Raw genomic sequence first — 57,188 nt, forward strand, 5'->3', positions numbered from 1 at the left:
TTACGCCCAACAGCAGGGTATTGCCACCGGCAGAGCCTCCTCGGCAGACGCTGTACCGGGCGGGAAAACCGACTACAACAACCTGCTGTTTAACGCCGGTATTCTGGGTCACCTGACCGAGCGCCAGCAGCTGTGGTTCAACTTCTCCCAGGGCTTTGAGATCCCGGATCTGGCGAAATATTACGGCTCCGGCACTTATCAACTGGTAAACGGCCATTATCGTCTGGTCAACAGCGTGAACGTGAATGACTCAAAACTCGACGGCATTAAGGTTGATGCGTACGAGCTGGGTTGGCGCTACACCGGGGACAACCTGCGCACGCAGATTGCCGGGTACTATTCGCTCTCCGACAAAACCATCAACATCAACAAAAGCGACATGACCATCAACGTCGAAGATGACGAGCGTCGCATTTACGGTGTTGAAGGCCAGGTGGACTATTTCTTCACCGACAGCGAGTGGAGCACCGGCTCAAACTTCAACGTCATCAAATCGGAAACCCGCGTCGACGGGAAATGGGAGAAGCTGACGGTAGACAGCGCCAGCCCGTCCAAAATGAGCGCATGGGTCACCTGGGCGCCGGGCAACTGGACGCTGCGTCTGCAAAGTACGCAGACCTTTGATTTGTCAGACGAAGCCGGTAAGCGTATTGAGGGCTATAACACTGCTGACTTCTTAGGCAGTTACCTTCTGCCGGTGGGCAAGCTGAGCTTCAGCGTCGAAAACCTGCTGGATGAAGATTACACCACCGCATGGGGACAGCGCGCCCCGGGTCTGTACAGCCCAACCTACGGTGCTGATAACCTCTATACCTACAAAGGTCGCGGCCGTACCTTCGGCCTGAACTACTCGGTCTTATTCTGATACGTATTAACTGCCGCCTGCATAACGGGCGGCAGTTGACAGATGTCATTACCCCGGTAAGAATGCTGTACATTAAAACAGTACTTAAGGGGATGTGTGATGTTTGTTGAACTGGTTTACGACAAAAGAAATGTTGCGGGACTCCCCGGTGCAAGGGAGATCATCCTGGCTGAGTTAACCACCCGGGTGCACCGCATCTTTCCGGATGCCGAGGTGAAGGTAAAACCGATGCAGGCCAACGGCCTGAACAGCGATGCCAGTAAAAGCGATCGAGAGAAGCTGAACCGCATGCTGGAGGAGATGTTTGACGAAGCCGATATGTGGCTGGTTGCGGAGTGAGGTTTCCAACATGACGACCTTTCATCAACTTACTGCCACCAGCCTGCGTGGCGAGCACATCTCTATGGCCGACTATGCGGGCAAGGTCGTTCTGGTGGTGAATACCGCCAGCCATTGTGGCTTCACGCCGCAATACGCAGGCCTTGAGATGCTCTACAAAAAATATGCCGATCAGGGGCTGGTAGTACTGGGTTTCCCCTGCAACCAGTTCGGTAAACAGGAACCCGGCGGTGCCGACGACATTGCGCAGACCTGTAACATTAACTACGGTGTGAGCTTTCCGATGTTCGGGAAAGTGGAGGTTAACGGCCCCGCTACGCACCCGGTGTTTCGTTACCTGAAAGCGGAACTGCCCGGCGTGCTGGGTGGTCGGATCAAGTGGAACTTCACTAAATTCCTGATTGGACGCGACGGTAAACCGCTCAAGCGTTTTGCACCGATTTCTACGCCGGAGAAAATAGAAGATTCTATTGTTGCAGCGCTTGAATTTAAGTAAAGAGGTCTGGCTGATCCCTTCCTCATATCACCTTCAAAAACCCTGCATTGAGCACGCAGCAAATACAGGATTACGAACGTCCCAGGGTAGTACGTAAGACAGCGAGGAATGTGTTTCTGGGCCCGATTGCGGCTTGCGAGGCACCTCCCAGAAAGGGCCTGCCGGGGGCGCTGCGCTTGCCCGGCCTACAAAAAATTCTCAGATTTTCAGGGTATCAATCACCGCCCTCAATGCGGGCGACACGTTGCGGTGCGGATAGTAGAGGAATAACCCATCCATGCGCAGGCTGTAGCGCTGTAACACCCGAATCAGCGTTCCCCGCTCCAGATCGTCCGCCACCAGCTCGACCGGGACGTAGGCCAGCCCCAGTCCCAGCCGCGCGGCTTCGGCTTCCATATAGCTGTCAGAAAAGGCCCACTGACTGATGGTGGCGGTGATCCAGCTCTCAATCGCGCTGGGCTCCACGGCAGGCGGAATGGTGTTTGACCACATCGGCTGGCAGAGCACTTTTGCGATGAGCGCTATTTTGCTGCTGAGCGCGGTGGTGCTGACCGGGTTCACCGAGCGGAAGAGCGCTACCGGGAAGTAGCCAGCCCCGACGGGTGGTGGATTATGTCGTTACACATCACCTGTAACTCATTGAACAGTCTTGCCACATGGAAACCATCGCACACGGCGTGATGTATCTGAATGGCGAGAGGCAACAAGACTTTCCCCTCATGTTCATAGTATTTCCCAAAGGTGAACATGGGGGCAAAGAAGTTCTGCATATTAGCAACGTTGATATTAAAGTTGGTAAAGGTCACCCAGGGAATTGAAGAAACGAAAAATACATTTTCCGGCGACGCACCTTTAGGCCAATAAGCAAGGTTATTCCCGTACCGGGCAACATCTTCCGAATAAACCGTCTGGAAGTGTTGAATATTGCCATCGTATTGACTCCATAAGGATGAAAAGGTCTCGGTTTCATTATGGAAAATGGTATAGCTTGGATGAACTCTGTTCCATATGACAAGCTCATTGTTCTTCATGGCCATACGGAACTCCGTATGCCTGTTTACGATTTCAGACAGGAGGGAAATCATAGTAGGGTAAAATTTCCAGCCAACCTTTTTGATATGCTTTAACAGTGCAGTAATGTCTACCAGAACCGTTTGGTTAATTGTCGATTGAGCAAACGACTGAAATACCTCGAAGTGCTCCTTTCTTGCCCAACCAGATAGATCAACAGCGGTATATTCAGGGTTTGTTGTTTTCATTTTTAGCCTTTGATTAGCAAGCCTATATCCGATGCTAGCCTAAGCGTTTTCATGAATTAAGCAAACCGTTTTGGAACAAGAGAATAACTGCCTTTAATCCGGCGATGGGCCACGCTCGAGGAAGGTGGACAGCGCGATATAGCTGCGCACAGAACGAACCCCTTCCACGCTCTGAATTTCCATCAGGAAGTTTTCCAGCGATTCGGTATCTGCCGCCCTTACCTTTATCAACACGCAGCCGTCCCCTGCCACGGTGTGCAACTCCTCGACCTCTTTGCGGCTGGTGAACTGCAGCAGCGCCCGGGTCGCCTGATAGCTGCTGGTATCAATGACCAGAAACGTTAACAGCGTTCGGCCCAGCTTGCAGCCATCCAGCACCGCCACGGTGTTTTTAATTACCCCATCACGCTTTAAACGCTTCACGCGATCGTGAACCGCCGGAGCTGAGAGATGCACGATCTCGCTCAACTCCACGTAGCTACGCCCGGCGTCTTCTGCCAGCGCGCCTAATATTTTTCGGTCGATCGCATCGAGTTCTGCCGGTTTATGCCTGGTCTGCTTAATACCATCTTTTTCTTTATCAAACTCGCTCATACAGCCTCGATCACAGAATAAAAAAATGAATATACTCGATTTTACTTAATAACATTAACCACAAAATGAAATAATGGAGTTGACATGCCCATCGCACTTTTCGCCCTTGCCGTCGGCGCATTCGGAATCGGTCTGACTGAATTCGTCATCGCAGGAATACTGCCGCAAATCGCCGCTGAATTTGAGGTCGGTATCCCCTCCGCCGGGCTGATGGCGACCTCTTACGCCCTCGGCGTTTTTGTCGGTGCGCCGCTGATGACCGTATTGGGGGCCAGGATCCCGCGCAAGACCATGCTAATCGGTCTGGCCCTCATCTTCACCCTCGGGAATATCCTGACGGCGATTGCCCCTACGTTGACTCTGGCGGTTGTGGGCCGGGTCATCACCTCCTTTAATCACGGAGCCTTTTTTGGCATTGGCTCGATCATCGCCGCCTCGCTGGTGGCGCCTGGTCGTCAGGCCAGTGCCATCGCCTTTATGTTTTCCGGGCTGACGCTGGCAAACCTGCTGGGTGTGCCAGTGGGCACCTGGCTGGCGCAGACCTTCAGCTGGCGGCTGGTTTTCTGGCTTATCGCCGCTATCGGCCTGCTGACAATAGCCAGCATCGCGCTGCTGGTTCCACGCATCGAAAAGGGTCAGGCCATTGCGCTAAAGACAGAACTGCGCGCCTTTATTGATCCCCAGGTTCTACTGGTGATGGGCATTACCGTCTTCGGTCCGGCGGCCTTTTTCACCTCTATCACCTATATCGCGCCAATGATGATCGAGGAAGGCGGTTTTTCCGCCAGTGGTGTGGCCTGGCTGATGGTGCTGTTTGGTCTGGGGCTGGCTGTCGGAAACTGGATTGGTGGACGGTTCGCAGACCGTTCCCTGTTTGGCACGCTTTTCATTACCCTGGCCGCGCAAGCCGTGGTTCTGCTAGTCTTCTGGCTGGGCGTGGATAATGAGATTGTCGCCGCGGCCTGCGTTTTCCTGATGGCGGCCTTTGGATTTGCGACGGTTTCGCCGATCCAGAAGCTGGTGATGGATCGCGCCAGCCATGCGGGCGCCCCCACCATGGCGGCGTCGGTCAATATTGGGATGTTCAACCTCGGTAACGCGCTGGGGGCCTGGGCCGGTGGCGCCACCATTGCCGCCGGTTTTGGTCTGGCGTCCCCTAACTGGGCGGGCGCGCTGCTCTCGGTTATCGCGCTTGGACTGGCCGTGATGGCGTGGCAAAGCGCCCGAAAGGGATATGTATTACAGGTGGGGGCTGAATAAACCGGGGTTTGCGGGACGTTCTCCAGAGAAGGCATGCCGGGGGCGCTTCGCTTGCCCGGCCTACGACACTAAAGCCCGTTATCGGCTGCTGAACGCCAGTCTGGCGGCAAAGCATAAAAAGAGTCCCCCGGTTGCACGATCCATGGCGCTGATAACGCGGGGTCTTTTCAGGATAGCGGATGCAAAGTGCGTGGAGATGATTAGCGTGACTGACCACAGGGTGCCGATCAGGACATGAATGCCGACGAGGATAAATGTCCAGAGTACAGGTGAATGCCCGGCGGGGATAAATTGAGGTAGAAACGACACATAAAAAATGCCCATCTTTGGATTGAGTACGTTTCCGAGCATGCCTTTGATAAACCAGTTCCCGTGGGCAGCCGTGTCATCCGCGTTCTGACTGAAAGAGGTTCGGGGGCGCATCAGTAATTGCAGGCCCAGCCAGCAAAGGTAAGCCGCCCCGCAGATTTTCAGTACTGTATAAGCGAGCGCTGAAACCGCCATCAGAGCGCCGAGACCGAGCGCGACTAGCGCTCCCCAGACGAAACAGCCAGCATCAATTCCAAGCGCAGCCTGAAAAGCCTTTTTACCCCCTTCAGCACAGGCGGTTCGAAGAATGAGTGCCGTATCCAGGCCAGGCGTGAGGGTAAGCAAGAGTGCCGCGAGAGAGAAAGCGAGAAGTGAATCGGTAACCGACATTTTCTTTATCCGAAAGCGTGGATGTTATCGGGTTGCCTTCATCCAATCAATCCATTACGGAGGTGTTGTTAACAAATTGCTGCGCCCCCTTCACTGGTGATGGTTAACATTTTTCACTAAATGCCGCTCTGTCAGACCGGCTGTTCAGTTAAGCGCTGTAATCAGGTTTACATCTGAATAAGGCGGCTCAGACGAATCGGGTAATCCGGGTCGATAGGTATCTTGCTATCGGCGCGCTCCTGCATAACCGCCCAAAAGAGTTCGCGCCGGATGGGCAACCGCGCACGTTCAGCAGCCTGCAACGCAGGTATAAGATCATCACGTGTGAGATCGGTGCAATAGGCCGGAGCCGCAGGCTGCTGGCGCCAGGAGTCAGCAATCGTTCCTGCATCCACGGCGTCAAAGCCCGTATCCTCCACCAGCGACATGGCGATCCTGCGGTCATACTCAACGTCAGCCGCCACCGGGATGGCGAGCCTGTCCGGTGCACCGACTGGCCGTCCTTTGTTCTCCAGAGAACTAAACATGATCGCGTTCCATGCTTTGGCTACTCGCCTTCCGAGTTGCTCTTCGACCCACTCACTCTCGACCTGCCCGGCTTCGATCGCCTTAATAATCCCGGTTCTGTAAGGCCAGTAGTTTGACGTATCAATCACCACCACCTCGTCTGACACGCCGCTGAATAAGGGAGCCAGATCGGGAATGCGTTCCAGCGGTATTGAAACGATGACAACCTCTCTGGAGCTTACCGCCTGTTTCGCCGTCACGGCTTTCGCCCCTGTTGCCAGTAAGTCCTGGCCAATCGTTTCTGGCCCCCGGGTATTGGCGATCGCGACATCATGGCCGGCTGCAGCGAGTTTCAGCGCAAGTTGCTTGCCGATCATGCCTGCGCCCAGAATCCCAATATTCATCATTATGGCTCCGTGAGAGTTAAGTTCAGGGTCGCCGCCCCGGTCGTATATCTTAAAAGTCCTGCATCAGGTCTGAAACAATGTCTGCCGCCGGACGAATGGATTTGATGACGGAAATACCTGTGCCGGTTGACACAACACCCTGATCAAAATTCCCCAGCCTCATCGCCTGCCACAGGGAGTGATAGCCATTCATTGCCTTAAACATGGTTTCACGATCCGTGTTCTGAGCATCTAACTCTGCCAGCTTAGGACTCAAATCGGTGGGCAAGCTACGGTAATAGGCTGGCAGTGTGCGGAACAACAGCAAATCCTCTGCCGTGGAGTCGACAATCAGACGTTTAACTTTTTCAGCCGCTGGGTTTTCAAGCGCAGTCAAAAAAAGAGTGCCCGCATAGACCCCTTCTGCCCCCAGAGCCATTGCGGCACGCACGCCGCGCACATCACCTATTCCACCCGCAACGATGACCGGAACGTTCACGCTATCAACGATCATGGGAACGATGCTGAATGTGCCAATCACCCGGCTCGGTACGGTCCCACCTTCGTCAAAACCTGTGGCGATGATGATGTCGGCTCCTAATTTCTCTGCTTCTTTTGAATTAGCGATAGTGGGTGTCAGAGCGCGATAAAGGGTTTTTATGCCGTGGCTTTTAAAGAATTCAAATATCTCTGCATCCAGCACTTCATTGATAAGCACTACCTCAACGCCTTCTTCGACCAGCATTTCAGCAGTGGGCCGCCAGAAGCTCATATCCGGACCGTTAATCAGGGTCGCAGCAAAGGGTTTATTCGTCAGTTTTTTAACTTTTCGGATCTCCTTCCGCATACGATCCAGCGCCACAAAGCGCGAGCCTGGCTGACTTTCTTGCCCAGCGTGGGGACCCAGCGTGCCCAGCCCACCCGCGTTTGACACCGCAGCAACCAGTTCCGCATTGGTCAGGAAATACAAGGGTGCCTGAATAAGTGGATAGCGAATGTTTAAGATTTTAGTGACGCGGTTATTCATTTTTAAATCCTGGAGAAAATCAGACTGGAGAATTTTACCCTTTGAAAAATGGAATGGAATCATTAAAAATAGGAACATCATTCCCAAAAATGGAAAGAACAATGGATTTTAATGCAACGAAATTGTTCATCGCGGTGATGAATGCCGGAAGCTTTTCTGCGGCGAGTGACAAAACAGGGGTACCCATCTCCACGTTAAGTCGAAAAATTAATGAGCTTGAGCAGGCCTTGAACGTTCAACTCCTGGAACGCTCACGACAGGGTGTTAGGCCAACCCATAAAGGACAACAGTTCTTTGAACAGGCTCGTCTGGGTATCGAATTGCTGGAGGATGCACAAAAGTCGGTAACCTCAGCCCACAACTTACAGGGTAAGTTACGTCTGTCCGTGCCCCCTAATTTCTCTATCTGGTGGGATTTACTGATCGAATTTCAGCAGCGCTATCCGGATATCAATGTCTTTTGTCATTCAAGCGAAAGAGTCGTTGATTTGTTTGAAGATGGCGTCGATGTTGCGCTAAGAATGGGCAACTTAAATACGGATGATGTAATTGCTAAACCTCTCATGACAGTGGAAGTTTTGTTCGTGGCAAGTCCCTCATTATTGGCCCGACATGGTACGCCAACGTCACTGGCTGAAATGGGCCGACTTCCTGTTGCTGCCTGGGAAAGCCTGAATCAGAGTTCTTTTGAATGGGGGTCAGGAACGGAAAAAGTAAAATACGAACCCTTCTTTTCCACTAATAATGTCCAGGGATTAATATATTACGCGCTAAGTGGTATGGGCGTCACACAGCTCCCCGATTTATTAGCCAGGCCCTGGCTGGAGAACGGTGAGCTGATAGCGTTTTTCCCCGAAACAGCCAAACAAGTCCTGCCATTGCACCTTGTTTACGCCCGTCATAAACATCCTTCAGCCCTTGTGCGGGCCTATCTGGATTTTTGCGAAGAATGGGTGGCAAAACTACGTTAGCGTTTCCGGTGAAGGTCCATGCGCCTGTCAGGTAGAAAGCACCATGTAGCTGCGCATAAAACGGGACCTAACTTCGCGATTGATCAGCCTCAACGTTTACGCTGACGTTCAGCCTTTTGGCTTCCATCGTTATTAACTGTTGGGCAACGGCCATATCGCCGCCATGAACGCGATCTATCAGGTTCTGGATGAGCGTCACCATCAAAAAACTCTGATTAGCAGGAGAGAAATCTGTTATATCGATCCCGCTGTCCTGGAGCTGCTGGTGTGCTGCTCTTTCTGTTTCTTCAACAATTTCAGCCGTTTTCTGTTTCATCTGGTCGTGGCGTTTATCACTATCGCCCGGGAACGCAGTTTTACCCGGGCCGCCGCTGAACTGGATGTTTCCCAGTCGGCGTTAAGTCATACCATCCGCAATCTTGAGGCGCAGCTGGGGCTACGGCTGCTGATCCGCACCACGCGCAGCGCCTCCCCGGATTATCTCTCCGGAAAAGATCTCCCGCTCACGCCCGAGGATTTAGTCCGGCACGCCTGCATCAACACCCGATACTCTATGAAGGAGGGGATCAGCCCCTGGGAACTGAAAAAGGGAGACGGCGTTCAGGCCTGCCGTGTCGATGGTCCTCTGATCTTCAACTCGGTGTATGCCGCCCTCGACGCCGCGCTGGCGGGATATGGCCTGGCTTATGTACCGGAGATACTTGCCCGTCCGGGGCTGGAAAATGGCCGTCTTCAGGCAGTGCTTGAGGCGTGGTGTCCGCCGCGTCAGGGGTTCCATATATTTTATTCCAGCGAGCGTCAGCTCCTGCCGGCACTCTCGATGATTATTGAGACGTTACGTTATGAGCCAGGGTTCATGCCCTCCTGTACTAAGCAAGCCGCAGGCAATCCATAAAAAACCTGCCAGCAAACATCCAGAATTACCGGCAGGTTTTTCGTTACTCGCGCTGCACATCAGCGAGGATTTTCGCCATCCACACGCGGTCAATTGCCCCCGTCTCGTAATGCGCGAGGGTAAAGATCTTGGCCTGACTCATCATTAGCGCCAGTTCGGGGGTGATATTGAAACTTGCCGCAACTTCATGGCGCTCAAGTTCTGGCCGACGCTTACGACGTTCAATACGAAAGCGCAGCTGGTTGTATTTTGCCCAGGCGATCAGCGCCAGACTTATAAGACAGGCCACCAGCAGGTAGATACTCAGCGTACTGAGCGTGGTGTAGAACGGCCTGGTCCCTATAAAAGGATCATGTTCAATTGCGGTTATCAGACCATTGTAAATCAGCCAGCTAAACCCCAGCCAGGCCACGATCGTTAACAGGGCATCCAGCGCGCGTGGAAACAGCCGTTGTTCAGTAAAAATTAAAGGTTGGATCATGGTTTTAATCTCCCAATACCGCGATCGGGACTCACCCAACGAGCTCTGCTGCGTTTGCGGCGCAGCATGACTTTCGGGAAAGCCACAAGCGTAGTGAACAGGCTCAACATCCAGTACACCACCGGAAACCAGATAATCCAGAACAGAGACGCCGCAATACCTTTCTCGTAGCGTCTTTCAATAATCAGACTGACCGCGAACTGCAACAGACAGACCACGCCCAGCATCAGGCCAGTAAAAGCCGGTGGGAAAAGGTGTTGAACATATAAAGAATCGGGCATCGGAATAAGCAGCCCGAAGAGAAACAACAGAATGCTGACGGCATAGGCAAAGGCCCATGCGGTTGACATACAAAACTCAATAAACAGAGGCCACATGCGTCGGTACTCCCAGCTCCACAAGCGACGCATATTGACAATAAATACCTCCGCGCCCCCCTGTGCCCAGCGCAGACGCTGCTTCCAAAGCCCTTTTAGCGTCTCGGGCATCAAAATCCAACACAGCGCACGAGGTTCGAAGAAAATTGACCAGTGGCGCAGCTGTAACTTCCAACTGATATCAATATCTTCCGTGATCATATCCGGGCTCCAGTATCCCACCTCTGCCAGGGCGCGACGGCGATAAGCGGCAATGACACCGGAAACGGTAAAGACCTGACCATAGACGCGCTGGGTACGCTTGATAAGGCCGATGATAGAGGAAAACTCCCCCACCTGGACTCGCCCCACCAGCGTTGAACGCGTACGGATACGCGGATTACCGGTCACCGCCCCCACGCGAGGGTAATTGAGCAGCGGGGCGACCATATACACTGCCGCATCCTTATCCAGCAGCGCATCACCATCAATGCACACCAGAAAATCACTGCGTGCCGCCGCAGCACCCGCCTGCAGGGCGACCGCTTTACCCTGATTTTCCGCCAGATGAATCACCCGCAGCCGCGAATATTCACTCGCCAGCTTGTCCAGCACGGCCGCGGTGCTGTCGATAGAACCGTCATTGATAGCAATCACTTCTATATTTTCATAACGTTGCGCCAGCGCCGCTTCGATAGTCTCACGGGCATTCAACCCTTCGTTAAAGCACGGCACAAGAATGGAAATCAGCGGATTACCTTCGAGTACAGGTGGCGGTGTGCCCGGCCCCCATGGCCAGTGGCGCTCGCGGTGAAACCAGAAGTAAAGTCCACCGCTAATCCAGAGGGCCGACATAAACAGCGGCCAGAAAAAGACGAAATCAAGGATCACTTCACCGGTAAAAATCACCGCCACGCCGAGCGGAAAACTGAACATCAGGCAAAGGATCAAGAAGGCGATGAGGCGATCGGTCATTTTTGCGGATACCAGTAGGAGGAAAAAGCAGAACGGATCTCTGCCATCCGGGGTTGATCGTTAATGAAATCGTCCGGGTAGTAGCCATAGTTTCTGGCACCGCTCAGCTTGAGCTGCCGCATCCACCCGTTAAGCATTTCACCGCTAATGTTGTCCTGCCCTGCCCCCTTACGCCAGTCGCGGGCCTGAAGTTCAAAAACTGTTTTATCCAGCGCGCCCGGGAAACGGGCTACCTGCCCGACGAGTCTGTCCAGCCAGGCATTGGCATCGTTGACCGGGACATTTTCCATCAGCGGCATCGCCATCGGGGCTGTCCAGTCGTAGGTGCCGAGAAAATCATTCAGATTCTGCGCAAACCAGGTTTCGCTCTGCGGATCCAGTATCGGCATGGCGTAAATGTTGCGGGCGGTTTTGATCTGTGGACCGCGCACCGCACGCACGGTTTGCGTGAGCTGTCGGGTAAAATCAATCAGGGCGCGACTTTTAAAGCGCGTCCAGCGCGCCAGCAGTTGCGGGTTGGCGCGGATCTGCGCGAGGTCGTCCGGGAAGCCTGCTGAACGATAGGCTTTGAGCGCATCCGGGGAGGCATCCTCAAAATCGGTCAAAAAAGCGTCGTCATGGAACAGGATGCCGCTGAAATTGGCGTGGCGCGCCAGGTCCTCGTAAATGTCGTTGATTCTCTGCCGGGCAACCGCATTCCAGGGTGATAAGCGCAAGTACTGGCGATTATCTGGCGCACTTCGTCCGGTGTCTGACGACCAGGCCGCCACGCGTGGCACAGAGGGGTCTAACCCAAACGCCAGGACCGGCATCCAGGCGTAAACCTTCACCCCGGCACGGGTCTGCAACTGCCAGGAAACGAAGTTAAACAGATCCGCCCGCATAGGTAGCCAACGACTGCGGAAATAGAGGGCATTGACGTTGCCGTCCCCTTTCGGGTCGGCATAAGCCTGTAAAAAGACATGGGTTATCTTCATATCGAAAACACGCTGAATGAGCAGATCGATATTTTTACGCTGTTGAGTCGGGTTTTTGTCGTACACATAGTCGAGATCGACATGCATAACCCGCATGGTTTCAGGTTCCCTGACCTGAGCTATCTGGCTGGCGAAGCTACGCAGCGAAGGGTTATTGGAAATCAGCACCCGGGGAACATCTTCCAGATTTGCGGCATTCGCCAGCCCCTGGTTCAGGGTGAAAGCCATCTGGTAACCCTGCTGATGCGCGAGCTTCAGTGTGGTCCCGCTCGCCGCTCCGTAGGGCCAGACCCAGGCTCGCGGTGCTTTCCCGGTGACCTCTTCGATTTTGCCCGTAATGCGCGACAGGTCAGCACGAATACGCTGTTCAAACTGCGCATCCGTTTCGTACTGTCCGCTGGTTTTATCGTAAAAACGGTTAGCGACTGCGGGCTCCTTACTGCCTTGCGGATTGGCCTGATGGCCGTAATGGGAGGCCCAGGTGTGCGCCCCCACTTCCACCAACCCCGATTCGCTGGCCTCGCGTACCATCTTCCAGGTGGCAAATTTTTCCCGCGGCGTCTTTAATCCGCCAAAATCCACCAGCGAATGTTCCGGTGCATCCACCCAACTGCCGACAGGCGCCCACAGAGCAGGCCATTTGAACAACCGAAGCAGCGGCAGAACGCGCGTCGAGAAGCTACTGTATCCATCATCAAAGGTCAGCATCACCGCCTTTTCAGGCAAGGTGATTTTTCCGGCATGGGCATCCAGCACCTGCTGCACGCTAATCGGGTGGTAGCCGTTATCATGCAACCAGGCAAACTGGTCGTTCAGGGCGCTGGTGCGCACGGACAGATAGCGCTGATCGGCGGCACCGTCCTCCACGTCATGCCAGCCCAGCACCAGAAAGCTGTTTGTGGGCCAGCGCTGATCCGCATACAGCGCCGGCCGCTCGGCGGGAGGAAGATAACGCGGTGCCGCGGCCAGTGCACACATGCTCATCATCATCCACCCAACTATTACCCTCGCGGCGAGAAGCCATCGTTTCATCATCAAGCGCCCTTAAAACCTGACATTCAGATCAAATGCGAGGGCAATATTGCGCTCCCGCTTACCGTCGTAAGGACGCTTATCCCAGGTAAGTGTCACCCCGGCATCCACTACGTTATTCCATTGAATACGTTGCCCGTAACCTAACTGATTGATGGCCCCAGCGCTGTACCCCTTTTGCCAGTAACCGCCCGCCCCCGCCTCAAACTGCTGCTTCCAGACCGTCTCGTAATGGCGGTACAGCACATGTTCGGCGCGCAGCCCTGCAACCGCCGAAACATCACGTTTGGGGTTGTAATAAGGCACATTTTCTTTGCTGTTATGGCTGCCGCCGATGCCGGGGATAAAATCCAGCGTAAAACGTGGCAGCGTCCAGAGGCGTTCTTTACCGCTGATGCCATATTCCAGTCGATCGTTGCCGTCGGTGAAATGGGCGCCGGAAAGTGAAAGTTGATATTCGCGTCGTTCGTTCTGATACCAGCGCAACCACAGATCGCCACCGTTGGCGTTTACCCCATTGCGCAGGGCACGCAGCGGGGTGTTACGTGATAGCCGCTCCGCCGAGCCCCCGACCCGCCAGCTGTCGCTGAAATCGTACCAGCCAGAGAGACGTCCGCCGATTTTCTGATCGCTGCCATCGTTGCGCCCGGAGACCTCCATTTCGGCCCAGCTATTCCTTGACGTCCATTCCGCGCCCGCCAGCAGGTCCCGACTTATTCCCTTCCCCTCCTCAAAATCGCCACGGGCAAAGTTGTAGCCGGTAAACAGTCGCCAGTTTTGGTTAATGGGTGGGCTATAAAGCGCCGCGTTGAGGGTAAAATCATTTTTGCCACTGACCGGACTGTCGGATGAGATGCCCTGAGACCCGGCTATCCGCAGTTCAGCTTTGTTATGCACCTCCATCAGTCGTTCAAGCTGCAACGTGGCGGCGTCATCCGGGCTGCGGGTGACCACATCCTTCGTCAGTTCGTCGGCCTGCTTCCACTCCTGAAGCTCCATGGCCGTCCATGCTTGTTGCCTTTCCAGCTCGAGGTTGCTGGGTTCAAGGACTTCGGCAAGCTTAAGTTCGCGCTCTGCGGCACGAGGTAATCCTCTCGCCAGCAGCACTGACGCATAGGCAATACGCAGTGCCTGGTTACCCGATCCTGTACGCGCCAACTGCTCCGCATGCGTCTCGGCTGCAGGCAAATTATTGACGGCCACCAGGTATTCGGTTCGTAAGGTTCTGGCCAGCAGCCAGCTGTCATTGGGCTGCGGCGTGGGAGAGCCATAGACCTTTTGCAGATAAGGGCTCTCTCTGGTGTAGGCATCCAGTTGCTGCTCCGCTTCGTCGAAATGGTTGTTATCGAGACGGGCAAACAGCAGTTCCTGTTGATCGTCCATGGTCATCGGCTGTGATGCCAGGGTCGAGCCACGCGGAAAATAGATGCTTTCCAGCAGCGACTCGGCTTTGTCCGGCTGCTTCTGCGCAAGATAGGCAGAAGCGACCCATCTTCTGGCGTAGTCAGGAACCGGCGTTCCGCTCGCCTCGAGCGATTCAAATTCGGCTATCGCCTCATCCATGCGTTTACGGATCACCAGCGCCCCCAGCCGGTCAATTCTGGCGCGTCGCACATCACCTTGCGCCTCGGGCTGTTGTTCCCACGCGGCAATCAGCGTGTCATAGCGAGCCAGGGCTTTATCGGCCACCAGGAATCGTTCATCTTCATTGCGGGTGGGCGTGAACGCAGCGCGGACGGTTTGCGCCGCCGCATCCAGTTCAAGTTGACGTGTAATGGCATCAGGCTGGGGGTAGCGCTCTGAAAGGGTCAGCGCGGGGCCGGCAATGCGGGTGGCCGACATGGCAGCCAGCAGCGTGGGCACCACGTTTTTGTTGTGGTCTGAATCGGTATCGATTTGGCTGGCCGCCAGGACTGAATCCCAGTTTTTCCCCTGAGCATGATAAACATAAGCCAGCAGGGCCTCTCTCTCTGGCCCCGGCTCCTCGTCTACCCAGCGCCGGGCTTCGGTGATGGCCTGCTCGTTGCGATGGGCATCTGCGAGCGTCATTATCCAGCCTGTGCGCGCGTCGCTATTACCGGGCTCAGTTTGCAGAACGGTTTCCCAGACGGCCAGCGAGGCATTCCACTGCTTTTGGTTACGCAGCGCGCGGGCGGCAGCGATTTGCCCTCTGGCAGGGATGTCCATGCTTTGGCGATAACGATTCCATACCGCCAGCGTCTCGACGTCATTATTGGCCCATGAGGAAACCTGAAGCCAGTCAGCAATCTCTCCCGCCGTTAACTGGGTCTGCTTTTCGCGAACGGCAAGGTATTGCAATAAAGGCTGGCGGTCGCCATCCCGAGCCTGAATAATAAGTTCGTCGTAGGTAGAAGTTTCGGCATATACCCATGTCGGGAATAACATGCTCACCATTAATAAGTATCGTCCTGAACGCAAGGGTTTAATGACGCAAGAGGAGCAGAAAACTCTGAACATAGCTAACCCTTTTTCTCTGTTTTAACGTGAGCTTTTCATTTATTCATGACTAAAAAATGACGGAAATTTTATAGCTAAACAATAAACAAAAAAGTACAGACAGATTTAAAATGTCATGCTTTTTTCGTATTTATCATTATCCAGCTAAGGACTACTTATTATCACGCAACACCTGGGCACCGCTCCAAAAGTTAGCAGCCACATTTACCTTTTACCAACCCATAAAATAAAAAAACACGCCGGAGCGTGCTTTTCATGTTAATTTCACCCTTTCGTATTAGACTTTTTCTGCATACTCAGTAAAAAGTGCTGGCCAACGTCTGTTAAAAGTTCTTATCCAGAGAAAGCGTGACATTCCGCTGTTGATAATCATAGAAATCGATATTGCTATCGACCCGTTTATAGGTGAAATTCAGTTTCGGCATAACCCCAAAGAAATAAAGGTCGCGATGCCAGAGCGAGAGGTTATAGATCTGTTCGTTATCTTTCCGTCGTGTCGAGAAGATATCACTGTCGGCCTGGTAATTGCGTCTGGCAATGGCCGTGGTGGCGGCAAAGGAGAGTTGCCAGGGCATATCAACCTGCACCCCGCTGCGCAAACCTACCCGATGGTTAGATTCACTGCGAGTGAAGGTCTGCTGATCGAGCAGATCGAAGCCGGCAAATCCTGACACCCGGTTACTGAAGGCATGGGACAGGGTTGTGGAAGAGTAACGATTTTGTCCGCGCAAGAATCGATAATCTTCATCATCATAATCCAGTTTCTGATATTCCAGCGCCTGACTCACCTGCCAGGTAGGGGTAAGTAAATAACTGTATTCGGCACGAACACCAGGGCCAGAAGAGTACGCCTCGGTGCCATACCATCTTTTTTCATAAAAGGGCAACAGGGCAAACTGTTGGCGGAAATTACGCCATTGATATCCGGCATAAGCACGGGTGGTAATATCATCAAAATCATGATTATTCCAGTAACTCTTACCATTTACCGTACCAAGGAATCGCAAGCCATGCTGATCGTAGAGTTGAACATCTTTTTGTAATGCGCCATTGAACCAGAAACCTTCTCCGCGCTGAGGAAAACTATCCTTATTACGAATAAACAGGCGATCGCCAACCCGAATGGTTTTACCTGATGAAGCATTATTCACATTGCTGTCATTCAGATAACTTACGCTGAATGAACCCGTTAATGCGCTGCCCTTCTGAATGCGCTCAAGATATTGTGCAATGACCTGCTGAATATTCTCAGGCGGATTGCTTTGTAATACACGACGAAATTGATAATCAGCGGCGTCAAACTGACGATTTTCAAACATGGCACGCGCTAAATCCAGACGCACCGCAGCAAAGTCAGGATGACTGCTCAGAATAGCGCGATAGTGTTCAATCGCCTCTGCATAATGTCCCTGACTGCGCGCCAGACCGGCTTTTGCAAAATGAATCAGGGTAGAATCCGGATTGGGTGACGCCGCATAGACCGGTAAAATGGCACGAACCATCGGCCATTTTTCTTCACGAATGGCCTGATCGAGCAGCGCCATCGCCAGCTCTGGCTGTTCCGCCAGTTGAGCATTGGTAACATGCAGCGTCTTTTCGCCAGGCACGGTGCGCTTGTCCGGCGTGGTCAGTCGTTCAAAGTGGGGAGCAGCAGGAATCGAGTCGGTTTCCGGCGGCGCAGCAAACGCAACGCTGAGCGGGCACAGCAAACTCAGTGCGCCAGTACGCAAAATATTCATAGAAAGGCTTACCATCTGAAGGTCCGGTCAGCCAGGCTGACCGGAAAACGATTTATTGACGTGTCGCGCCAAAGGATGCGTTTTTAGTCGTGTCTGCAAACTGCGCCAGACCGCCTAACTCTTCAGCCGTGGGGCCATTGAAATGACCGGTGAAGGTCCCCGCCTGCTCACCGGATTGCGCACTACCGGTGAAACCACCGTTTGCAATGTTGCCCTGCATCGCAACTTCGCTACCAAAGACTTCATTTCCGGCAATGGTACCGTTTATGGTTTTCGCCGCGAAATCAATGTCAAAGCGAGCATCACTCAGGATATTTTCACGCATACCGTAACCCACATAGGTCGCCGTTCCCTGGGTTGGCACGTTAGCCGCCAGCGTGGCATCCCCGGTGTAGAAGACCTCATGCTGACCTTTTTCATACTGTGTCCAGGTACCGAACGTGGTGTAACTCATGCGGCCGCAGCACCATGACGTTGAGGAGACCGGGGAACGGTCGTCACGGGTGAGCCGTTGGGTTTGCGTCAGGCCCGCAGAGATCCCGGTGCCGCGCATAACGTATTCACGACCCTCCGGGGTGGTGTAGGTCCAACCAGAAATGGTACCACCGGTGGTCAGACTGACCGGTGCCGTGGCAGGGGTTTCCGGTGTGGGAGCCGGATTGCCGTTATCCGTTTGCACAGGCGCAGTGGTTACCGGGGGCGTACTGTCGCTACCGCCACCACCACCACCACCGCCGCCACCACATGCAGTCAGTACAAAAGCAGTCAGTAATAAACCAGGTTTTAAGATCCCCATACGCTAAACGTCCTTGGTTGTGAATAAATTCGTAGGATTTGTAACAAAATTTTTTACGAATAAATTTACGTCAAAACATTCAGCATCTCTAATGAATAGTTCTTATTTCCGTTAATTCTAAGATTAATCTTAACTACCACTTATACAATGTTACGCCTACGGATCGGATAATCAGCGTCAATTTGAGTTAAGTCGATTAATTAGCGCTTTTTGCCCGCGCTTTTTATTATGTGCCCTTATTGATCCTCTCTCTTGATCATGACAAATAATGTCACTTAGGGCTTGCGGGCAACACGGTATAGGGCGATGCGTTCAGCGGTGCGGTATAGCCCTGCCGATATCATTCAACTGAGAAAATGCAATAATCGCGAAGAAAAACTCGTCTCAATTACCGAACTTACAGATAGGGTTATCGCCAGTTGGCGGCCTTTAGAATCTTTATCAACTGGCGTCCAGCATTTGGGTCATTTTTATACACTCGCATAGCATTTCGTTTAAATATTCCCGGATAACTACAGGATAGCAGGGGGGTAAAACCAAAAATTAAAACACCCGCTCCAAACGCAGCTAATCCATGTAGCCAGCTGATCATTGTCAGCGGAATTAAAAAAAAGCAGTAGTGTGCATAAAAAAATAACTGTGTACTGATTTGAGCCCATTTGGGTATCAATGCCCCGGGATCTATTTCATAAAACTGATTTTTAACGAGTATTTTTTTAGCGCTGGTCCTCATCCCTATAAGCCATAAAAATGGAAAGTAAGTTACTCCAAACAACGTTATCACAACTAAATTCCAGTTATACATCTATTTATCCATATTCCTTCTAGATTTAACGCATTTTCGCACAAGTTACGCTTTATAGGCAAAAAAGAAAAGTTGTAATGTCAGTACCTTATTTCGAAGCATAATTCTGCCGGTACTTAACGCCTCTGATATGTTACATGTTAATGTCCGCTCTTCCCTTAATGCGCACCCTCAGCGCCGCTGTCCCCGTCACCCCTGCCCCAGGTACTGACTTTATCGCTCCGGCTCCACCCGACCATCCATCAGGATATACTGCGCGGCTTTACGCGCATATTGATCAATTAAAGGAACAAGCCGAGTGAAATGCTCGCTGGCACAATGCGCATCGAGTGCTGCGCGGTCGGGCCACTCTTCAATGAAAATAAAATGCCCTGGATCCTTTTCATCCCGGTACAAATCATAAGCAATACACAGGGGTTCTTTCTTCGTCGCCGCGATGAGTTCGCGGTACAAAGGGAGAACGACGTCGACGAACTCGGGTTTGATAAAATCTTCGGCGATAACTTTTAACATGTTTTATAAACTCAGAAGTACTCTGTTTCGTGATTAGAAATCCACAGGAAGAAAGAACCGCGGTAGTTGTCATCAGTGGAGGTTATCAGTGAGCATTTATCTGCATTGCCATCTGGGGTGTAAGCACAGCTCTGCTTCACCCGGACAGTGCCCTCCTCTCCTTTTGACACTATTTCTGAATCAATAAATTGCGCGCTTCCGGATGGGTAATAGATCCGCTTGTCCAGTCGCTCTTTGTAGTTTCTTACCCGTACAGGGAACTGGCTATGTTGATATTCATATCGTTCTACAACCTCCCCCGTACTTTTATCAACCATCGTTTCAAGCAACCCGCGCACATTATAGCTGAGCAAAAACTTGCCCTTTTTATTCTCAAGCTCGGTAATTTCGCAGCGTTTATTGATTTTTCCAGTAATACGCTCGCCTTTGAATGAGCTCAGTACGCCATCCTTGTTTACCAGATGGAATTCCCGGGGAGTGGCCCTGTCGATCATATTGATGTGGGTAAAGCACCCGCTGGGGTCATATCTCACTTCTGTCATAACCTGCAGTTTACCCTCAACGTCCCGGACCCATTGAAGGCTATGTTTTACGTTGCCGGTTGTTGCATCATGCTGGAACAAAAGCGCAGCATTTAAGATCGCAGGTTTGAACTGCGTATAGGCAGCGGCATGAGATGACATTGCCAAAAAACAGAGACTGAAAAGCACCCTTGCTTTCATTAACCATTCCTTTATTAATCCAATTGCACGCTAAGGTGACAGGAGAATCACGTTACCAAATTCTTTGCAAATAGCCGCGGAAAATCAACATCTTAACTTAGTCTAAGTGGTAGATTCCTGCGTTCCAGTAACCTCTACCCTGTCGACGACGCTCTTTCCAGCCCAACGATATGAGTACCTTCGCAATCAGCCGATTCATCACCCCATGCCCCATAAGCAGCACAGGGCCGTTTGATGCTTTTGCACATGTTACGAGGATATCCGCAGCCTGAACGGCGCGTTGTTTAGCTGTCGCCAGGGGCTCAACATGAGGGGAGATGCCACACAGCCACATAATACGGAAAACCGACGCCCATAAAGTGGGGGCTAACCTAATACCGGGTATATGGAATGCGGGCAGGTCAGCTTCTCTGAAGACGTCATCAATGCGATCCGGTGTACGCCCTAATGCGTGCAGGGAGGAAATCGCTCTGGGAAGAGGACTGCTCAGGATCTGCAGTGCGCTGGATGCTAACGCCTGACTGGATTGCGGGGGCATATCGCTGCCCGTATCTGAGAGATTATAGTGTGAAATCCACTCTGCCATCTCCAGGCTTGTTACTCTTGAAGCACCTGTAAAAGCAGGCCTTCCATGACGCATCAAAATAATTTCCATACCGTGCTTCTTGTTGTGGTCCTTTTGTCGTAAACAGACTAACGCGATAAAGGCAGAAGGAACTACTACCCTATTTAGGGTTGACCTGCTCTTAAACACTCTTAAAAAGGATGCCTGCACCATGCTTAAAATCCTCGGCAAAACCACTTCCATCAACGTGCGCAAAGTACTCTGGACCTGTGAAGAAGCCGGTCTGGACTATCTGCAGGAAGATTACGGCAGCGGCTTTGCCTCGACGGAAACCGACGACTTCCGCAAGCTGAACCCGAACGCCATGGTGCCGGTACTGATCGACGGCGACTTTGTGCTGTGGGAATCCAATGCCATTTGCCGCTATCTGGTACGCAAAACCGGACGCGATGACCTGCTCTCCGCAGATCCGCAGGCCTGCGCCAATATAGAGCGCTGGATGGACTGGCAGGCAACGGAATTCAATAACGCCTGGCGCTACGTCTTCCCGGCGCTGGGGCGCAAAAATCCGGAGTTTAACGATCCAGCGCGGATTGCGGCGGGAATTAAGGAGTGGAACCACCACATCATGATCCTTGAGCAGCAGCTGCAACACACCGGGGCATGGGTGGCGGGCGAGACCTTTACCCTCGCCGACGTGGTGCTGGGGCTGTCGGTGAACCGCTGGAAGATGACCCCGTTTGAAAAGCCGCAGGTTCCCGCCATTGAGGCATGGTTTGAACGCTTAAATCAGCGCGAGGCTTTTTTACGCCACGGGAATAATGGAATGCTATGAACATAGCCCGAGCGATGCTTAATAATCGCTTTCTTAGCAGGGTTATTTTAATTAATTACTAAATCCATACAGGCCTCCGGTGCCGTAATAATTAAGCGCTATCCTGGACAACCCGTGAATTGTCTTTGCTAGCCTGATTATTCAGGCAAAGCTCAAACCGGAGGTATTCTTTGCTGATTAAACTCAAGAAAGAACGAACGCATCAGGAGGATCGTCGGCTTGCCCTCTGGCTGGCTACCTCCGCAGGATTACTGAATGCCATTGCGCTGGGGGCCTTCGGTTTTTTTCCTTCCCATATGACCGGCAACACCTCACAATTTTCCAGCGAAGTCTCCTCAACGGATCTGAACGATATTATTTTCTTTGCCACCATTATTCTGTCATTTGTGACGGGCGCAATCATTGCGCGAATTATTGTTTTATGGGGCATCATGCATAATGTGCGGCTCATTTTTTGTCAGGTTCTGTTTATTGAAGGGTTATTACTGGCCGGCGTCTCTCTGTATGAGATGTTTTTCCATACCTTCACCACCAATCGGGAAATTATTGTTTTCCTCTGTGGCCTGATGGGGATCCATAATTCAACCTCCACCCAGCTTTCCGGCGGTCGGGTAAGATCCACCCACATTACCGGCACCTTAACCGATGCAGGCATTTCGCTCGCCTCCGTGGTGGTGGCGATGCTACGCCGGGATTACTCCAAAGATACAGCAGCTCAGAGAAGCCAGCTTAAAACCCATCTCACCACCCTTTTCTCGTTTATCACCGGGGGTATTGCCGGGCTGATACTGTTCAGGTGGTTTGGTTTTCATGCGATGCTGGCGCTGGGGTTGATGCTGGTTTTCGTGGCCACCTTCTCCATCATTAATACCTCGCTACGGGTGCGAAAAGTCCGCGCTGCGTTTAGCAAATAACGGACGCCGCCCATTCATTAAGTGACGGTGTCACTTAATGAATTTATCTTTAAGACTATTCTGCCTGACCCCTGATCGGCCCTTATCCCATAAGGCTTAACCCATGATTTCCCCTATATTCATCGGGTTACTGATTTCGCCGCTTCGCTGGAACCCTTCCCAAACGCTTGCTATAGCTCAATTACCCCTGCCGATTCATGGCATAACAACAGGCAACCGGTGGTTGCTATAACGCATGCGCACAGGGAGACACATCGCAATGCATCCATTATTCAAACGTTCGCTGCTTTTTGTCGGCGCGATTATTGTGGTCGTCGCCCTCCTCGTCTGGGGAATTGGGCTCGAGACGATCAAAGCGCGCCAGGTTGACCTGGTCTATCTCGGGCAACAGCATCTGATTTTAGTCTTCTCATCCATGTTCTTCGCTCTGCTGGTCGGTATCCCCAGCGGTATTTTGCTGAGCCGTCCGGCCGCGCGAGGTATCGCCGAATACGTGATGCAGATCTTTAACGTTGGTAACACCCTGCCGCCGCTGGCCGTTCTGGCTCTGGCGATGGTGGTGCTTGGCATTGGCGATACCCCGGCGATTATCGCCCTGTTCCTGGCCTCGCTGCTGCCGATTGTGCGTAACACCTATGCCGGGCTGTGCTCGGTGCCCGGGTCGTTACTGGAAGCGGCGAACGGGATCGGAATGACCAAATGGCAGCGTCTGCGCCAGGTCGAAATTCCTAATGCCTGGCCGGTGATGCTCTCCGGGATCCGCATCGCTACCGCGATTAACGTCGGTACTGCCCCGCTGGCCTTCCTGATTGGTGCCAGCAGCTACGGCGAGCTGATTTTCCCGGGTATTTACCTGAACGACTTCCCGACCCTGATCCTGGGCGCGGCGGCCACCGCCCTGTTCGCCCTGATTCTGGATACGCTGCTGGCGGCGCTGGGTCGTCTGATGAGCCCGCATCTCGCGCGATAATTATAACAAGGAGCTTCTATGAGACTGTTTACCGGCCTGACGGCGCTGTGCGCCGCCGCGCTCTTCTCCAGCCAGGCGCTCGCTGCGCCGCTGATTCTGGCGACCAAGAGCTTTACCGAGCAGCATATTCTCTCGGCCATGACCGTGCAGTACCTGCAAAAGAAAGGATTCCAGGTGCAGCCCCAGACCAACATTGCGACGGTGATTTCCCGCAATGCGATGATCAACAAGCAGATCGACATGACCTGGGAGTACACCGGTACGTCGCTGATCATCTTTAACCACATCAACAAACGCATGTCCCCGCAGGAGTCTTACGAGACGGTGAAACGTCTTGATGCCAAACATGGTCTGGTGTGGCTCAACCCAGCGGACATGAACAACACCTACGCCTTTGCCATGCAGCGTAAGCGCGCCGAAGCGGAAAATATCAACACCATGTCGGAGCTGGTCGCTAAGGTCGAGCAGGTGCGTAAAACCGACCCGGACAACAACTGGATGCTGGGTCTGGACCTCGAGTTTTCCGGGCGCAGCGACGGCATGAAGCCGCTGCAGGCCGCCTATAACCTGGAGCTGGATCGCCCGCAGATCCGCCAGATGGACCCCGGTCTGGTCTATAACGCGGTGCGCGACGGCTTTGTCGACGCCGGGCTGATTTACACCACCGACGGGCGCGTGAAGGGCTTCGACCTGAAGGTACTGGAAGATGATAAAGGCTTCTTCCCGAGCTATGCGGTGACCCCGGTGGTGCGTAAGGACACGCTGGAAGCCAATCCGGGTCTGGAGGAGGCGCTGAACACGCTCTCCGCCCAGCTCAACAACGACGTTATCACCGAGCTCAATAAGAAGGTGGATATCGATCATCAGTCACCGCAGCAGGTCGCCCGTGATTTCCTGCGTAGCAAGCAGCTGCTGTAAGGAGGCGCTATGGATACGGTTCACTACATTATTGATAACTGGGGCTATCTGTTAAGCCTGACGTTGCAGCATCTGTGGCTGGTGGCGCTGGCCGTGGGCCTGGCCATCATCATTGGCGTGCCGCTGGGCATTCTGATTGTGCGCCACAAATGGCTGGCGACTCCGGTGCTGGGGATTGCCACCATCGTGCTGACCATCCCGTCGATTGCCCTGTTCGGCCTGATGATCCCGCTCTTTTCCATGATCGGTCAGGGTATTGGCGCCCTGCCCGCCATTACAGCGGTATTCCTCTACTCGCTGCTGCCGATTGTGCGTAACACCCACACCGCGCTCGACAGCCTGCCGCCAGGTCTGCGCGAAGCGGGTCGCGGGATCGGCATGACCTTCTGGCAACGTCTGCGCTGGGTAGAGATCCCTATGGCGCTGCCGGTGATTTTTGGCGGGATCCGTACCGCCGTGGTGATGAACATCGGCGTGATGGCGATTGCCGCCGTCATCGGCGCGGGCGGGCTGGGCCTGCTGCTGCTTAACGGCATTGGCGGAAGCGATATTCGTATGCTGATTGCCGGTGCACTGATGATTTGTCTTTTAGCGATTGTGCTCGACTGGTTACTGCACCGTCTGCAGATCGTTCTGACTCCAAAGGGGATTCGATAATGATAAAACTGGAAAACCTCACCAAACAATTTTCACAGAAACAGGGCCAGACCTTTAAGGCCGTGGACAACGTCAACCTGAACGTGCCCGAAGGGGAAATGTGTGTGTTGCTCGGCCCGTCCGGCTGCGGCAAGACCACCACCCTGAAGATGATTAACCGCCTGATTACCCCGAGCAGCGGCAAGATCCTGATCAACGGTCAGGATACCAGCGACATGGATACCGTCACCCTGCGCCACAACATCGGCTACGTGATCCAGCAGATTGGTCTGTTCCCGAACATGACTATCGAAGAGAACATCACCGTGGTGCCGCGGATGCTGGGCTGGGACAAAGCCCGGTGTAAAACCCGCGCCGAAGAGCTGATGGATATGGTGGCGATGGACCCGCATAAATTCCTTAATCGCTATCCGCGCGAGATGTCCGGTGGTCAGCAGCAGCGTATCGGCGTGATCCGCGCTCTGGCGGCGGATCCTCCGGTACTGCTGATGGATGAACCATTCGGTGCGGTCGACCCGATCAACCGCGAGGTGATCCAGAATCAGTTCCTCGAGATGCAGCGCAAGCTGAAAAAGACCGTGATGCTGGTGAGCCACGACATCGACGAGGCGCTGAAGCTCGGCGACCGCATCGCCGTCTTCCGCCAGGGGAAAATTGTCCAGTGCGCCAGCCCGGACGAACTGCTGGCCAAACCGGCGAATGAGTTTGTCGGCTCGTTTGTCGGCCAGGACCGTACCCTGAAGCGACTGCTGCTGGTCTCGGCAGGAGATGTGACCGATCAGCAGCCGACCCTGACCGTGCGCCCGGCGACGCCGCTGCCTGAAGCCTTCGCTATCATGGATGACAACGACATCCGCGCGGTCACCGTGGTGGACGAAAACGGCAAGCCGCTGGGCTTTGTGAAGCGCCGCGAAGCGCGTCATGCCAACGGCACCTGCGCCGATCTGATCCACCCGTTCCGCATGACCGGCAAGGCGGAAGACAACCTGCGCGTGGTGCTGTCGCGTCTGTACGAGAGCAACACCAGCTGGATGCCGATTGTCGATGAGGACGGGCGCTATAACGGCGAGATCTCCCAGGACTATATTGCGGAATACCTCAGCTCTGGCCGCACGCGCCGGGCGCTGAATATTTATAGCGAGAGTTAAGCTTATAAGCCGGGCACTGCCCGGCTCTTTACGTTGCTAACCCCCCGATTTCCCCCCACAATATTGTATCTTCCCTGTTTACGCGTAACCCATGCATCGACTCCATGCTTACCCCGACATCCGCGCGATGTTTCGCAGGCTGCTGATTGCCACCGTCACCGGCGTGCTGGCAGCGCTGGCCGTAGCGCTGTTTCGTCACGCCATGTATTTGCTGGAGTGGCTGTTTCTCAGTAATGAGAGCGGCAGCCTGGTGAATGCGGCCAGCGCGCTTTCGCCCTGGCGCCGCGCACTCACCCCCGCGCTGGGCGGGCTGGCGGCCGGGCTGTTGCTGTGGGGATGGCAGCGCATGACGGCGCAGCGTCCGCATGCGCCTACCGACTATATGGAAGCCCTGGAGACGGGCGACGGGCAGTTTGACTACGGTGCCAGCCTGGTGAAATCTCTGGCATCATTACTGGTGGTCGCCAGCGGTAGCGCCATTGGGCGCGAAGGGGCGATGATCCTGCTGGCTGCCCTCGCCGCCTCCTTTTTTGCCCGGCGCTTTACGCCGAAATCAGAATGGAAACTGTGGATCGCCTGCGGGGCCGCCGCCGGGATGGCCAGCGCTTACCACGCCCCCTTAGCCGGGAGCCTGTTTATTGCCGAGATCTTATTCGGCACCCTGATGCTGGCCTCGCTCGGTCCGGTGGTGATTGCCGCCGTGGTCGCCCTGCTCACCACTCGCCTGCTCAGCCCCGACGCCAGCACGCTGTATGAAGTACATTTCAGCCAAACGCTCACCGGGGTGGATTACGCCCTGATGGTCGGCATGGGCCTGCTGGCCGGCATCTGCGGCCCGGCGCTGATGTGGTTAATGGATTTCAGTCACTCCCTGTTTCTGCGCCTGCGGCTCTCGCCGCCGTGGCAGCTGGCGCTGGGTGGGCTGATCGTCGGTCTGCTGTCGCTGCTGACGCCAAAGGTGTGGGGCAATGGCTACAGCGTGGTGCAGGGGTTTCTGCTCGCCCCGCCGCTGCTGTCGGTGATTGCCGGGGTATTCATTTGCAAGCTGCTGGCCGTACTCGCCAGCAGCGGCTCGGGGGCACCGGGCGGGGTATTTACGCCCACGCTGTTTGTCGGCATGGCGACCGGAATGCTGTTTGCGCAACTTTTTATGCTGTGGATACCGGGGTCTGAAACCGCGATTTTACTCGGGCTGGCGGGGATGGCGACGCTGCTCGCGGCGACGACGCACGCGCCAATCATGTCGGCGCTGATGGTCTGTGAAATGACCGGGCAGTATCTGCTTCTGCCCGGCTTGCTGATTGCCTGCGTAGTGGCGTCAGTCCTGTCGCGGACGTTACGCCACGACTCGATCTACGGGCGACACACTGCTGAGAGTCGAGAGGTCGATGTAGTGCGCTAGCTCGCGCTGCTCAGCGCGGGGCAGATACGGCAGCTCGCCCACCAGCGGACCCGGCAACTTTTTACTCAGCACCTCAATGATTTCAGCATAGTGGGCCAGGCCCGGATTAATGCGGTTTGCCACCCAGCCCACCAGCGGCAAGCCGTCATTGGCAATCGCCTGGGCCGTCAGTAGGGCGTGGTTAATACAGCCTTCCTGAATGCCCACCACCATCAGGACCGGGAGTTGCTCCTGCACTACCCACTCTGATAACGGACGCAAATCGTTCATCAGGCTGCGCCAGCCGCCGGTCCCTTCCACCACCACGTGATCGACCTGCTCGCTCAGGCTGGCAAGCCCGTTTGATAACAGGGTGTAATTAACCAGCCCGCAGTGCGCCACGCTGCTCTCATCTTCGCTGAGCGCAATAGGGTTAACTGCGTGATAAGGCAGTTCAAGCGAGGAGACGCTTTGTAACACCAGCGCATCTTTATTGCGCAATCCCTCTGGCGTCTCTTTACTCCCTTTTGCTACCGGTTTGTACCCTGCTACGCGCTTCCCGCTAGCCATCAGGGCTTGCAGTAAGGCGCGGGACACCACCGTCTTACCGACAGAAGTATCAGTACCCGTTACAAAGAAACGCTTAAGCATCACTCACTCCACCGTTATGCTTTGGAAATATAAATCAAGGAAATAATTCAGTGGGGGAAGTCTAAGGCATGCGCTATCCGCTCAGTTTGAGATAGCGCAATTTTTGGTAAGACTACAGGAATCTGTTAACCCTGCAGGAGACGGATCAGCAGGGACCCGTTGTACATCGCATCTTTCACCAGCGCCGCACCGGCCATCGTCCCCTGATTGGTAAACTGAGTGCTCTCCACTACGATATGTTTACTGTAGGCCGGAAGGGACTGCTGGCGGATGGAGTCGGCGATCGCCGGGAAGAGGACACCTGCCGCCTGGCTCAGGGGCGAACCGATCAGGATCTTTTGCGGGTTAAAGAGGTTAACCATGATGGCAATGATGCGCCCGACGTTGGTGCCCACGCCGGTAATGATATCTTTGGCCAGCAGATCCCCCTGCTGAGCGGCCGCACACAGCGACGCCACGGTCAGGGGTTGGCCGTGCAGCGTCGAGCTCATCGACTGGCCGAGCCGGAGCTGGGCCAGTTCCATCACGCTATCCACGCTGGCAATGGTCTCCAGGCAGCCGTGGTTACCGCAGTAACAGCGTTTGCCGTAAGGATCAACCTGGGTGTGGCCAATCTCCACCAGGCTGCTGCTCCCGGCGTGTAACAGACGGCCATCGGTGATCACCCCGGCCCCCACGTTGTGGTCAATCACCACCTGAATCACATCACGCGCCCCACGCGAAGCGCCGAACAGCGCCTCGGCCATGGTCCAGGCGCTGATGTCATGCTGAATATAGACCGGCACGCCGGTGTGGTTTTTCAGCACCTCTCCCAGCGGCATCTCTTTGACGTCGTCGTAGAACGGCATCCGGTGGACAATACCATTTTCGGTATCAATGATGCCCGACATGGTGATGGCGATGGCGGTCAGACGCTCCAGCTTCTGCTGGTGATGAATAAAGAATTGATCGATAAGCGCGGTGATCCGTACCTCAAGCGGCAGCTCGGCTTGCAGCGCCAGCGGGAGTTGCTCTTCCACCACCAGCTTGCTGCTGAGATCGCGCAACGCCAGGTAGATCTCGCCCCGGCTGATACGCAACGAGAGGTAGTGCCAGGCTTCGGTTTCCACCACCAGCCCTACCGCCGGACGGCCACGGCTGCCCGGTTCCTGAATTTCGGTCTCCTGCACCAGATGCGCTTCGAGCATTTCTCGTACAATCTTGGTGATACTGGCAGGTGCCAGTTGCGCAAGGCGTGAAAGATCGATGCGCGAGACCGGCCCAAGCTGATCAATCAGGCGATATACCGCACCCGCATTGGTCTGCTTAATCTGATCGATATGCCCAGGCTGACTATCAGCAACCACCACGTACTCCCTTATTTTCGAGCTTCGAAATAAACTGTGGGCTATGGTGAAGCACTTCTACAGTGATCGTCAAATTTTTACTTAGCCTTGTGATTTACAGCACATTTTTACCCGCTTTTTTTGCCGCTTAACCGCCCGACGAGGCCTGAATCAACAGATTTTTGAAACGTTGTGCCGCGGCGCTGAGCTCGTGATGCTTCGACCATACCAGCCACATCTCTGACACCGCATCCGGTTCGGCTATCGCCACCCAGCGCATTTCATTCAGCTGCAGGCGTTTAAACGAGGCTGGCAGGATCGACACCCCCAGCCCGGCCGCCACCAGGCCGATAATGGTCATCGCCTCACCCACCTCCTGGGTGATGACCGGGGTAACACCGTAGCGGCGCAGCAGCCCCAGGATGTCGTCATACAGGCCGGTGCCAACACGCGGATCAAAAAAGACAAACGGCTCGTTAGCCAGCTCCGCGAGGGAAATGGCCGATTTGGCCGCCAGAGGGTGATCCCGGTGGATCATCACCAGCAGCGGCTCGCGCAGCACCCGCTGCCACGCCAGGGTATCCGGCAGCTGGGTATTGCGCATCAGACCGAGATCCAGCGAACCTTCGCTCAGCGGGACAATCTGCTCCCGGGTGTTAATCTCCCGGGTCTGGATATGCACGTCCGGTGTGAGGCGGCGAAAGGTCGACAGGGTGTGCGAAATGGCGCGGATAAAGGGCGCAGACGAGGTAAACCCGAGGCGTAACTCCCCGGTTTCGCCATGATGCAGGCGTTCTGCCCGGGCGGCCGCCTCGTCCACCTGAATCAGGATCTGGCGGCTGTCCGCCAGAAACTGGCGCCCTGCCGCCGTCAGCCCCACGCTGCGGTTGGTGCGGGCCAGCAGACGGGCTCCCACCTGCTGCTCCAGGGCCTGGATCTGCTGGCTCAGCGGCGGTTGGGAGATATTCAGCCGCGCCGCGGCGCGACCAAAATGCAGCTCCTCAGCGACGGCGACAAAGTAGCGCAGATGACGCAGTTCGATATTCATATCTTTAACGTATCATTTGAGATTATTAATATATTAGACAGAATATTTACATTTTCCTACCCTGATCCCTGTGGTCATACCCGTCACCAGAAATCACGGGGATGTTGAAGCAAGGAACTTACGTGAGTCGTACAACAACGGCTGATATCGCCCCGACAGATGATATCGATATACCAACCAGGCCCCGTCCGGTTCAGTTAATCAAACGCGGCACCCCGCAGTTTATGCGCGTCACCCTGGCGCTGTTCTCCGCCGGACTGGCGACCTTCGCCCTCCTCTACTGCGTGCAACCGATCCTGCCGGTGCTGTCGCACGAGTTTGGCGTGACGCCTGCCACCAGCAGTATCTCGCTCTCAATCTCCACCGGGATGCTGGCGGTCGGTTTACTCTTTACCGGGCCGCTGTCGGACGCCATCGGGCGCAAACCGGTGATGGTCACCGCATTGCTGCTGGCGTCGGTCTGTACTTTGCTGTCGACGATGATGACCAGCTGGCACGGGATTTTGATCATGCGCGCGCTGATCGGCCTCTCCCTCAGCGGCGTGGCGGCGGTAGGCATGACCTACCTCAGCGAGGAGATCCACCCCAGCTTTGTCGCCTTCTCGATGGGGCTCTATATCAGCGGTAACTCTATTGGCGGGATGAGCGGACGGCTGCTGAGCGGGGTCTTTACCGACTTCTTCAGCTGGCGAATTGCGCTGGCGGCGATCGGCTGCTTTGCGCTGGCATCGGCGCTGATGTTCTGGAAAATCCTGCCGGAATCGCGCCACTTTCGCCCTACCGCCTTACGACCTAAAACACTGCTGATTAACTTCCGCCTGCACTGGCGCGACCGGGGTCTGCCTCTGCTGTTCCTGACCGGATTCCTGCTGATGGGCTCGTTTGTCACCCTGTTTAACTACATTGGCTACCGGCTGATGCTCGCCCCCTGGCACCTGAACCAGGCCCTGGTCGGCCTGCTGTCGGTGGCCTATCTGACCGGGACCTGGAGTTCACCGAAAGCCGGGGCGATGACCACCCGCTTCGGGCGCGGCCCGGTGATGCTGGCCTCGACGGGCATTATGCTGGCCGGGGTCTTGCTAACCCTGGTAAGTAACCTGTGGGTGATTTTTGCCGGGATGCTGCTCTTCTCCGCCGGCTTTTTTGCTGCCCACTCGGTCGCCAGCAGCTGGATCGGCCCGCGCGCCCGTCGCGCCAAGGGCCAGGCCTCTTCGCTGTATCTGTTTAGCTACTATCTTGGCTCCAGTATCGCCGGGACGCTCGGCGGCGTGTTCTGGCATCAGTACGGCTGGAACGGCGTGGGCGGGTTTATTGCATTGATGCTGTGTGGGGCGTTGCTGGTGGGCAGGAGCCTTCATTGTCGTTTGAAATAAACTCATCAGGTGATCACCAGTAGCAAATCTATCTTTGGCTTTATTTACGACCCCGTACTGGTGCAAAACGAGTGCGGGTTTTTCGTTTTTAATCATTCTAAATCCCATATCAAGCATTACTAAACAATAGCTTACCGCATATTGTTCATTTACTCATCATTTCATACAGGTTAGGCTTTCAACGGATTACCCATAGTAAATGCAAGGCAAAGGAAGCAGGGTAATCCGGATTATGATGGGCACGAAGATGATGACAAATGAAGATGTGATTAGCTGGTACTGTGAACGGTTCAACAAACCTGCCCTGTTTACCAGGAAGTCATGGCCCGTAACCCTTGATACCAGCCTCTCCACAGGTGATTACGTTTGGGCAAGTGAAACAGGGGCAGACATCATGAGGGAATATTTTCAACGCTTTGATGTGGACCCTGCCAACTTCGACTTTTACCGATACTGGCCTGAGGAGACATTTATCCTTTACTCCTTATTCACTAGCGGAAAGGACGACGATGAACCAGAACCGCTAACACTTCGTATGCTTGCTGAGTCTGCAAAAGCAGGTAAATGGTTATATGACTAACAATCAAAGGGGCGATTAGGCCCCTTTTTCATATCAGCACTCTGCGGTGGCCAGCCCATTCCTTTTCCTCGCCTCAAACGAATACATGAAAAGTGCATGAATCGCTCATAAATCACGGTAAACTCACCTGAACACATCCATCTGAACGAGAACAAGAACTATGCAGAAAAACGTTTCTTATCAGCAACTCACCCGTACCTTCCAGCGTCTCTCCCGCTTCTCCCACCTCTCCGCCATCGCCAGTTGGGACATGTTTACGATGATGCCAGCAGGGGGGAGTACTGCCCGCGGCGAAGCGCTGGCTGAGTTGAGCGTCCTGCAACACCAAATCCTGACCGATGCGAAAGTGGCTGACTGGCTGCGTAATGCCGAAAGCGAAGATCTGAACGACGTCGAACAGGCCAACCTGCGGGAGATGACCCGCCACTATCAACAGGCTGCGCTACTGCCGGAGTCGCTGGTGGAAGCCAAATCGCTGGCGGGCAGTAAATGCGAGCATGCCTGGCGCACCCAGCGTCCGGCCAATGACTGGCCGGGCTTTGCCGCCAACCTGAAAGAGGTGGTGAAACTGAGCCGGGAAGAAGCCCGCCTGCGCGCCGACGCCAAAGGCTGCACCCCTTACGATGCGCTGCTGGATATTTTCGAACCGGACATGACCAGTGCCCGCCTCGACGTGCTGTTTGGCGATCTCAAATCCTGGCTGCCGGACCTGCTGAACCAGGTGGTCGAGAAGCAGGCGCAGCAATCCTTCGTGCCCCCGCAGGGCCCGTTCCCGACGGCGATCCAGCGTGAGCTGGGGCTGGAGGCGATGAAGACCCTCGGGTTCGATTTTAACGCCGGTCGGCTGGACGTCAGCGCCCACCCCTTCTGCGGCGGCGTGCCGGAAGATGTGCGCATCACCACCCGTTACGACGAAGAGGAGCTGCTCAGCGCCCTGTTTGGTGTGATCCACGAAACCGGCCACGCCCGCTACGAGCAGAACCTGCCGCGCAACTGGCTCGGCCAGCCCATCGCCCTGGCGCGCTCTACCGCCATCCACGAATCCCAGAGCCTGTTCTTTGAGATGCAGCTTGGGCGCAGCAAGGCGTTCCTGAACCATCTGCTCCCGGCTGTGCGCGAGCGGTTCGGCAGCCAGGCGGCCTTTACGCCGGAGAACTTTGTCGCCTGGAACCAGCGCGTCAAGCCCGGTTATATCCGCGTGGATGCTGACGAGGTCAGCTATCCGGCGCACGTGGTGCTGCGCTACGAGATCGAGCGGGCGCTGATTAACGGCGACATCGAGGTGGAGGACATCCCGGCGCTGTGGGATGAGAAGATGCAGGCGTGGCTGGGCTTATCGACCAAAGATAACTACCGCAACGGCTGTATGCAGGACATCCACTGGACAGACGGCGGCTTTGGTTACTTCCCGTCGTACACCCTCGGGGCAATGTACGCCGCCCAGCTGTTCGCTGCGGCCAAAAAAGCCCTGCCGGATCTGGACGCCGCCATCGCCGTCGGGGATTTCAGCGCCCTGTTCGATTGGCTGCGCCAGAACATCTGGCAGCATGGCAGCCGCTTCACCACCGCCCAGTTGATCGAGCAGGCCACCGGGGAAGATCTCAACAGCCGCTACTTCCGCGACCATCTCACCTCGCGCTATCTGTAATACCTCCCGCCGGAGCCTGCTCCGGCGTTTTTTTCCCTTTATGCAATAAGAAGATGATTTTGCACATATCTACGTGCCGTCACTTTCTGTATGAGGTATTAACCTGGTCGCATACTCAAGCCATTAACAGACCAGGCATAAATCATAAACAAAGGGATAAATGATGAATGGCATTACCAAAAATATAGCTATTGCCCTGTTGTGTGCGGTGAGTTCCGGCGCTTTCGCCGCGACGCCCCCTGCCACGGACAACACGCCGCAAGAAGCTTACGACGATATCACCCGCTCACTGGACGACCTCCACCCCATCACCTTCCAGGCACCCGCCGAAAAGTACAAATTGCTGGTGTTTATTGATAACCAGTGTAGCTACTGCAGCACGGTGGTGAAAAACGTTAAAAAGTATACGGACGCCGGGTTAACCATGTCATTTTTGACCGTTGCCCCGAAATCGATTCGCGACTCGGTGATAGAAGATATGGGGCGCGTATGGTGCTCCATCGATAAGACGAAAAGCCTTCAGCAGGCAATGGCAGGATTTTTACCTGATAACGACACTACCCCGGCCTGTTCCGATCTGGTCACGCGTCAGTCCGCGCTGGCAGACAGGCTGGGTATCACCGTCACGCCGGTGATGGTGGTGGTCGAGCCCGAAACGCGCACAATAGTGGGAAGCCAACCCCCGGCAGCCATTCTCGCGGCATTGAAGAAATAACGATAACGCGTACGAGCGGGCTCGTTCGTACGCGTTACACCCGCCTTTGTACATTGCGTTACACGCCGTCACCAATCACTCACGGAAGCCCTCAGTTTTCAGGGATATAGTTCTTTCAACGGCCCCGCAGTGGGGTTAAATGAAAAACCAAATTCGAGGGTAGGATGATGAAAAAAGTATTAGCTCTGGTTGTTGCCGCTGCAATGGGTCTCTCTTCTGCTGCATTCGCTGCTGACACCGTCGCCAACACTGCTGCACCAGCGGCAACCGCAGCACCGGCTGCGAAAACCGTGCACCACAAAAAACACCACAAAGCTGCGGTACAGAAAGCGCAGGCTGCTAAAAAGCACCATAAAAAAGCGGTGAAAAAAGAAGACGCGGCGCCGGTTGCTCAGAAAGCGCAGGCTGCCAAAAAACACCATAAAAAAGCCGTTAAACATGACGCTGCAGCCCCGGCAGCAAAACCGGCTGCATAAGCCGCCTTACCTTAACGTGCCCTGAGGGGTGCGTTGGTCCCCGGCGCTGAACCACCCTGGTTGCAGCGCCGTTTTTCTATCCGGAGGGCGTTATGTTTCAGCGCTATCGGTTTGAGTTCATTCTTATCACGCTTATTTTATGCGCACTTATCGCCAGTGTGTTTTATATTTCATGAATGTAGCACGCTGATTTTACTCCCACTTTCGCGCTGTCCCGTCTATAGTTAATAACCAGGGTTCATATTTAATAATCATAATTATCCCCCTTCAGAGTGTGATATGCGTAAATCTGTTGTGGTTGTACTGAGAACGTTTTTTCTCTTTTCTGGGCTGAGTCATGCGGACGATGGCAGCGACGACGCTGCGAACGTCAAAAAAGAGGTACAAACGCTGTTTTTTGGTCATGACGACCGTACGCGTGTCACCGATCCGTCCAGCTCGCCGTGGGATGCCATTGGCCAACTGGAAACCGCCAGCGGAAATCTGTGTACCGCGACCCTCATCACCCCCCGGCTGGCGCTGACCGCCGGTCACTGTCTGCTGGTGCCGCCGAACGGTAAACCGGATACCGCCGTTGCCCTGCGCTTTGTGTCGCTAAAAGGCAGCTGGCGCTATGAGATCCACGGCATTGAAGGACGCGTTCCGTCATCACTGGGACGGCGGCTGAAAGCCGACGGCGATGGCTGGATCGTGCCGCCGTCTGCCGCCTCGTGGGATTTTGGTCTGGTGGTGCTGCGTAATCCGCCGTCGGGGATCACCCCGCTGCCGCTGTTTACCGGTGACAAAGACGCCCTGACCGCCGCCCTGAAAGCGGCCGACCGCAAGGTAAATCAGGCGGGCTACCCGGAAGATCATCTCGACGTGCTTTATACCCATCAGGACTGCATCGTCACCGGCTGGGCGCAAACCGGCGTGCTGTCGCATCAGTGCGATACCCTGCCCGGGGACAGCGGCTCGCCGCTGATGCTGCAAACCGCCGAAGGCTGGCAGGTTATCGGAGTACAAAGCTCCGCCCCTGCGGCCAAAGATCGCTGGCGGGCCGATAACCGCGCCCTGTCGATTACCGGTTTTCGTGACAAGCTGGAAGAGCTGGCCCAGCAGTGATTTAACACTGTCGCTGCTGGCGTAGCGCCCTAATCGCCTCTATCGGCATCGGCTGGCTGTACCAGAAGCCCTGCAACTGATCGCAGCCCGCCAGCCGCAGCAGTTTCATCTGCTTCTCGTTCTCCACCCCTTCGGCCACCACGGACATCCCCAGAGCGCTGGCGATGCGTACCGTGCCGCTGACCAGCGCCGCGGCCTGCTCGTCACGATCCACCAGCCCCGCCAGCGATTTGTCGATCTTAATGGTGTCGAAGTTAAAGCGCCTCAGATAGCCGATGCTGGAGTAGCCGGTGCCAAAATCGTCCAGCGCCACGGCGATGCCCTGGGCTTTAAGGTTGCTGATAGCTGAGCGGGCCCGCTCGGGATTTTCCAGCACGTAGGTTTCGGTGACTTCCAGCTGCAGGCGCGTGGCCGGGAAGCGGCTGAACTCCAGCGCGCCGGCCACTTTGGCCTCAAAATCCGGGTCGCGGAACTGGGCGGGTGAGATATTGACCGACAGTTTTAAATCCGCGAAGGGCTCCAGATCCTGACAGGCCCGGCGCAGGACAAACTGCCCCAGGGCGTAAATCAGTCCGCTGGTCTCGGCGATGGTGATAAACACGTCCGGCGGCAGCGGCCCCTCCGGGCGACGCGGCCAGCGCACCAGCGCCTCCACGCTCACCATCTTCTGGCTGCGCGCATCAATGATCGGCTGATACCAAACATCAAACTCTTCACGTTCAAGGCCGCTGCGGATCTGGCCTTCAATCGCCACCTGGCGCTCCCGGACGCTGTTCAGCTCCGTATCATAGTGCGTCACCCGCCCCTTGCCGGTGATTTTGGAGTGGTACATGGCGATATCGGCGCGACGGAACAGCTCCGAGCTGGTGCACTCCACCAGGGTGCCGCTGGCGATGCCGATACTGGCGCCAATATGGATGGTGCGCTCCCCGACGCGGATCGCGTTGTGAAGATAATCGAGGACAAAGCCCGCAAAGGCTGAGGCCAGCGCTTCGGCGTTCTCTCCGCCGATGGTCATGGCAAACTCGTCCCCGCCCATGCGGGCCAGCATACCGTCCTTCGGCACGTTGTCGCGTAACGCCCCGGCGATGATCACGATCAGCTCATCCCCGACCTCATGACCGTAGATATCATTCACGTCTTTAAAGCCGTCGAGGTCGATAAAGACCACGCTTTTGCGATCGGTATCGCCGCGCAGGCTCACCCGCTCCAGCTCTTCAATCAGCGCCCGGCGGTTAGGTAAATGGCTGAGCCAGTCGGTACGCGCCACCTTTCGCGCCAGGTTCTCACCGCGCGCCAGTTTATACAGCCCCACGCAGCTGAAGAGGATGAACAGCAAAATCAGCGCCGCGGTGAACAGCACGATCCGGGTGATGTCCAGCGAAGCGGCCTTCGCCGCGGCGGCCCCCGGCAGGCGCGGCGTCCACGACAGAAAGCCCAGCACCTCGCCCGAGGCGCTTTTCAGCGGCACGCTCACGTCGGTGATCTGCTCCGGGGTAAAGGTCAGATCGTCGATCTGAAAGGTGTTACCCAGATCGCGCAAAATTTGCGGATTGATGTGGCGGGTGATGACCAGAAAGCGGCGGGTATTATCCCCTGCCTGCAGGCTGCCCATTGTCGGGCGGATCAGTCCGACGCCTATAAAGGCGATCCCCGCGCGGGTGCGGGTGATCCCGGCGTAGATATTTTTATCCGATTTCAGGGCATTGGCGTGCATCTGGATCAGCGATTTCAGGCCATCGCCAAAGAAGTCGAGGTTCTTTTCCGTGAAAGGCTGGCTTCTGAATGAGCCCCACAGCACCCGGAAACGTTCGTCGAGCACAAAGGTGCCGTCATACAGGTTATTCACCTTGTATCCTGCGCCCCAGGTGTTATAGAGCCAGTCCACGTCCAGCGCCGGGCGGTAGGCTTCGCGCACCGCGTCATCCCAGACGGCATTATCAATCACCAGCGACCAGACCCGGTTGACAGAGGTCTGAACGGCACCCTGTACGGAGAGGGCCGTGCGCTGTTCGTCGATTTCATTGGCTTTACTGCTGATGAGGTTGAGCGAGAGGTAGAGCAGGATCACAACCGAGACGATTAAGCCGAGCCCTGCCATAAAAATCATGACAAACAAGGTTTTTGCAGAAGGGATTTTACGCCAGCTTAAAAGGGTATGCATTCATTCCTCATTATGTTAATGCCCTCAGACTAAGCGTAATACAGGTCATGAATTTCGCTGCCTGTAATGGCAGGCAGCGAGTGTATCAGGCCAGTTTTATCATGATCATCCCGGCGAGCAGCAGAAGCAGGCCAATCCAGCCCTTCTTATTCAGCCGTTGCCCAAACAGGATCCAGCCCGCCGCCAGCGTCGCCGCAATCCCGAAACCGCCCCACAGGGCATAGGCCACCGACAGCTCAATACCTTTGACCGCCTGCGACAGGGCGCTGAAGGCGGCGAGTACCGCCGCAATCGACAGCAGGCCGAACACTTTGCGGCGAAAACCGTCGGAAAACTTCAGCAACACGTTGGCGGCAATCTCCAGGACGATGGCCAGCGCCAGCCAGGCGCCATGAACCCACTCAAACTGTGGCATGGGTCGCCTCCTTGCGCTGTTTTGCCGGTTTGCGGGTGCCGGATTTAATGAATATTATTCCCGCGACCAGCGTCGTCAGACCCGCCATTTTCATTAGCGACAGCGACTCATCAAACAGTAAAACGCTAAAAAGGGTGATTAAGAAAATACCTACCCCTTCCCATAATGCGTACGCCACGCCCAGCGCGATTTTTTTAACCGCAAAAGACAAGAAAATATAGGACAGCGCAATCATCGACAGCATTAAAATATAGCCGCTGTGACCGCCGCTGATGGTGGCCCATTTCATTGAAAGCGTGCCGGTTATTTCAGCAACGATAGCCAGGGCTAAGAGGATCCAGTAAAACATATTTTTTCTCCTGCTTGAGAATATAATCCTTCGCGGCTCGCCAAAGGTGGCAGCCGGGTAAAAACGAATGAAGATTCAGCCGGGCGCAAGGCGCCAGCTCAGGCAGAGAGAGGATCTACAGCGCGTTGCGCCAGTGTTGCTCGCCAGACAGCAGGCAAAAAGAGGAGGATAAAGCAGAGATGTTTGAAAAATGCGTCCTGAACAGATTGTCCATAAAATTACAATTATCTGCGGTGTTGCTTCTCGTCAGTGCAGATGAAAATTGTCTCCGGTAGTTAAACACAGCTGATTTTTACCACAAGCCAGGATTTTACTCAAAGCCTTTTCATTTCTTTACCCTTACTGTTTGTGTTTGGTTAATTTTTTAAACGCCCCGCGCCGTTAGAATATATAAAAAGAACGGTATCAGGAGCCAGCATGGCCAAACCCATTATTACTCTCAACGGATTAAAAATAGTCATCATGCTCGGCATGCTGGTGATTGTGCTGACGGGGATCCGCGTTGCGGCGGATATTATTGTGCCCTTTATTCTGGCGCTGTTTATCGCCGTGGTGCTGCATCCGCTGGTGCGGTGGCTGGTGCGCCTGCGTCTTCCGCGGGTGCTGGCAATCACCCTGCCGATCCTGCTTATCGTGATCTTCATGGCGTTGCTGGTGGCCTATCTGGGCACCTCGCTGAATGAGCTGGCGCGCACCCTGCCGCACTACCGCTCCTCGCTGGCCGTGCCGCTGCTGCATCTGGAGCCCTGGCTGCAGCGGGCCGGGATTGAAGTGTCAATGGAAGAGCTGCTGAAGTACATCGATCCCAATGCCGCCATGACCCTGGTGACCGCCCTGCTGTCGCAGCTTTCCAGCGCCATGACGTCTATCTTTTTACTGCTGCTGACGGTGGTATTTATGCTGCTGGAGGTGCCGCAGCTGCCGGCGAAGCTCCAGCCGCTGATGTCCCGCCCGGTGGAAGGCATGGCTGCGATCCAGCGCGCCCTCGACAGCGTCTCGCACTATCTGGTGTTAAAGACCGCCATCAGCCTGGTGACCGGGCTGGTGGTCTGGGGAATGCTGGCGGTGCTGGAGGTCCGGTTCGCCTTCGTCTGGGCGCTGCTGGCCTTTGCCCTGAACTATATTCCGAACATCGGATCGGTGCTGGCGGCTATCCCACCGATTGCGCAGGTGCTGGTGTTCAGCGGCTTTTATCCGGCGCTGGTGCTGCTGGCGGGGTATCTGTTTATCAACCTGATCTTCGGCAACATTCTCGAGCCCCGGTTAATGGGGCGCGGTCTGGGCCTCTCGACGCTGGTGGTATTTTTGTCGCTGATCTTCTGGGGCTGGCTGCTGGGGCCGGTGGGAATGCTGCTCTCGGTACCTCTGACCATTATCGTCAAGATTGCGCTGGAGCAGACCTCCGGCGGCAAAAGCATTGCGCTGCTGCTCAGTGATATGAGCCATGCGAGCTAAGGGGTATCGCAGGTAAAATCCAGCAGCGGTTTGTGGTCTCGCCCCGCCTGCCGGTAGTCGGCCAGGGCCGTCTGCCAGGCACTGAACGGCAGCAGCCGGGCGCCACTGTAGTGGCTTCCGGTCAGCAGCGGCCAGATTTCGATAAACGCTGCCTGCCATGCCTGCGGGCTAAGCGCGTCGAAGTGGTTGCGAATATGAAACCAGTGCATAGGCGGGAAGTGACGCTGTAACGTAAAGGGTTGTCCGGAGAGCAACCCATAGCAGATAAATGCAGCGCTGTTACGCATTGCACTTAAGATGGTCTGCGCCAGCTCGCCCCCCGTGGCGTCATAGACGATATCGCTGGCGGCGGCGATGGCGCGCACGCTGTCGCTCTCCTGCTGCGCTATCGGGACGATCCCCATCCCCCGCAGCCTGTCGGCATGAATTGCCGAGCGATGAATGCCGTATACGTCCGTCGCCCCACGCCGGAGCGCCCACTGTCCCAGCAGAATGGCGCAGTCCGATCCGGCGGCGGTCAGCAGCACCCGTTTACCCTGCACAGGCCAGAGGTTGAGCATCAGCCAGGCCGCCAGAGGGTTGATAAACGCCCGCGCCGCCAGAAGAGTATCAATAGTATCCGGAACCGGGATCGCCAGCGCCGCCGGGCAGTCGACATAGTGCTGCCAGGTGCCTTCTCCCCGCAGCGGCAGCACCCGCTGGCCCAAAAGGTGGGTGAAACCGACGGGGGCGGCAATCACCCGCCCTACGCCTTCATATCCGGCGATGGCGGGCAAGCTAATGCGATGCCGGTAAGCACCGGTGATGGGGATCAGATCCGAGGCGTTGACCGGAGAGAGCAGCATCTGCACCCGGAGCATGTCCGGCTGCAGCGGCGCTTTTACCGCGGTTTCCCGCTGCAAAACAGACTCAGGCTCACCAAACTGACGGTAGCATAATGCGGTGTTGTCCATGATCTAGCGGCTGCGTTTGGCCAGTCGCTCGCGGGTTTCGAGTTTTGCCTCGCTGGACTTGCGCAGCGCGACATAACAGGCCCCGCTGCCGCCGTGGTGAGGCTGGGCCACACAATAGGCCTGCACCGCCTCGAACTCCGTCAGCCAGCGCGCCAGATAGCTGCGCACAATGTTGGCGTGAGACTTATCGTCGCGTCCTTTACCGTGAATGATGATCAGGTTACGTAAGCCGTCGCGCTCCGCCTGGCGGATAAAGGTAAACAGCTGCTGGCGGCACTGCTCAACGGGCTGACGCAATAAGGTGAGGCTCGCCTGGCGGGGGTATTTGCCCGAGCGCAGCTTATCGATGACCCCCAGTTGCACTCCTTCACGCTGAAACGAAAGCGGCTCTGCCAGAGGAATGACATCCAGAAAGCCGGTGGTGAGAAAGTTATCCAGCTGGCTGGTGTCCACAGGCTGACGGACGCGCGTTGTCGGGGCGGGTTGCCAGTGAACGTCGGCACAACGCCTGAGAGGCTGGACATCCTCCATCGCGTTGAGAAAAAGCGATTTATCGTCTGGGTTCATGGCATCCTCCTGCTTAGCTGACAGGGTACTATACCTGCCCCTTTCTCGGGGCTCAATGCGGCGTCGATTGACTATTAAAAAAATAATAATCAGTTCAGTTAATTTAATAATTAATGTAACTGGACTAAAACGAAATTTTATTAATGATTAACTTTATGACTTACATTAAATTTTTATGATCGCGTGGACTTAATTTCTTTATTTATCACCAAAAGATGTTATACATGAAGGTATCTGCACAATGGAAATAATAAGCAGAGATGCATGTGGAGCAATGCTGTGTGTACTGTGGAGTCTATTGGATGTCGATGGGCTCCATTTTTTTATCCTCATACTGTCTAATAAATAACCTGCCGGGCATGCCGTCTGAATTGTGTGATTAATGCGGTAGTCAACGGCGTCTGTCGGGAATCCCTTCGTTGAATAAGGTAATAGGTCGCTTTCGGTAACGGCTCTTTCACCGGCAACATCACCAGCCTGTTGGCCAGCAGCGGGTCGCAGCCCAGCTCCTGCGGCAGAATGCTGAGAAAATCGCTCTGCGCGACCAGACTAATACAGGACGAAAAGGTTTCGCAGACTACACCTATATGGGGGATCTGATCCCGGTGGGAAAACATCTCTTCCAGCTGCTTATAATAACTGCCTCGCGGCGTCGGCATCGTCCAGCTATATTTAAGTAATTCGCTAATAGATTCAGCTTCTATTGCCGGATGGCCTGCCCGACAAAATATCGCAAAAGGCTTCTCAAACAATTTTTCGAACGTGAATTCATGATCATACGGCCCCTGGTAATAGGTATTGATGGTAAAATCAAGTTCCCCCTGGCGTAATTCATTAATCATCGAAACTAATTGTCCTTCCATAATACGCACCTTGACCTGCGGATGCTGCTGATGGAAGCGGGAAATGACCCCGGGCATTAACAGGCGGGCAATGCTGGCCCCCATCCCGATATTAATCTGTCCGGCCTGCTGGCCCTGCCGCTGGCGAATATCGTCCTGGGCGCTGCGTAACTCCTCGAGGATCAGTCTGGCGTGCTGGTAAAAACTCTCTCCGCACTCGGTTAAGGTCACCCCTTTGCTGCGGCGAATAAATAGCTGCGCCGCGATGCCCTCTTCCAGCTCTTTAATGGATTTGGTTAACGCCGGTTGTGACAGATTCAACGCCCGCCCCGCCCCACGGATGCTCCCCTGCTGCGCCACTTCCACAAAGGCCCGCAGCTGATGAAATTTTACCTGGAATGTCATGTCGGCACCGATAACCGTTGTTTATCAGAGTAAAGAAACTGTCATCTACTGTAATGGAATTGATTGTGCCAGGGTAAGCCACGAACGGTTAAATCTGTGAATAAACGGTTAGTGATAAGTAAAAACTATCACAGTGTGAAGCAGTTCACATATTCTTATGATGACAGGAAACGATATGCATACACTGGCGCAGGACCTGCAAACCCTCTTCCCGCAACTCACCGCCTGGCGACGTGACTTCCATCATTTTGCCGAGTCCGGCTGGGTGGAGTTCCGCACCGCGGCAAAAGTGGCAGAGGTACTGGATCAACTGGGCTACGAACTGGCGATGGGCCGCGATGTGGTCGACGCTGACAGCCGGATGGGCCTGCCCGACGAGGCCACCCTGGCCCAGACCTTTGCCCGCGCCCGTCAGCAGGGTGCGCCGGAAAAATGGCTCAGCGCCTTTGAGGGCGGGTTCACCGGGATTGTGGCCACGCTCAATACCGGCCGAGCGGGGCCGACGCTGGCGTTTCGGGTCGATATGGACGCGCTGGATCTGGATGAATCCACTCAGGACGACCATCTTCCGGCCCGGGAAGGCTTTGCCTCCTGCAACAGCGGCATGATGCATGCCTGCGCCCACGACGGCCACACCACCATTGGACTCGGGCTGGCGCACCTGCTGATGCAGTACCGCGCGCAGCTGAACGGCACCATCAAACTGATCTTCCAGCCTGCCGAAGAGGGCACCCGCGGCGCACGAGCCATGGTTGCAGCGGGCGCACTCGACGGCGTGGACTACTTCACCGCCATCCACATTGGCACCGGCGTGCCGGCGGGTACCGTGATCTGCGGCAGCGATAACTTTATGGCGACCACCAAGTTTGACGTGCGCTTCACCGGTGTAGCGGCGCACGCCGGGGGCAAACCCGAAGAGGGACGCAATGCCCTGCTGGCCGCCGCCCAGGCCGCCATCGGCCTGCACAGCATCGCCCCGCACAGCGAAGGCGCGTCCCGCGTCAACGTCGGCGTGATGCAGGCGGGGAGCGGGCGTAACGTCGTCCCCGCCACTGCGCTGCTGAAGGTAGAGACCCGCGGCGAGAGCGAAGCCATCAATAACTATGTGTTCGAGCGCGCGAAAGCGGTCATTGACGGGGCGGCGGCGATGCACGGCGTCAGCACCGAGCTGCGTCTGATGGGTGCAGCGACCTCCAGCGCACCCTCGCCGGCGTGGGTGAACTATCTGCGCGAGCAGGCATCCCGGGTGGCCGGTGTGGAGCAGGCCATCGACAGAGTAAAAGCCCCTGCCGGATCGGAAGATGCCACCCTGATGATGGCCCGGGTTCAGCAGAACGGCGGCCTCGCCTCCTATATGGTGTTTGGCACCACCCTCAGCGCCGGACACCACAACGAAAAATTCGATTTCGACGAGACGGTGATGCTCATCGCCATCGAAACCCTGGCGCGAACCGCGCTTAACTTCCCGTGGACGCGAGGTGTGTAATGCAGAGCATGTACCGTTTTATTGAGGATGCTATCGACACCCGATCTCAGCACTTTACCAGGATTGCCGATGAGATCTGGGATCATCCTGAGACCCGCTTCGAAGAGTTCTGGTCCGCTGAACGTCTGGCCAGCGCCCTGGAAGCGGAAGGTTTTAGCCTGACCCGCGAGGCGGGCGGCGTGCCGAACGCCTTTATCGCCAGTTACGGCGAGGGGCAACCGGTGATTGCCATTCTGGGGGAGTACGATGCCCTGGCAGGGTTAAGCCAGCAGGCGCACTGCGCCACCCCGCAAACCGAGACCCCGGGGGCCAACGGCCACGGCTGCGGGCATAACCTGCTCGGCACCGCCGGGCTGGCGGCTGCGGTGGCGGCAAAATCCTGGCTGGAGCAGCACGGCGACAGCGGTACGGTACGTTTTTACGGCTGCCCTGGCGAAGAAGGCGGATCGGGTAAAACCTTTATGGTGCGCGAAGGGCTGTTCGACGATGTGGATGCCGCGGTTACCTGGCACCCGGAAGCCTTTGCCGGGATGTTTAACGTCAGCACCTTAGCCAACATCCAGGCGGCGTGGCGTTTCCACGGTACCGCAGCCCATGCCGCCAACTCCCCGCATCTGGGGCGCAGCGCGCTGGATGCCGTCACCCTGATGACCACCGGGACCAATTTCCTCAACGAACACATCATTGAAAAAGCCCGCGTTCACTACGCCATCACCGATACCGGCGGGATCTCTCCAAACGTGGTGCAGGCCCAGGCGGAAGTGCTGTATCTGATCCGCGCCCCGGAGATGGCCGATGCGCAGCAGATCTACGAGCGGATCGAAAAGATTGCCCAGGGCGCAGCGCTGATGACCGAAACCACCGTTGAACGCCGCTTCGATAAAGCCTGCTCCAGCTATCTGCCGAACCGCACGCTGGAGGCCGCCATGTACAGCGCTCTTCAGCATTTCGGCACCCCGGCATGGAGCGAGGAAGAACGCGCCTTTGCGGCGGAGATCCGCGCCACGCTGACCGACAACGATCTGCAAAACAGCCTGAAAAATATCGCCGCCACCGGCGGAGAAGACGGCAAGCAGTTTGCCCGTCGGCATCAGCAGACCCTGCTGGTGGACGAGGTGGCCCCCTATGCCATCACCGATAACGTGCTGGCGGGCTCTACCGACGTGGGTGACGTCAGCTGGAAAATGCCGGTCGCCCAGTGCTTCAGCCCCTGCTTTACCGTCGGTACGCCGCTGCACACCTGGCAGCTGGTGGCTCAGGGCCGCACCTCCATCGCCCATAAAGGGATGCTGCTGGCTGGTAAAGTGATGGGTGCCACCGCCCTGGCGCTGCTGCAGGACCCGGCGCTGCTGGCCGCCTGCCGCGAGGAGTTTGCTCAACAGTCAAATGAAAAACCGTACGTCTGCCCGATCCCAGAAAACGTGACACCGTCACCTTTAAAATAATAAAACATAACAACACAACACTCCCGAGGAACGCCCATGAGTATGTCTTCCATACCTTCGCATTCCCCATCCGGCAAGCTCTATGGTTGGGTTGAAAGAGTCGGCAACAAAGTGCCGCACCCTTTCCTGCTGTTCGTTTATTTGATTGTGATCCTGGCCGCGGCCACCGCCGTGCTGTCAGCCTTTAACGTCAGCGCCCGCAACCCGGCCGATGGCAGCATGGTGGCAGTTAAAAACCTGCTGAGCGTCGAAGGGCTGCACTGGTTTTTACCGAATGTGATCAAAAACTTTAGCGGCTTTGCCCCGCTGGGGGCGATCCTTGCCCTGGTACTGGGTGCCGGTCTGGCTGAACGTTCCGGCCTGCTGCCCGCCCTGATGGTGAAAATGGCCTCTCAGGTCAACGCGCGTTACGCCAGCTATATGGTGCTGTTTATCGCCTTCTTCAGCCATATCTCCTCGGATGCGGCACTGGTGATTATGCCCCCGATGGGCGCGCTGATCTTCCTCGCCGTCGGGCGTCATCCGGTGGCAGGCCTGCTGGCGGCGATTGCCGGGGTCGGGTGTGGTTTTACCGCTAATCTGCTGATCGTCACCACCGACGTGCTGCTCTCCGGTATCAGCACCGAAGCGGCCAAAACCATCGATGCTGCGATGCACGTCAGCGTGATCGACAACTGGTACTTTATGGCCAGCTCGGTGATTGTGCTGACGATTGTCGGGGGGTTGATCACCGATAAGATCGTGGAGCCACGTCTGGGCAAGTGGCAGGGTAGCAGCGACGAGAAGCTGGATGCGCTGTCGCCGGAGCAGCGTCGCGGGCTGCGGGTTGCCGGAGTAGTGTCCCTGCTGTTTATCGCCGCCATCGCCCTGATGGTGGTGCCGGAGAACGGCATCCTGCGCGATCCGGTCCAGCACACCGTGCTGCCCTCGCCGTTTATCAAAGGCATCGTGCCGCTGATCATTCTCTTCTTCTTTGTAGTGTCGCTGGCCTACGGCATCGCCACCGGGAAAGTGCGTCGTCAGGGCGATCTGCCTCAGCTGATGATCGAGCCGATGAAGGAGATGGCCGGGTTTATCGTGATGGTGTTCCCGCTGGCGCAGTTTGTGGCCATGTTTAACTGGAGCAACATGGGCAAGTTTATGGCGGTGGGCCTGACCGACCTGCTGGAAACCGCCGGCCTGAGCGGCGTGCCCGCGTTTGTCGGCCTGGCGCTGCTCTCCTCCCTGCTGTGCATGTTTATCGCCAGCGGGTCGGCCATCTGGTCGATTCTGGCCCCGATCTTCGTGCCGATGTTTATGCTGCTGGGCTTCCACCCGGCCTTCGCGCAGATCCTGTTCCGCGTGGCGGATTCCTCGGTGATCCCGCTGGCCCCGGTGTCGCCGTTCGTGCCGCTGTTTTTAGGCTTCCTGCAGCGCTACAAGCCCGAGGCCAAACTGGGTACCTACTATTCGCTGGTGCTACCCTATCCGCTTATCTTTTTAGGAGTATGGTTGCTCATGCTGGTGGCATGGTATCTTGTCGGCCTGCCCATCGGGCCGGGAGTCTACCCGCGACTGAATTAAGGAAGAGCATATGCTGAGATTACTCGAAGATAAAATTGCCACCCCGCTGGGGCCGCTGTGGGTGATTGCGGATGAGCAGTTCAACCTGCGCGCCGTCGAGTGGGAGGAGCACAGCAACCGGATGGTGGAGCTGCTCAATATCCACTACCGGGCGCAGGGCTACGAGCGTATCAGCGCCAGCAATCCAGGCGGGCTTAGCGATAAGCTGGCCGCCTGGTTCGAGGGCGATCTCAGCATTATTGACACTCTGCCGACCGCCACGGCCGGCACCCCTTTTCAGCGTGAAGTCTGGCAGGCGTTGCGATCCATTCCCTGCGGTCAGGTGATGCATTATGGTCAGCTGGCGGAACAGCTCGGACGCCCGGGCGCAGCGCGCGCAGTGGGTGCCGCAAACGGGTCAAACCCGGTCAGTATTGTAGTGCCCTGCCATCGCGTGATCGGCCGCAACGGTACCCTGACCGGCTATGCCGGCGGGGTGCAGCGCAAGGAGTGGTTGCTGCGTCACGAAGGGTATTTATTGCTGTAGTTCCAGGCTTTTAGTGCTTAATTTTCCTTATGTTAGCGATAAAGTCCGCAGCTAATTTGTGGAATTTCAAGAACATGCTACCGCATTCACGCTTCTTGTCCTGATTGATGGTTTACCAGGCTTACGCCGGGTCCAAAAAGATGTTAAAATTGACCAATATCAATTAAGGCTTGAGCAAACCTATGATCCCGGAAAAGCGAATTATTCGACGCATTCAGTCTGGCGGTTGTGCTATCCATTGTCAGGACTGCAGCATCAGCCAGCTCTGTATCCCGTTTACCCTGAATGAGCACGAGCTTGATCAGCTTGATAATATTATCGAGCGTAAAAAGCCGATTCAGAAAGGGCAGACGCTGTTTAAAGCGGGAGACGAACTGAAATCGCTGTACGCTATCCGTTCTGGCACCATCAAGAGCTATACCATCACCGAACAGGGCGACGAGCAGATCACCGGCTTCCACCTGGCGGGCGATCTGGTGGGCTTTGATGCCATTGGCACCGGTAACCACCCGAGCTTTGCGCAGGCGCTGGAAACCTCAATGGTTTGCGAAATCCCGTTTGAAACCCTCGACGACCTGTCAGGCAAAATGCCCAACCTGCGCCAGCAGATGATGCGTCTGATGAGCGGTGAGATCAAAGGCGATCAGGACATGATCCTGCTGCTGTCCAAAAAGAACGCTGAAGAGCGTCTGGCGGCGTTTATCTACAACCTCTCCCGTCGTTTCGCCGAGCGCGGTTTTTCTCCGCGTGAGTTCCGTCTGACCATGACCCGTGGCGATATCGGTAACTACCTGGGCCTGACCGTGGAAACCATCAGCCGTCTGCTGGGTCGTTTCCAGAAAAGCGGGATGCTGGCGGTGAAAGGAAAATATATCACCATTGAAAACGGTGAAGCGCTGGCAGTGCTGGCGGGCCACTCGCGTAACGTGGCATAAAATTCCGCGTTTCATTCAGCCAGATCAGCAAATGTTACATTTACTGATCTGGTATTGATTTGACTCTGGCCCTAGGTTCTTACTCCTCAAGACAACGTCTGTTGACCTTCTGTTTCTACTATTTCTATATCCAGATCCGAATTGTCACCGCGTCTAAGCAGGCATAAATATCGATATCAATTATTTGTCTTTATCAAAAATGATACGCGATCAAAAACATAATTAATTTCTGTGGGTAAAATCAGAAACTTTCCGTTATTAACAGAAATTGCTTCGCCTGGCGATATCGTTAGATTTTTGACTTGACCGCCTTTCACATCTGACACAGTGATTTCTGCCGTTGCCGAGACGTTCACTCTTTTGACACCAATAAAGACATTTGCATTCGCATCAAATACTGATTGCCCCTTGTTGACATCATAGTTGACTGCAATTGACGCCAAGGATACGTTGTCGTCTTTGTCCTTCTGGCCCGGCACAGGATGCTGACTGTTGATATCGGCTTTTAAGGTGACAATTTGCGCCTGCATCTGCGTGAACTTCTCATACATGACTGGCGTTGCTTTTTCACTCTCGAGGAGCCATTTTTTGTACTGTTCATTTTCTGCCCGCAAGTTTTCAATTTGTTTATAATAATATTCAATTTTCTCTTGATTCATTCTGTTTATTGACTCTGCAGATTCTGTCTGAATTTTTGAAATTGAATAGGTACCAATAATGACCGAAACGGTATAGGCGAACATCACTTTACCAAAATTATTCTCCGCGCCATTGAGTAACACCTGCGACCATTTTTTTCTTTTTAACGAACCTATGTGTGAAGCCATTAGCCTATTCCCGCATTGATTATTTCCTTCCTGGAGAGTGTGAGCGCCAGGAACACCGCTTCGCTGAAAGTAATTAAGACATAATTGAAAATCTACTTCTTACCGTGCCAAATATAGTAAATGTTTTCAACTTAAAGCTGAACAATCAATATGTTATTTTGTGATTTTCAGGACGCCGTCAGGATTAAAGTGGTGCAATTAACATTTATTACAGCAAGAAATGTGGATGGTTTGTGCTGGGGCGAGAGAGAAAATATCACGGGGAGTTTGTGCTTTGTCAGAGATCTTGTCCTTAAGGCTCATCTCGCTAGTGAACTTGGCATCAACGAGAATTACCACGGTTACCCATTTTTTTGTGATTTATTGATCTGACAAAAACTTCCCCCTGTTTCAATTCAGATATATAGGTTACTCTTTTACTTACAGACTGTGGTGACAGTAGTAAGGAGACCTGTATGGCAAAGTATCAAAACATGCTGGTGGCCATCGATCCTAATCAGGACGATCAACCGGCGTTACGACGAGCTGTCTATTTACATCAACGGATTGGTGGCAGAATTAAAGCGTTTCTGCCGATATATGACTTTTCTTACGAAATGACCACCCTTCTGTCGCCTGACGAACGCACCGCTATGCGTCAGGGAGTGATCAGCCAGCGTACCGCCTGGATCCGCGAGCAGGCAAAATTCTATCTTGAAGCCGGTGTCCCCATTGAGATCAAAGTGGTGTGGCACAACCGTCCGTTCGAAGCCATCATCCAGGAAGTGGTCAGCGGCAAACATGACCTGTTGCTGAAGATGGCCCACCAGCACGACAAGCTGGAAGCGGTGATCTTCACCCCGACCGACTGGCACCTGCTGCGTAAATGCCCGTGCCCGGTGTGGATGGTGAAAGACCAGCCGTGGCCGGAAGGCGGTAAAGCGGTGGTGGCGGTGAATCTCGCCAGCGAAGAGAACTATCACAACGCCCTGAACGAAAAGCTGGTGAAAGAGACCCTTCAGCTCGCCGAACAGGTCAACCATACCGAAGTCCACCTGGTGGGCGCCTACCCGATTACCCCGATTAACATTGCTATCGAACTGCCGGAATTTGATCCGAGCGTGTATAACGACGCCATTCGCGGCCAGCACCTGCTGGCGATGAAAGCATTGCGACAGAAATTCGGTATCGATGAGAAGTTGACCCACGTCGAGAAAGGCCTGCCTGAAGAGGTGATCCCGGATCTGTCAGAGCATCTGCAGGCGGGGATCGTGGTGCTGGGCACCATCGGCCGCACCGGTATCTCTGCCGCCTTCTTGGGTAATACGGCGGAACAGGTAATCGATCATCTGCGCTGTGACCTGCTGGTCATTAAGCCGGACCAGTATCAAACCCCGGTAGCGCTGGACGACGACGAAGACGATTAACTAACAGTGAAAAGCCCGCCATAACGGCGGGCTTTTTTTTAGCTCTGAGTGACGGGCTGAGGCGGCTGTTGCGCGCCCTCGCCCTCTTTCATCCAGGGCGCATGCAGCACCATGCTTGGCAAGGCCAGTTTTACCCCTTCATCATTCAGGCTCTCAAGAATACGGATATTGATCTCCTGCTGGATATCCATGTACTTGTTGTAGTCCGCCGTGTTGACGATATGCACCACTTCAAAGGTGAGCCTGTCTTTATCAAAACCGAGCAGGTGGGCGCGGTCAAAACGCGTTTCACCGATATCAGTGATGATCTTCTTCACGTTATCGCCAATAACCCGCAGCTTTTCCGGCGGTGTATCGCTGGCCACGCCGAAGGTAAAGACGATACGACGCGTCTGCATCCGCTTGTAGTTATGCAGGGTTTGCTGAAGCAGGATCGCATTACCACAGACAATCTGTTCCCCGCTCAGGCTGCGAATACGCGTCGTCTTAAGGCCAATATGCTCCACCGTCCCGGCCACGTCGTTGAACACCACAAAATCCCCGATCTCAAAGGGCTTGTCGAAACCAATGGAGAGCGAGGCAAAGACGTCGCTGAGAATGGTCTGTACCGCCAGCGCAATGGCAATACCCCCTACCCCCAGGCTGGCCACCAGCGCGGTGATGTTAACGCCTGCGTTGGCCAGAATAGACAGCAGCATCACTGACCAGACAATCGCCCGCAGGATCAGCCCGGTGATCACCAGAGTGACGGGGTTTTTGTGACTCCCCGGGGTCAGCATCACGTGCCGTAGCCAGGAGACCACCCCCTGATCCATCCACAGCGCCACCTGAATCGCCAGCACCAGGAACCAGGCATGGCTCAGGGCGCCGTAGAGGCGATCCGGCAGTTCGACAAACCGCAGGCTAAACAGAAAGGCGACCACAAACAGCAGCACCCGGCTGGTTCTGTTGAGCATCTCTGTGAGGACAAAATGCATCTTGTGGGTGGCGGGATGTTTGTCACCCCAGTTGGTAATGCCCTTATGGACAAAGGTGATGAGGCGTTTCAGTAGCCAGTAAATCAGCAGAGTTACCACCGTCACCGTGGCAAAGCCAATCCAGAATCTGGGGGTCATCATTAACGTCAAAAAATCGAAACGTGACAAGAACTGCATGCTCCCTCCTCCCTTTACGCAAAAAAGGAAAGTATAGACAGTGAGCGTGCACAGCCTGCAGAAATGAGAAAACCGCCCAGATGGGCGGTTTTCTTTCGACCGTAAATATGGGTTACAGCGCTTTCAGGATCGCATCCACGCTGGCCTTGGCATCGCCAAACAGCATGTGGGTGTTCTCTTTGAAGAACAGCGGGTTCTGTACCCCAGCGTAACCGGTGTTCATGGAGCGTTTGAAGACGATAACGTTCTGCGCCTTCCACACTTCCAGAACCGGCATACCGGCGATAGGACTGTTAGGATCGTCCTGCGCGGCCGGGTTAACGGTATCGTTCGCGCCAATCACCAGCACGGTATCGGTGTCGGAGAAGTCGTCGTTGATCTCGTCCATCTCCAGCACGATGTCGTACGGTACTTTCGCTTCCGCCAGCAGCACGTTCATGTGGCCCGGCAGACGCCCGGCAACCGGGTGAATACCAAAGCGCACCTTGATGCCGCGGGCACGCAGACGCTCGGTGATTTCCGCAACCGGATACTGAGCCTGCGCTACCGCCATGCCGTAGCCCGGGGTGATGATCACCGTGTGGGAGTTCTTCAGCATGTCAGCGGTATCTTCGGCGTTGATCTCACGATGCTCACCCACCTCGTCGTCGCCGCTGGAGGTCTGTCCGTCGGTGCCAAAGCCCCCGGCAATCACGCTGAAGAACGAGCGGTTCATCGCCTTACACATGATGTAGGAGAGGATCGCCCCGCTCGAACCGACCAGCGCACCGGTCACGATCAGCAGGTCGTTGCTCAGCATAAAGCCCGCCGCTGCTGCCGCCCAACCGGAGTAGGAGTTCAGCATTGAGACCACCACCGGCATATCTGCGCCACCGATGGAGGCCACCAGGTGCCAGCCGAAGGCCAGGGCGATAATGGTCATCACCAGCAGAGCCAGCACCTGCATGCCCACGCTGTCGGTGCGCACAAACACCACCATCAGCACGAAGGAGACGACCAGCGCCGCCAGGTTCAGCTTGTGACGGTTTGGCAGCATCAGCGGTTTAGAGGAGATCTTGCCGCGCAGTTTGCCGAACGCCACGATAGAACCGGTAAAGGTCACCGCACCGATGAAGATCCCGAGGAACACTTCGGTCAGGTGGATGTTCACCAGAATCGGCTCCATCCCCGGCTCGTGATACAGGTAGCTGTTAAAGCCCACCAGCACCGCTGCAAGACCCACGAAGCTGTGCAGGATCGCCACCAGCTCCGGCATTTCAGTCATTTCAACGCGCTTCGCCAGACGGATACCAATCGCACCGCCGATGATCATCGCCACCAGGATCCACGCCACGTTGCCGGTGTCCGGCCCGAAGATGGTGGCAATCAGCGCAATCGCCATCCCGGCGATACCAAAGTTGTTACCCTGCTGCGACGTTTCATGTTTTGAAAGCCCCGCGAGGCTGAAAATAAACAGGACCGCGGCAACGATGTATGCAGCTGTAACTAATCCTCCAGACATAGGTTACCCCTTATCCCTTACGAAACATTTTCAGCATGCGCTGAGTCACGGTGAAACCACCGAAAATATTGATACTGGCGATCAGTACCGCGATAAAGCTGAGGAAACTGACCCAGCCGCCGTGACCAATCTGCAGTAATGCCCCAACCACGATGATCCCGGAGATGGCGTTGGTGACCGACATCAGCGGCGTATGCAGCGCATGGGAGACGTTCCAGACCACGTAGTAACCCACTACGCAGGAGAGCGCAAAGACGGTGAAGTGTCCGAGGAACTCTTTCGGTGCGACGTCTGCCAGCCAGCCGAACAGCACGATAGCCAGCGCCATAAAGGCAAACTTACGCCACGGGGACGCCGGTTTTTCTGGCTCTTTTGGTGCCGGCGCGGCTTTGGCTGCTGCCTGCGGCTGCGCAGAGACCTGAATCGGCGGTGCTGGCCAGGTGATTTCACCCTCGCGAACCACGGTTACGCCGCGCACGACTACGTCGTCAAAATCAACGGTGATGTTGCCGTCTTTCTCTTTACACAGCAGCTTCAGCAGGTTGACCAGGTTGGTACCGTACAGCTGAGAAGACTGGGTCGGCAGACGGCCCGGCAGATCGGTATAGCCGATCACCTTCACGCCGTTGGCGGTAGTGGTAACCTCGCCCGGAACGGTGTATTCGCAGTTGCCGCCATTTTGCGAAGCCAGATCGACGATCACGCTACCGGCCTTCATGGAGTCGACCATTTCACGGGTAATCAGCTTCGGCGCCGGTTTACCCGGGATCAGCGCGGTGGTGACAATAATGTCCACCTCTTTCGCCTGGGCGGCGAACAGCGCCATCTCGGCTTTGATAAAGGCTTCGGACATCACTTTGGCGTAACCGTCGCCGCTGCCAGCCTCTTCTTTAAAGTCCAGCTCAAGGAACTCGGCGCCCATACTCTGCACCTGCTCCTTCACTTCCGGACGGGTGTCAAAGGCACGGACAATCGCGCCCAGGCTGTTGGCTGCGCCAATGGCGGCCAGACCAGCAACACCTGCCCCGATAACCATCACCTTCGCCGGGGGAACCTTACCCGCCGCGGTGATCTGTCCGGTAAAGAAGCGACCAAATTCGTGTGCAGCTTCGACGATGGCGCGGTAGCCCGCAATATTCGCCATTGAGCTGAGGGCGTCCAGCGACTGCGCACGCGAGATGCGCGGCACAGAGTCCATCGCCATCGCGGTGACGCCACGCGCCGCCAGCTTCTCCATCAGCTCCGGGTTTTGCGCCGGCCAGACAAAGCTCACCAGCGTGGTGCCTGGATTGAGCAGCGCAATCTCATTCTCTTCTGGTGCATTGACCTTCAGAATAATGTCCGAATGCCAGACGTTATCGCCGTCGACAACCTCTGCGCCAGCCTGAATAAACGCCTCGTCATCGAAACTTGCCAGCTTGCCCGCGCCGCTTTCAACCGCGACGGTAAAACCCAGTTTGAGCAGCTGCTCCACCGTTTTCGGTGTCGCCGCTACGCGGGTTTCATTGGCAAACCGTTCTCTTGGTACCCCAATACGCATAGTAATCCCTTCCATCGGTTTTTGATGATGGTTTGTCGAACATTCATCACGGGTATACAACAGCAGTGACAGGACTTAACCTGCCACTCACCTCTACCCGCAGAAAATAAAACAGTAACAAACTTTCTATAACCTACTGAAAATACCGCCTGTGATCCACAGCAAGAAAACACTATTTATGACTTTATCTGTCAAAAATAAGCGATCGGGGTCTCAGACAGGCATATCTGCTCTTATTTCACCGCCAGGGCCGATGTTTAGCTCAGGCGAAGCGGCAAAAACACGATATAGCCCCAGCCAGAAACAACTTATTAACATTAAATCAACTTGTGAAAGTCATATGCTTTATTAGTTTTACTGGTCAAACGCGTGTTTTTTCAACATATCAGTAAAGGTTATATATTTTGGCAACTTACTCCGCACCGGTCGTGAAAAATCGCGCAGACAGCGACGGGTGTTAAATGCCATAATCGTCAACGTTTTCAAATTAACAATTAGACCAGTACCTGGTTTGCGTAAGGCGAAGGATTATTTTTATGAAGCTTAAGAACACTCTCCTGGCGTCCGCACTCCTTGCTGCGACCGCCCTGTCTGCCAATGCCGCAACAGAGTTAACGCCGGAGCAAGCGGCTGCTACGAAACCTTACGATAGCGTTACGATCGTAGGTCGTTTTAACTCCATTGGCGATGCGGTCAATGCCGCCTCCAAACGCGCCGATAAAGAAGGCGCCGCCGCATTTTACGTCGTGGATAACTCCGAATACGGCAGCAGCGGCAACCAGCGCGTAACCGTTGCACTGTATAAAGAGAATGCCCCAAAAGCGGAAGTGCAGAAAAATCGCGTTATCAACAATGTGATGGAGCTGCCTAAAGATCAGGCCGTGATGCTTGAACCGTTTGATACCGTCACCGTTCAGGGCTTCTACCGCAGCCAGCCGGATGTGAACGACGCCATCACCAAAGCCGCGAAGGCGAAAGGGGCTGACTCTTACTACATCGTTCGCCAGATCGATGCCAACGATGGCGGCAACCAGCGCATCACCGCCTACGTCTACAAAAAAGACGCCAAAAAACGCGTCCTGCAGAGCCCGGATGCTATCCCGGCCAACTCTGAGGCAGGTCGCGCAGCGATTGCCAAAGGCGGCGAAGAAGCGAAGAAAGTGGAAATCCCTGGC

56 protein-coding genes and 2 pseudogenes (2 of these 58 cut by a window edge) are annotated in these 57,188 nt (G+C 55.2%); 28 read left to right on the forward strand and 30 right to left on the reverse strand.

Features of this window, described 5'->3' with window-relative positions; genetic code table 11:
- From LG383_RS08825 to LG383_RS08835, 3 genes are all read left to right on the forward strand, one after another.
- Positions 1–865, forward strand: the 3' portion of a protein-coding gene (locus tag LG383_RS08825; protein ID WP_225758897.1) for a TonB-dependent siderophore receptor. The gene continues 1,325 nt to the left of window position 1, outside the view; only the last 865 of its 2,190 coding nucleotides appear in the window; its start codon lies off the left edge, out of view; it ends in the stop codon at positions 863–865.
- Between the two features lie 99 nt (positions 866–964).
- Positions 965–1,204: a DinI family protein gene (locus LG383_RS08830; protein WP_106993802.1), complete on the forward strand. Its 240-nt coding sequence runs from the start codon at positions 965–967 to the stop codon at positions 1,202–1,204.
- A 10-nt stretch (positions 1,205–1,214) separates the two neighbouring features.
- Positions 1,215–1,700, forward strand: a complete 486-nt coding sequence (locus LG383_RS08835) for a glutathione peroxidase (protein WP_225758898.1) — start codon at positions 1,215–1,217, stop codon at positions 1,698–1,700.
- A 198-nt stretch (positions 1,701–1,898) separates the two neighbouring features.
- On the opposite strand, the pseudogene LG383_RS08840 reads toward LG383_RS08835, so the two are convergent.
- Positions 1,899–2,120, reverse strand: a pseudogene (locus LG383_RS08840) (LysR substrate-binding domain-containing protein); the annotation flags it as partial.
- A gap of 1 nt (position 2,121) precedes the next feature.
- Between LG383_RS08840 and LG383_RS08845 the strand changes: the two are divergent.
- Positions 2,122–2,289: pseudogene (locus LG383_RS08845) on the forward strand (MFS transporter); the annotation flags it as partial.
- Here the strand turns inward: LG383_RS08845 and catA are convergent.
- Entirely contained in the window at positions 2,276–2,959 is a 684-nt protein-coding gene (gene catA, locus LG383_RS08850; RefSeq protein WP_225758899.1) for a type A chloramphenicol O-acetyltransferase, read from the reverse strand. The pseudogene LG383_RS08845 and the gene catA overlap by 14 nt on opposite strands.
- Before the next feature lie 93 nt (positions 2,960–3,052).
- Complete coding sequence (locus tag LG383_RS08855) at positions 3,053–3,553, reverse strand: Lrp/AsnC family transcriptional regulator (protein WP_106993799.1); 501 nt, start codon at positions 3,551–3,553, stop codon at positions 3,053–3,055.
- An 84-nt stretch (positions 3,554–3,637) separates the two neighbouring features.
- Between LG383_RS08855 and LG383_RS08860 the strand changes: the two genes are divergently transcribed.
- The gene (locus LG383_RS08860) at positions 3,638–4,813 is read left to right on the forward strand and encodes an MFS transporter (RefSeq protein WP_106993798.1); all 1,176 of its coding nucleotides are present in this window, start codon (positions 3,638–3,640) and stop codon (positions 4,811–4,813) included.
- Positions 4,814–4,891: 78 nt separating this feature from the next.
- On the opposite strand, the gene LG383_RS08865 is transcribed toward LG383_RS08860, so the two are convergent.
- From LG383_RS08865 to LG383_RS08875, 3 genes are all read right to left on the reverse strand, one after another.
- On the reverse strand, positions 4,892–5,512 hold the full coding sequence (locus tag LG383_RS08865) for a LysE family translocator (protein ID WP_225758900.1): 621 nt from the start codon (positions 5,510–5,512) through the stop codon (positions 4,892–4,894).
- Positions 5,513–5,679: 167 nt separating this feature from the next.
- Entirely contained in the window at positions 5,680–6,426 is a 747-nt protein-coding gene (locus LG383_RS08870) for an NADPH-dependent F420 reductase (protein WP_225758901.1), read from the reverse strand.
- A gap of 49 nt (positions 6,427–6,475) precedes the next feature.
- On the reverse strand, positions 6,476–7,432 hold the full coding sequence (locus tag LG383_RS08875) for a nitronate monooxygenase family protein (protein ID WP_255639579.1): 957 nt from the start codon (positions 7,430–7,432) through the stop codon (positions 6,476–6,478).
- A 41-nt stretch (positions 7,433–7,473) separates the two neighbouring features.
- Between LG383_RS08875 and LG383_RS08880 the strand changes: the two genes are divergently transcribed.
- Positions 7,474–8,403 (forward strand): LysR family transcriptional regulator, encoded by a 930-nt coding sequence (locus LG383_RS08880; protein ID WP_225758903.1) that lies wholly within the window; start codon positions 7,474–7,476, stop codon positions 8,401–8,403.
- 67 nt (positions 8,404–8,470) lie between these two features.
- Here LG383_RS08880 and LG383_RS23025 read toward each other — a convergent pair whose 3' ends face one another.
- Positions 8,471–8,785 (reverse strand): nitroreductase, encoded by a 315-nt coding sequence (locus LG383_RS23025; protein WP_370635162.1) that lies wholly within the window; start codon positions 8,783–8,785, stop codon positions 8,471–8,473.
- Here LG383_RS23025 and LG383_RS08885 point away from each other — a divergent pair.
- On the forward strand, positions 8,726–9,298 hold the full coding sequence (locus tag LG383_RS08885; RefSeq protein ID WP_370635163.1) for a LysR family transcriptional regulator: 573 nt from the start codon (positions 8,726–8,728) through the stop codon (positions 9,296–9,298). The two genes, LG383_RS23025 and LG383_RS08885, sit on opposite strands and share 60 nt — an antisense overlap.
- A 43-nt stretch (positions 9,299–9,341) precedes the next feature.
- Here the strand turns inward: LG383_RS08885 and pgaD are convergent, their stop codons facing one another.
- From pgaD to LG383_RS08935, 10 genes are all read right to left on the reverse strand, one after another.
- Positions 9,342–9,779: a poly-beta-1,6-N-acetyl-D-glucosamine biosynthesis protein PgaD gene (gene pgaD / locus LG383_RS08890; RefSeq protein WP_106993794.1), complete on the reverse strand. Its 438-nt coding sequence runs from the start codon at positions 9,777–9,779 to the stop codon at positions 9,342–9,344.
- Positions 9,776–11,110 (reverse strand): poly-beta-1,6-N-acetyl-D-glucosamine synthase, encoded by a 1,335-nt coding sequence (pgaC, locus tag LG383_RS08895; protein WP_106993793.1) that lies wholly within the window; start codon positions 11,108–11,110, stop codon positions 9,776–9,778. The genes pgaD and pgaC overlap by 4 nt, the downstream gene beginning before the upstream one ends.
- Positions 11,107–13,122 carry a poly-beta-1,6-N-acetyl-D-glucosamine N-deacetylase PgaB gene (gene pgaB / locus LG383_RS08900; protein ID WP_225758904.1) on the reverse strand — a complete coding sequence of 672 codons (2,016 nt, stop codon included), beginning with the start codon at positions 13,120–13,122 and terminating at the stop codon, positions 11,107–11,109. Before pgaB ends, pgaC begins: the two co-directional genes overlap by 4 nt.
- Before the next feature lie 9 nt (positions 13,123–13,131).
- Entirely contained in the window at positions 13,132–15,597 is a 2,466-nt protein-coding gene (gene pgaA / locus LG383_RS08905) for a poly-beta-1,6 N-acetyl-D-glucosamine export porin PgaA (RefSeq protein WP_370635146.1), read from the reverse strand.
- A gap of 323 nt (positions 15,598–15,920) precedes the next feature.
- Positions 15,921–17,336 carry a surface lipoprotein assembly modifier gene (locus LG383_RS08910; protein WP_225758906.1) on the reverse strand — a complete coding sequence of 472 codons (1,416 nt, stop codon included), beginning with the start codon at positions 17,334–17,336 and terminating at the stop codon, positions 15,921–15,923.
- Positions 17,337–17,388: 52 nt separating this feature from the next.
- Positions 17,389–18,132 (reverse strand): Slam-dependent surface lipoprotein, encoded by a 744-nt coding sequence (locus tag LG383_RS08915; RefSeq protein WP_225758907.1) that lies wholly within the window; start codon positions 18,130–18,132, stop codon positions 17,389–17,391.
- Positions 18,133–18,541: 409 nt separating this feature from the next.
- Positions 18,542–18,937 (reverse strand): hypothetical protein, encoded by a 396-nt coding sequence (locus tag LG383_RS08920; protein WP_106993788.1) that lies wholly within the window; start codon positions 18,935–18,937, stop codon positions 18,542–18,544.
- A 213-nt stretch (positions 18,938–19,150) separates the two neighbouring features.
- Positions 19,151–19,450, reverse strand: a complete 300-nt coding sequence (locus LG383_RS08925) for a putative quinol monooxygenase (RefSeq protein ID WP_106993787.1) — start codon at positions 19,448–19,450, stop codon at positions 19,151–19,153.
- 11 nt (positions 19,451–19,461) lie between these two features.
- Positions 19,462–20,172 (reverse strand): YnfC family lipoprotein, encoded by a 711-nt coding sequence (locus LG383_RS08930; protein WP_225758908.1) that lies wholly within the window; start codon positions 20,170–20,172, stop codon positions 19,462–19,464.
- A 97-nt stretch (positions 20,173–20,269) separates the two neighbouring features.
- A complete protein-coding gene (locus LG383_RS08935; protein WP_225758909.1) occupies positions 20,270–20,827 on the reverse strand; it encodes a histidine phosphatase family protein in 558 nt (185 codons plus the stop codon).
- 121 nt (positions 20,828–20,948) lie between these two features.
- Here LG383_RS08935 and LG383_RS08940 point away from each other — a divergent pair, with 121 nt between their 5' ends.
- From LG383_RS08940 to clcB, 7 genes are all read left to right on the forward strand, one after another.
- Positions 20,949–21,572 (forward strand): glutathione S-transferase family protein, encoded by a 624-nt coding sequence (locus LG383_RS08940; RefSeq protein WP_106993785.1) that lies wholly within the window; start codon positions 20,949–20,951, stop codon positions 21,570–21,572.
- A gap of 170 nt (positions 21,573–21,742) precedes the next feature.
- Complete coding sequence (locus LG383_RS08945; protein WP_225758910.1) at positions 21,743–22,486, forward strand: YoaK family protein; 744 nt, start codon at positions 21,743–21,745, stop codon at positions 22,484–22,486.
- Positions 22,487–22,745: 259 nt separating this feature from the next.
- Positions 22,746–23,456, forward strand: a complete 711-nt coding sequence (osmY, locus tag LG383_RS08950) for an osmoprotectant ABC transporter permease OsmY (protein ID WP_106993783.1) — start codon at positions 22,746–22,748, stop codon at positions 23,454–23,456.
- Between the two features lie 18 nt (positions 23,457–23,474).
- Positions 23,475–24,374, forward strand: a complete 900-nt coding sequence (gene osmX, locus LG383_RS08955) for a glycine betaine ABC transporter substrate-binding protein (protein WP_225758911.1) — start codon at positions 23,475–23,477, stop codon at positions 24,372–24,374.
- A 9-nt stretch (positions 24,375–24,383) separates the two neighbouring features.
- Complete coding sequence (gene osmW, locus LG383_RS08960; protein ID WP_106993781.1) at positions 24,384–25,031, forward strand: osmoprotectant ABC transporter permease OsmW; 648 nt, start codon at positions 24,384–24,386, stop codon at positions 25,029–25,031.
- Positions 25,031–26,179, forward strand: a complete 1,149-nt coding sequence (gene osmV / locus LG383_RS08965) for an osmoprotectant ABC transporter ATP-binding protein OsmV (RefSeq protein ID WP_225758912.1) — start codon at positions 25,031–25,033, stop codon at positions 26,177–26,179. Before osmW ends, osmV begins: the two co-directional genes overlap by 1 nt.
- Positions 26,180–26,270: 91 nt before the next feature.
- Positions 26,271–27,581 (forward strand): voltage-gated ClC-type chloride channel ClcB, encoded by a 1,311-nt coding sequence (gene clcB / locus LG383_RS08970; protein ID WP_106993779.1) that lies wholly within the window; start codon positions 26,271–26,273, stop codon positions 27,579–27,581.
- On the opposite strand, the gene bioD is transcribed toward clcB, so the two are convergent.
- The 3 genes from bioD to LG383_RS08985 all read right to left on the reverse strand — a co-directional run bounded on the left by bioD (position 27,516) and on the right by LG383_RS08985 (position 30,584).
- A complete protein-coding gene (gene bioD, locus LG383_RS08975; protein WP_225758913.1) occupies positions 27,516–28,211 on the reverse strand; it encodes a dethiobiotin synthase in 696 nt (231 codons plus the stop codon). The two genes, clcB and bioD, sit on opposite strands and share 66 nt — an antisense overlap.
- Before the next feature lie 125 nt (positions 28,212–28,336).
- A complete protein-coding gene (mlc, locus tag LG383_RS08980; protein ID WP_225758914.1) occupies positions 28,337–29,557 on the reverse strand; it encodes a sugar metabolism global transcriptional regulator Mlc in 1,221 nt (406 codons plus the stop codon).
- A gap of 127 nt (positions 29,558–29,684) precedes the next feature.
- Positions 29,685–30,584, reverse strand: a complete 900-nt coding sequence (locus LG383_RS08985) for a LysR substrate-binding domain-containing protein (RefSeq protein WP_225758915.1) — start codon at positions 30,582–30,584, stop codon at positions 29,685–29,687.
- Between the two features lie 122 nt (positions 30,585–30,706).
- Here LG383_RS08985 and LG383_RS08990 point away from each other — a divergent pair, with 122 nt between their 5' ends.
- From LG383_RS08990 to LG383_RS09015, 6 genes are all read left to right on the forward strand, one after another.
- Positions 30,707–31,957 carry an MFS transporter gene (locus LG383_RS08990; RefSeq protein ID WP_225758916.1) on the forward strand — a complete coding sequence of 417 codons (1,251 nt, stop codon included), beginning with the start codon at positions 30,707–30,709 and terminating at the stop codon, positions 31,955–31,957.
- Between the two features lie 247 nt (positions 31,958–32,204).
- Positions 32,205–32,537: a DUF1493 family protein gene (locus tag LG383_RS08995; protein ID WP_225758917.1), complete on the forward strand. Its 333-nt coding sequence runs from the start codon at positions 32,205–32,207 to the stop codon at positions 32,535–32,537.
- Positions 32,538–32,697: 160 nt separating this feature from the next.
- Positions 32,698–34,185, forward strand: a complete 1,488-nt coding sequence (locus LG383_RS09000) for a carboxypeptidase M32 (RefSeq protein WP_106993775.1) — start codon at positions 32,698–32,700, stop codon at positions 34,183–34,185.
- 160 nt (positions 34,186–34,345) lie between these two features.
- Complete coding sequence (locus tag LG383_RS09005) at positions 34,346–34,900, forward strand: thioredoxin fold domain-containing protein (RefSeq protein ID WP_225758918.1); 555 nt, start codon at positions 34,346–34,348, stop codon at positions 34,898–34,900.
- Positions 34,901–35,067: 167 nt separating this feature from the next.
- Positions 35,068–35,376 carry an acid resistance repetitive basic protein Asr gene (asr, locus tag LG383_RS09010; RefSeq protein WP_106993773.1) on the forward strand — a complete coding sequence of 103 codons (309 nt, stop codon included), beginning with the start codon at positions 35,068–35,070 and terminating at the stop codon, positions 35,374–35,376.
- 279 nt (positions 35,377–35,655) lie between these two features.
- Positions 35,656–36,480: a serine protease gene (locus LG383_RS09015; RefSeq protein ID WP_225758919.1), complete on the forward strand. Its 825-nt coding sequence runs from the start codon at positions 35,656–35,658 to the stop codon at positions 36,478–36,480.
- 1 nt (position 36,481) lies between these two features.
- On the opposite strand, the gene LG383_RS09020 is transcribed toward LG383_RS09015, so the two are convergent.
- The 3 genes from LG383_RS09020 to mdtJ all read right to left on the reverse strand — a co-directional run bounded on the left by LG383_RS09020 (position 36,482) and on the right by mdtJ (position 39,408).
- The gene (locus LG383_RS09020) at positions 36,482–38,644 is read right to left on the reverse strand and encodes a bifunctional diguanylate cyclase/phosphodiesterase (RefSeq protein ID WP_225758920.1); all 2,163 of its coding nucleotides are present in this window, start codon (positions 38,642–38,644) and stop codon (positions 36,482–36,484) included.
- An 85-nt stretch (positions 38,645–38,729) separates the two neighbouring features.
- Positions 38,730–39,059 (reverse strand): multidrug/spermidine efflux SMR transporter subunit MdtI, encoded by a 330-nt coding sequence (gene mdtI, locus LG383_RS09025; RefSeq protein WP_166182324.1) that lies wholly within the window; start codon positions 39,057–39,059, stop codon positions 38,730–38,732.
- Positions 39,046–39,408, reverse strand: a complete 363-nt coding sequence (mdtJ, locus tag LG383_RS09030; protein WP_166182323.1) for a multidrug/spermidine efflux SMR transporter subunit MdtJ — start codon at positions 39,406–39,408, stop codon at positions 39,046–39,048. The genes mdtI and mdtJ overlap by 14 nt, the downstream gene beginning before the upstream one ends.
- Before the next feature lie 417 nt (positions 39,409–39,825).
- On the opposite strand from mdtJ, the gene LG383_RS09035 reads away from it, so the two are divergent.
- On the forward strand, positions 39,826–40,863 hold the full coding sequence (locus LG383_RS09035; RefSeq protein ID WP_225758921.1) for an AI-2E family transporter: 1,038 nt from the start codon (positions 39,826–39,828) through the stop codon (positions 40,861–40,863).
- Here LG383_RS09035 and LG383_RS09040 read toward each other — a convergent pair.
- The 3 genes from LG383_RS09040 to LG383_RS09050 form a co-directional block, all read right to left on the reverse strand.
- Positions 40,860–41,816: a zinc-dependent alcohol dehydrogenase family protein gene (locus LG383_RS09040; RefSeq protein ID WP_225758922.1), complete on the reverse strand. Its 957-nt coding sequence runs from the start codon at positions 41,814–41,816 to the stop codon at positions 40,860–40,862. The two genes, LG383_RS09035 and LG383_RS09040, sit on opposite strands and share 4 nt — an antisense overlap.
- Before the next feature lie 3 nt (positions 41,817–41,819).
- Positions 41,820–42,383 carry a DNA endonuclease SmrA gene (gene smrA, locus LG383_RS09045; RefSeq protein WP_225758923.1) on the reverse strand — a complete coding sequence of 188 codons (564 nt, stop codon included), beginning with the start codon at positions 42,381–42,383 and terminating at the stop codon, positions 41,820–41,822.
- Positions 42,384–42,721: 338 nt separating this feature from the next.
- Positions 42,722–43,630, reverse strand: coding sequence for a LysR family transcriptional regulator (locus LG383_RS09050; protein ID WP_106993765.1), 909 nt, complete (start codon positions 43,628–43,630; stop codon positions 42,722–42,724).
- Positions 43,631–43,805: 175 nt separating this feature from the next.
- Here LG383_RS09050 and LG383_RS09055 point away from each other — a divergent pair, with 175 nt between their 5' ends.
- The 5 genes from LG383_RS09055 to fnr all read left to right on the forward strand — a co-directional run bounded on the left by LG383_RS09055 (position 43,806) and on the right by fnr (position 49,585).
- The gene (locus LG383_RS09055) at positions 43,806–45,116 is read left to right on the forward strand and encodes a M20 family metallo-hydrolase (RefSeq protein ID WP_225758924.1); all 1,311 of its coding nucleotides are present in this window, start codon (positions 43,806–43,808) and stop codon (positions 45,114–45,116) included.
- Positions 45,116–46,561: a M20 family metallopeptidase gene (locus tag LG383_RS09060; protein WP_106993763.1), complete on the forward strand. Its 1,446-nt coding sequence runs from the start codon at positions 45,116–45,118 to the stop codon at positions 46,559–46,561. The genes LG383_RS09055 and LG383_RS09060 overlap by 1 nt, the downstream gene beginning before the upstream one ends.
- A gap of 36 nt (positions 46,562–46,597) precedes the next feature.
- Entirely contained in the window at positions 46,598–48,124 is a 1,527-nt protein-coding gene (gene abgT / locus LG383_RS09065) for a p-aminobenzoyl-glutamate transporter (protein WP_106993762.1), read from the forward strand.
- A gap of 10 nt (positions 48,125–48,134) precedes the next feature.
- Entirely contained in the window at positions 48,135–48,650 is a 516-nt protein-coding gene (gene ogt, locus LG383_RS09070; protein WP_106993761.1) for a methylated-DNA--[protein]-cysteine S-methyltransferase, read from the forward strand.
- 182 nt (positions 48,651–48,832) lie between these two features.
- A complete protein-coding gene (gene fnr / locus LG383_RS09075; protein ID WP_032617879.1) occupies positions 48,833–49,585 on the forward strand; it encodes a fumarate/nitrate reduction transcriptional regulator Fnr in 753 nt (250 codons plus the stop codon).
- 176 nt (positions 49,586–49,761) lie between these two features.
- Here the strand turns inward: fnr and LG383_RS09080 are convergent, their stop codons facing one another.
- Positions 49,762–50,412 (reverse strand): hypothetical protein, encoded by a 651-nt coding sequence (locus LG383_RS09080; protein WP_225758925.1) that lies wholly within the window; start codon positions 50,410–50,412, stop codon positions 49,762–49,764.
- A gap of 455 nt (positions 50,413–50,867) precedes the next feature.
- On the opposite strand from LG383_RS09080, the gene uspE reads away from it, so the two are divergent.
- The gene (uspE, locus tag LG383_RS09085) at positions 50,868–51,818 is read left to right on the forward strand and encodes a universal stress protein UspE (RefSeq protein ID WP_225758926.1); all 951 of its coding nucleotides are present in this window, start codon (positions 50,868–50,870) and stop codon (positions 51,816–51,818) included.
- Between the two features lie 38 nt (positions 51,819–51,856).
- On the opposite strand, the gene LG383_RS09090 is transcribed toward uspE, so the two are convergent.
- The 3 genes from LG383_RS09090 to pntA form a co-directional block, all read right to left on the reverse strand.
- Positions 51,857–52,972, reverse strand: a complete 1,116-nt coding sequence (locus LG383_RS09090; protein WP_225758927.1) for a mechanosensitive ion channel family protein — start codon at positions 52,970–52,972, stop codon at positions 51,857–51,859.
- 112 nt (positions 52,973–53,084) lie between these two features.
- The gene (gene pntB, locus LG383_RS09095) at positions 53,085–54,473 is read right to left on the reverse strand and encodes a Re/Si-specific NAD(P)(+) transhydrogenase subunit beta (RefSeq protein ID WP_225758928.1); all 1,389 of its coding nucleotides are present in this window, start codon (positions 54,471–54,473) and stop codon (positions 53,085–53,087) included.
- 10 nt (positions 54,474–54,483) lie between these two features.
- Positions 54,484–56,013, reverse strand: a complete 1,530-nt coding sequence (gene pntA, locus LG383_RS09100) for a Re/Si-specific NAD(P)(+) transhydrogenase subunit alpha (RefSeq protein ID WP_225758929.1) — start codon at positions 56,011–56,013, stop codon at positions 54,484–54,486.
- 536 nt (positions 56,014–56,549) lie between these two features.
- On the opposite strand from pntA, the gene ydgH reads away from it, so the two are divergent.
- Positions 56,550–57,188, forward strand: partial view of a DUF1471 family protein YdgH gene (ydgH, locus tag LG383_RS09105; protein WP_225758930.1) — the 5' portion only. Its footprint extends 315 nt past the window's final position; 639 of the gene's 954 nt are visible here — the first part of the coding sequence; its start codon is at positions 56,550–56,552; its stop codon lies off the right edge, out of view.

The organism is Leclercia sp. Marseille-Q4284 (assembly GCF_916618945.1).
GTDB lineage: Bacteria > Pseudomonadota > Gammaproteobacteria > Enterobacterales > Enterobacteriaceae > Enterobacter > Enterobacter tamurae.

Bases quoted from the DNA above. Each gene is read 5' to 3' on its own strand.
- LG383_RS09040 (WP_225758922.1), bottom strand. From the start codon at position 41,816: ATGGACAACACCGCATTATGCTACCGTCAGTTTGGTGAGCCTGAGTCT.
- asr (WP_106993773.1), top strand. From the start codon at position 35,068: ATGAAAAAAGTATTAGCTCTGGTTGTTGCCGCTGCAATGGGTCTCTCT.
- smrA (WP_225758923.1), bottom strand. From the start codon at position 42,383: ATGAACCCAGACGATAAATCGCTTTTTCTCAACGCGATGGAGGATGTC.
- LG383_RS08875 (WP_255639579.1), bottom strand. From the start codon at position 7,432: ATGAATAACCGCGTCACTAAAATCTTAAACATTCGCTATCCACTTATT.
- LG383_RS08925 (WP_106993787.1), bottom strand. From the start codon at position 19,450: ATGTTAAAAGTTATCGCCGAAGATTTTATCAAACCCGAGTTCGTCGAC.
- mdtJ (WP_166182323.1), bottom strand. From the start codon at position 39,408: ATGTTTTACTGGATCCTCTTAGCCCTGGCTATCGTTGCTGAAATAACC.
- pgaB (WP_225758904.1), bottom strand. From the start codon at position 13,122: ATGATGAAACGATGGCTTCTCGCCGCGAGGGTAATAGTTGGGTGGATG.
- LG383_RS09020 (WP_225758920.1), bottom strand. From the start codon at position 38,644: ATGCATACCCTTTTAAGCTGGCGTAAAATCCCTTCTGCAAAAACCTTG.
- LG383_RS08915 (WP_225758907.1), bottom strand. From the start codon at position 18,132: ATGGGGATCTTAAAACCTGGTTTATTACTGACTGCTTTTGTACTGACT.
- pntB (WP_225758928.1), bottom strand. From the start codon at position 54,473: ATGTCTGGAGGATTAGTTACAGCTGCATACATCGTTGCCGCGGTCCTG.
- clcB (WP_106993779.1), top strand. From the start codon at position 26,271: ATGCATCGACTCCATGCTTACCCCGACATCCGCGCGATGTTTCGCAGG.
- pntA (WP_225758929.1), bottom strand. From the start codon at position 56,013: ATGCGTATTGGGGTACCAAGAGAACGGTTTGCCAATGAAACCCGCGTA.
- pgaA (WP_370635146.1), bottom strand. From the start codon at position 15,597: ATGTTCAGAGTTTTCTGCTCCTCTTGCGTCATTAAACCCTTGCGTTCA.
- osmX (WP_225758911.1), top strand. From the start codon at position 23,475: ATGAGACTGTTTACCGGCCTGACGGCGCTGTGCGCCGCCGCGCTCTTC.
- LG383_RS08995 (WP_225758917.1), top strand. From the start codon at position 32,205: ATGATGACAAATGAAGATGTGATTAGCTGGTACTGTGAACGGTTCAAC.
- osmV (WP_225758912.1), top strand. From the start codon at position 25,031: ATGATAAAACTGGAAAACCTCACCAAACAATTTTCACAGAAACAGGGC.
- LG383_RS09080 (WP_225758925.1), bottom strand. From the start codon at position 50,412: ATGGCTTCACACATAGGTTCGTTAAAAAGAAAAAAATGGTCGCAGGTG.
- LG383_RS08985 (WP_225758915.1), bottom strand. From the start codon at position 30,584: ATGAATATCGAACTGCGTCATCTGCGCTACTTTGTCGCCGTCGCTGAG.
- catA (WP_225758899.1), bottom strand. From the start codon at position 2,959: ATGAAAACAACAAACCCTGAATATACCGCTGTTGATCTATCTGGTTGG.
- LG383_RS09050 (WP_106993765.1), bottom strand. From the start codon at position 43,630: ATGACATTCCAGGTAAAATTTCATCAGCTGCGGGCCTTTGTGGAAGTG.
- bioD (WP_225758913.1), bottom strand. From the start codon at position 28,211: ATGCTTAAGCGTTTCTTTGTAACGGGTACTGATACTTCTGTCGGTAAG.
- osmY (WP_106993783.1), top strand. From the start codon at position 22,746: ATGCATCCATTATTCAAACGTTCGCTGCTTTTTGTCGGCGCGATTATT.
- LG383_RS08860 (WP_106993798.1), top strand. From the start codon at position 3,638: ATGCCCATCGCACTTTTCGCCCTTGCCGTCGGCGCATTCGGAATCGGT.
- LG383_RS08865 (WP_225758900.1), bottom strand. From the start codon at position 5,512: ATGTCGGTTACCGATTCACTTCTCGCTTTCTCTCTCGCGGCACTCTTG.
- abgT (WP_106993762.1), top strand. From the start codon at position 46,598: ATGAGTATGTCTTCCATACCTTCGCATTCCCCATCCGGCAAGCTCTAT.
- LG383_RS09005 (WP_225758918.1), top strand. From the start codon at position 34,346: ATGATGAATGGCATTACCAAAAATATAGCTATTGCCCTGTTGTGTGCG.
- LG383_RS08830 (WP_106993802.1), top strand. From the start codon at position 965: ATGTTTGTTGAACTGGTTTACGACAAAAGAAATGTTGCGGGACTCCCC.
- pgaC (WP_106993793.1), bottom strand. From the start codon at position 11,110: ATGACCGATCGCCTCATCGCCTTCTTGATCCTTTGCCTGATGTTCAGT.
- ogt (WP_106993761.1), top strand. From the start codon at position 48,135: ATGCTGAGATTACTCGAAGATAAAATTGCCACCCCGCTGGGGCCGCTG.
- LG383_RS09035 (WP_225758921.1), top strand. From the start codon at position 39,826: ATGGCCAAACCCATTATTACTCTCAACGGATTAAAAATAGTCATCATG.
- LG383_RS09000 (WP_106993775.1), top strand. From the start codon at position 32,698: ATGCAGAAAAACGTTTCTTATCAGCAACTCACCCGTACCTTCCAGCGT.
- LG383_RS09055 (WP_225758924.1), top strand. From the start codon at position 43,806: ATGCATACACTGGCGCAGGACCTGCAAACCCTCTTCCCGCAACTCACC.
- LG383_RS08870 (WP_225758901.1), bottom strand. From the start codon at position 6,426: ATGATGAATATTGGGATTCTGGGCGCAGGCATGATCGGCAAGCAACTT.
- LG383_RS09015 (WP_225758919.1), top strand. From the start codon at position 35,656: ATGCGTAAATCTGTTGTGGTTGTACTGAGAACGTTTTTTCTCTTTTCT.
- LG383_RS08910 (WP_225758906.1), bottom strand. From the start codon at position 17,336: ATGAATATTTTGCGTACTGGCGCACTGAGTTTGCTGTGCCCGCTCAGC.
- LG383_RS08835 (WP_225758898.1), top strand. From the start codon at position 1,215: ATGACGACCTTTCATCAACTTACTGCCACCAGCCTGCGTGGCGAGCAC.
- uspE (WP_225758926.1), top strand. From the start codon at position 50,868: ATGGCAAAGTATCAAAACATGCTGGTGGCCATCGATCCTAATCAGGAC.
- LG383_RS09060 (WP_106993763.1), top strand. From the start codon at position 45,116: ATGCAGAGCATGTACCGTTTTATTGAGGATGCTATCGACACCCGATCT.
- LG383_RS08920 (WP_106993788.1), bottom strand. From the start codon at position 18,937: ATGTATAACTGGAATTTAGTTGTGATAACGTTGTTTGGAGTAACTTAC.
- pgaD (WP_106993794.1), bottom strand. From the start codon at position 9,779: ATGATCCAACCTTTAATTTTTACTGAACAACGGCTGTTTCCACGCGCG.
- LG383_RS08940 (WP_106993785.1), top strand. From the start codon at position 20,949: ATGCTTAAAATCCTCGGCAAAACCACTTCCATCAACGTGCGCAAAGTA.
- osmW (WP_106993781.1), top strand. From the start codon at position 24,384: ATGGATACGGTTCACTACATTATTGATAACTGGGGCTATCTGTTAAGC.
- LG383_RS08935 (WP_225758909.1), bottom strand. From the start codon at position 20,827: ATGGAAATTATTTTGATGCGTCATGGAAGGCCTGCTTTTACAGGTGCT.
- mdtI (WP_166182324.1), bottom strand. From the start codon at position 39,059: ATGCCACAGTTTGAGTGGGTTCATGGCGCCTGGCTGGCGCTGGCCATC.
- LG383_RS08930 (WP_225758908.1), bottom strand. From the start codon at position 20,172: ATGAAAGCAAGGGTGCTTTTCAGTCTCTGTTTTTTGGCAATGTCATCT.
- fnr (WP_032617879.1), top strand. From the start codon at position 48,833: ATGATCCCGGAAAAGCGAATTATTCGACGCATTCAGTCTGGCGGTTGT.
- LG383_RS08855 (WP_106993799.1), bottom strand. From the start codon at position 3,553: ATGAGCGAGTTTGATAAAGAAAAAGATGGTATTAAGCAGACCAGGCAT.
- LG383_RS09090 (WP_225758927.1), bottom strand. From the start codon at position 52,972: ATGCAGTTCTTGTCACGTTTCGATTTTTTGACGTTAATGATGACCCCC.